The sequence below is a fragment of the Marinobacter sp. M-5 genome (assembly GCF_032911545.1).
GTDB classification, from domain to species: domain Bacteria; phylum Pseudomonadota; class Gammaproteobacteria; order Pseudomonadales; family Oleiphilaceae; genus Marinobacter; species Marinobacter goseongensis.
Genome location: NZ_JAWJEK010000001.1, coordinates 1668582 through 1726252, shown reverse-complemented (window position 1 = coordinate 1726252; position 57671 = coordinate 1668582). Strand labels below are relative to the sequence as shown.

Annotated in this window: 48 protein-coding genes and 1 pseudogene (2 of these 49 cut by a window edge); 19 read left to right on the top strand and 30 right to left on the bottom strand. The window is 54.2% G+C overall.

The features are described 5' to 3' along the window. The 3 genes from R0125_RS07875 to R0125_RS07865 form a co-directional block, all read right to left on the bottom strand. A protein-coding gene (locus tag R0125_RS07875; RefSeq protein ID WP_317237751.1) for an ATP-binding protein crosses the window boundary here: on the bottom strand, nucleotides 1–1091 show its 5' portion. Its footprint begins 847 nt before the window's first position; 1091 of the gene's 1938 nt are visible here — the first part of the coding sequence; it begins with the start codon at nucleotides 1089–1091; the stop codon falls past the left edge of the window. After that, entirely contained in the window at nucleotides 1084–1989 is a 906-nt protein-coding gene (locus R0125_RS07870; RefSeq protein ID WP_317237974.1) for an ABC transporter substrate-binding protein, read from the bottom strand. Before R0125_RS07870 ends, R0125_RS07875 begins: the two co-directional genes overlap by 8 nt. Before the next feature lie 106 nt (nucleotides 1990–2095). Then, nucleotides 2096–4201, bottom strand: a complete 2106-nt coding sequence (locus tag R0125_RS07865; RefSeq protein WP_317237749.1) for a TonB-dependent receptor plug domain-containing protein — start codon at nucleotides 4199–4201, stop codon at nucleotides 2096–2098. Nucleotides 4202–4411: 210 nt separating this feature from the next. On the opposite strand from R0125_RS07865, the gene R0125_RS07860 reads away from it, so the two are divergent. Then, complete coding sequence (locus R0125_RS07860) at nucleotides 4412–5062, top strand: J domain-containing protein (RefSeq protein WP_317237748.1); 651 nt, start codon at nucleotides 4412–4414, stop codon at nucleotides 5060–5062. Here R0125_RS07860 and R0125_RS07855 read toward each other — a convergent pair. The 4 genes from R0125_RS07855 to R0125_RS07840 all read right to left on the bottom strand — a co-directional run bounded on the left by R0125_RS07855 (nucleotide 4964) and on the right by R0125_RS07840 (nucleotide 9377). Next, nucleotides 4964–6037, bottom strand: coding sequence for a bile acid:sodium symporter family protein (locus tag R0125_RS07855; protein WP_248181252.1), 1074 nt, complete (start codon nucleotides 6035–6037; stop codon nucleotides 4964–4966). The genes R0125_RS07860 and R0125_RS07855 overlap by 99 nt on opposite strands. A 2-nt stretch (nucleotides 6038–6039) precedes the next feature. Beyond that, entirely contained in the window at nucleotides 6040–6714 is a 675-nt protein-coding gene (locus tag R0125_RS07850; protein WP_317237747.1) for a FadR/GntR family transcriptional regulator, read from the bottom strand. A gap of 100 nt (nucleotides 6715–6814) precedes the next feature. Then, nucleotides 6815–8302 (bottom strand): NAD(P)/FAD-dependent oxidoreductase, encoded by a 1488-nt coding sequence (locus tag R0125_RS07845; protein WP_317237746.1) that lies wholly within the window; start codon nucleotides 8300–8302, stop codon nucleotides 6815–6817. A gap of 106 nt (nucleotides 8303–8408) precedes the next feature. Beyond that, nucleotides 8409–9377 (bottom strand): beta-ketoacyl-ACP synthase III, encoded by a 969-nt coding sequence (locus R0125_RS07840; protein ID WP_317237745.1) that lies wholly within the window; start codon nucleotides 9375–9377, stop codon nucleotides 8409–8411. Between the two features lie 170 nt (nucleotides 9378–9547). Here R0125_RS07840 and R0125_RS07835 point away from each other — a divergent pair, with 170 nt between their 5' ends. Next, nucleotides 9548–9802 carry a YdcH family protein gene (locus R0125_RS07835; RefSeq protein WP_317237743.1) on the top strand — a complete coding sequence of 85 codons (255 nt, stop codon included), beginning with the start codon at nucleotides 9548–9550 and terminating at the stop codon, nucleotides 9800–9802. A gap of 323 nt (nucleotides 9803–10125) precedes the next feature. On the opposite strand, the gene R0125_RS07830 is transcribed toward R0125_RS07835, so the two are convergent. Beyond that, nucleotides 10126–10911, bottom strand: coding sequence for a peptidoglycan-binding protein (locus R0125_RS07830; protein ID WP_317237742.1), 786 nt, complete (start codon nucleotides 10909–10911; stop codon nucleotides 10126–10128). A 237-nt stretch (nucleotides 10912–11148) separates the two neighbouring features. On the opposite strand from R0125_RS07830, the gene R0125_RS07825 reads away from it, so the two are divergent. Continuing rightward, the gene (locus R0125_RS07825; protein ID WP_317237741.1) at nucleotides 11149–11517 is read left to right on the top strand and encodes a hypothetical protein; all 369 of its coding nucleotides are present in this window, start codon (nucleotides 11149–11151) and stop codon (nucleotides 11515–11517) included. 60 nt (nucleotides 11518–11577) lie between these two features. Here the strand turns inward: R0125_RS07825 and R0125_RS07820 are convergent, their stop codons facing one another. Next, the gene (locus R0125_RS07820; RefSeq protein ID WP_317237740.1) at nucleotides 11578–13074 is read right to left on the bottom strand and encodes an FAD-binding domain-containing protein; all 1497 of its coding nucleotides are present in this window, start codon (nucleotides 13072–13074) and stop codon (nucleotides 11578–11580) included. A gap of 156 nt (nucleotides 13075–13230) precedes the next feature. Here R0125_RS07820 and R0125_RS07815 point away from each other — a divergent pair, with 156 nt between their 5' ends. Both R0125_RS07815 and R0125_RS07810 read left to right on the top strand, forming a co-directional pair. Continuing rightward, nucleotides 13231–15156 carry a Cache 3/Cache 2 fusion domain-containing protein gene (locus tag R0125_RS07815; protein WP_317237739.1) on the top strand — a complete coding sequence of 642 codons (1926 nt, stop codon included), beginning with the start codon at nucleotides 13231–13233 and terminating at the stop codon, nucleotides 15154–15156. A gap of 124 nt (nucleotides 15157–15280) precedes the next feature. Further along, nucleotides 15281–16747, top strand: a complete 1467-nt coding sequence (locus R0125_RS07810) for a malate:quinone oxidoreductase (RefSeq protein WP_317237737.1) — start codon at nucleotides 15281–15283, stop codon at nucleotides 16745–16747. A 13-nt stretch (nucleotides 16748–16760) separates the two neighbouring features. Here R0125_RS07810 and R0125_RS07805 read toward each other — a convergent pair whose 3' ends face one another. Continuing rightward, nucleotides 16761–17963 carry an alginate export family protein gene (locus R0125_RS07805; protein ID WP_317237736.1) on the bottom strand — a complete coding sequence of 401 codons (1203 nt, stop codon included), beginning with the start codon at nucleotides 17961–17963 and terminating at the stop codon, nucleotides 16761–16763. A 476-nt stretch (nucleotides 17964–18439) separates the two neighbouring features. Here R0125_RS07805 and R0125_RS07800 point away from each other — a divergent pair, with 476 nt between their 5' ends. Both R0125_RS07800 and R0125_RS07795 read left to right on the top strand, forming a co-directional pair. After that, nucleotides 18440–18850, top strand: coding sequence for an ACT domain-containing protein (locus tag R0125_RS07800; protein ID WP_248181240.1), 411 nt, complete (start codon nucleotides 18440–18442; stop codon nucleotides 18848–18850). Nucleotides 18851–18881: 31 nt separating this feature from the next. Continuing rightward, entirely contained in the window at nucleotides 18882–20534 is a 1653-nt protein-coding gene (locus R0125_RS07795; RefSeq protein WP_410797579.1) for a protein adenylyltransferase SelO, read from the top strand. A 915-nt stretch (nucleotides 20535–21449) separates the two neighbouring features. On the opposite strand, the gene R0125_RS07790 is transcribed toward R0125_RS07795, so the two are convergent. The 5 genes from R0125_RS07790 to R0125_RS07770 are packed head-to-tail and all read right to left on the bottom strand — an operon-like array spanning nucleotide 21450 to nucleotide 27452. Further along, nucleotides 21450–24488, bottom strand: coding sequence for an efflux RND transporter permease subunit (locus R0125_RS07790; RefSeq protein WP_072678648.1), 3039 nt, complete (start codon nucleotides 24486–24488; stop codon nucleotides 21450–21452). After that, entirely contained in the window at nucleotides 24485–25537 is a 1053-nt protein-coding gene (locus tag R0125_RS07785) for an efflux RND transporter periplasmic adaptor subunit (protein ID WP_072678647.1), read from the bottom strand. The genes R0125_RS07790 and R0125_RS07785 overlap by 4 nt, the downstream gene beginning before the upstream one ends. Nucleotides 25538–25574: 37 nt before the next feature. Continuing rightward, nucleotides 25575–26477 (bottom strand): alpha/beta fold hydrolase, encoded by a 903-nt coding sequence (locus R0125_RS07780; protein ID WP_091642674.1) that lies wholly within the window; start codon nucleotides 26475–26477, stop codon nucleotides 25575–25577. Beyond that, nucleotides 26467–26970: a PaaI family thioesterase gene (locus R0125_RS07775; RefSeq protein ID WP_091642677.1), complete on the bottom strand. Its 504-nt coding sequence runs from the start codon at nucleotides 26968–26970 to the stop codon at nucleotides 26467–26469. Before R0125_RS07775 ends, R0125_RS07780 begins: the two co-directional genes overlap by 11 nt. Then, nucleotides 26967–27452, bottom strand: a complete 486-nt coding sequence (locus tag R0125_RS07770; RefSeq protein ID WP_091642679.1) for a PaaI family thioesterase — start codon at nucleotides 27450–27452, stop codon at nucleotides 26967–26969. The genes R0125_RS07775 and R0125_RS07770 overlap by 4 nt, the downstream gene beginning before the upstream one ends. 258 nt (nucleotides 27453–27710) lie before the next feature. Between R0125_RS07770 and R0125_RS07765 the strand changes: the two genes are divergently transcribed. Next, nucleotides 27711–28325, top strand: coding sequence for a TetR/AcrR family transcriptional regulator (locus tag R0125_RS07765; RefSeq protein ID WP_091642682.1), 615 nt, complete (start codon nucleotides 27711–27713; stop codon nucleotides 28323–28325). Nucleotides 28326–28394: 69 nt separating this feature from the next. Here the strand turns inward: R0125_RS07765 and R0125_RS07760 are convergent, their stop codons facing one another. Then, nucleotides 28395–29438, bottom strand: coding sequence for an AraC family transcriptional regulator (locus tag R0125_RS07760; RefSeq protein ID WP_091642684.1), 1044 nt, complete (start codon nucleotides 29436–29438; stop codon nucleotides 28395–28397). A 129-nt stretch (nucleotides 29439–29567) separates the two neighbouring features. On the opposite strand from R0125_RS07760, the gene R0125_RS07755 reads away from it, so the two are divergent. The 4 genes from R0125_RS07755 to R0125_RS07740 all read left to right on the top strand — a co-directional run bounded on the left by R0125_RS07755 (nucleotide 29568) and on the right by R0125_RS07740 (nucleotide 34309). After that, nucleotides 29568–29888, top strand: a complete 321-nt coding sequence (locus R0125_RS07755) for a 2Fe-2S iron-sulfur cluster-binding protein (protein WP_091642688.1) — start codon at nucleotides 29568–29570, stop codon at nucleotides 29886–29888. A 14-nt stretch (nucleotides 29889–29902) separates the two neighbouring features. Then, nucleotides 29903–31315, top strand: a complete 1413-nt coding sequence (locus R0125_RS07750; RefSeq protein ID WP_091642690.1) for a cytochrome P450 — start codon at nucleotides 29903–29905, stop codon at nucleotides 31313–31315. 17 nt (nucleotides 31316–31332) lie between these two features. Then, nucleotides 31333–32970 carry a GMC family oxidoreductase gene (locus R0125_RS07745; protein ID WP_227663913.1) on the top strand — a complete coding sequence of 546 codons (1638 nt, stop codon included), beginning with the start codon at nucleotides 31333–31335 and terminating at the stop codon, nucleotides 32968–32970. A gap of 88 nt (nucleotides 32971–33058) precedes the next feature. Continuing rightward, nucleotides 33059–34309 carry an NAD(P)/FAD-dependent oxidoreductase gene (locus R0125_RS07740; RefSeq protein WP_091642696.1) on the top strand — a complete coding sequence of 417 codons (1251 nt, stop codon included), beginning with the start codon at nucleotides 33059–33061 and terminating at the stop codon, nucleotides 34307–34309. 832 nt (nucleotides 34310–35141) lie between these two features. Here R0125_RS07740 and R0125_RS07735 read toward each other — a convergent pair. The 6 genes from R0125_RS07735 to R0125_RS07705 form a co-directional block, all read right to left on the bottom strand. Then, complete coding sequence (locus R0125_RS07735) at nucleotides 35142–35813, bottom strand: OmpW/AlkL family protein (protein WP_091642699.1); 672 nt, start codon at nucleotides 35811–35813, stop codon at nucleotides 35142–35144. Nucleotides 35814–35898: 85 nt separating this feature from the next. Then, nucleotides 35899–37584 (bottom strand): long-chain-fatty-acid--CoA ligase, encoded by a 1686-nt coding sequence (locus R0125_RS07730; RefSeq protein WP_227714495.1) that lies wholly within the window; start codon nucleotides 37582–37584, stop codon nucleotides 35899–35901. A 37-nt stretch (nucleotides 37585–37621) separates the two neighbouring features. Beyond that, nucleotides 37622–39220 (bottom strand): GMC family oxidoreductase, encoded by a 1599-nt coding sequence (locus R0125_RS07725; RefSeq protein ID WP_091642703.1) that lies wholly within the window; start codon nucleotides 39218–39220, stop codon nucleotides 37622–37624. 27 nt (nucleotides 39221–39247) lie between these two features. After that, complete coding sequence (locus R0125_RS07720) at nucleotides 39248–40702, bottom strand: aldehyde dehydrogenase family protein (protein WP_011783983.1); 1455 nt, start codon at nucleotides 40700–40702, stop codon at nucleotides 39248–39250. 51 nt (nucleotides 40703–40753) lie between these two features. Next, entirely contained in the window at nucleotides 40754–41272 is a 519-nt protein-coding gene (locus R0125_RS16615) for a rubredoxin (protein ID WP_011783984.1), read from the bottom strand. 137 nt (nucleotides 41273–41409) lie between these two features. Next, entirely contained in the window at nucleotides 41410–42633 is a 1224-nt protein-coding gene (locus R0125_RS07705; RefSeq protein WP_199185490.1) for an alkane 1-monooxygenase, read from the bottom strand. Between the two features lie 222 nt (nucleotides 42634–42855). Between R0125_RS07705 and R0125_RS07700 the strand changes: the two genes are divergently transcribed. The 4 genes from R0125_RS07700 (at nucleotide 42856) to R0125_RS07685 (ending at nucleotide 47450) form a co-directional block, all read left to right on the top strand. Then, nucleotides 42856–45474, top strand: coding sequence for a helix-turn-helix transcriptional regulator (locus R0125_RS07700; RefSeq protein WP_104270339.1), 2619 nt, complete (start codon nucleotides 42856–42858; stop codon nucleotides 45472–45474). Between the two features lie 32 nt (nucleotides 45475–45506). Beyond that, the gene (locus R0125_RS07695) at nucleotides 45507–46667 is read left to right on the top strand and encodes an NAD(P)/FAD-dependent oxidoreductase (RefSeq protein WP_053115264.1); all 1161 of its coding nucleotides are present in this window, start codon (nucleotides 45507–45509) and stop codon (nucleotides 46665–46667) included. A gap of 133 nt (nucleotides 46668–46800) precedes the next feature. Further along, a complete protein-coding gene (locus R0125_RS07690) occupies nucleotides 46801–47067 on the top strand; it encodes an EAL domain-containing protein (RefSeq protein WP_081496573.1) in 267 nt (88 codons plus the stop codon). A gap of 161 nt (nucleotides 47068–47228) precedes the next feature. Further along, nucleotides 47229–47450 carry a hypothetical protein gene (locus R0125_RS07685; RefSeq protein WP_317237732.1) on the top strand — a complete coding sequence of 74 codons (222 nt, stop codon included), beginning with the start codon at nucleotides 47229–47231 and terminating at the stop codon, nucleotides 47448–47450. Nucleotides 47451–47797: 347 nt separating this feature from the next. Here R0125_RS07685 and R0125_RS07680 read toward each other — a convergent pair whose 3' ends face one another. The 4 genes from R0125_RS07680 to R0125_RS07665 are packed head-to-tail and all read right to left on the bottom strand — an operon-like array spanning nucleotide 47798 to nucleotide 48610. Continuing rightward, complete coding sequence (locus R0125_RS07680; RefSeq protein WP_317237731.1) at nucleotides 47798–47989, bottom strand: hypothetical protein; 192 nt, start codon at nucleotides 47987–47989, stop codon at nucleotides 47798–47800. Continuing rightward, nucleotides 47982–48194: a hypothetical protein gene (locus tag R0125_RS07675; protein ID WP_317237729.1), complete on the bottom strand. Its 213-nt coding sequence runs from the start codon at nucleotides 48192–48194 to the stop codon at nucleotides 47982–47984. The genes R0125_RS07680 and R0125_RS07675 overlap by 8 nt, the downstream gene beginning before the upstream one ends. Further along, on the bottom strand, nucleotides 48194–48466 hold the full coding sequence (locus tag R0125_RS07670; protein ID WP_317237728.1) for a hypothetical protein: 273 nt from the start codon (nucleotides 48464–48466) through the stop codon (nucleotides 48194–48196). Before R0125_RS07670 ends, R0125_RS07675 begins: the two co-directional genes overlap by 1 nt. A gap of 3 nt (nucleotides 48467–48469) precedes the next feature. After that, nucleotides 48470–48610 carry an AbrB/MazE/SpoVT family DNA-binding domain-containing protein gene (locus R0125_RS07665; RefSeq protein WP_317237727.1) on the bottom strand — a complete coding sequence of 47 codons (141 nt, stop codon included), beginning with the start codon at nucleotides 48608–48610 and terminating at the stop codon, nucleotides 48470–48472. Nucleotides 48611–48984: 374 nt separating this feature from the next. Between R0125_RS07665 and R0125_RS07660 the strand changes: the two are divergent. Next, nucleotides 48985–49117 (top strand): annotated as a pseudogene (locus R0125_RS07660) (integrase core domain-containing protein); the annotation flags it as partial. Nucleotides 49118–49277: 160 nt separating this feature from the next. Here R0125_RS07660 and R0125_RS07655 read toward each other — a convergent pair. From R0125_RS07655 to R0125_RS07640, 4 genes are all read right to left on the bottom strand, one after another. Continuing rightward, nucleotides 49278–50189, bottom strand: a complete 912-nt coding sequence (locus R0125_RS07655; RefSeq protein ID WP_317237726.1) for a hypothetical protein — start codon at nucleotides 50187–50189, stop codon at nucleotides 49278–49280. A 479-nt stretch (nucleotides 50190–50668) separates the two neighbouring features. Beyond that, complete coding sequence (locus R0125_RS07650; protein ID WP_317237725.1) at nucleotides 50669–51625, bottom strand: ATP-binding protein; 957 nt, start codon at nucleotides 51623–51625, stop codon at nucleotides 50669–50671. Then, the gene (locus R0125_RS07645) at nucleotides 51622–53502 is read right to left on the bottom strand and encodes a Mu transposase C-terminal domain-containing protein (protein ID WP_317237724.1); all 1881 of its coding nucleotides are present in this window, start codon (nucleotides 53500–53502) and stop codon (nucleotides 51622–51624) included. Before R0125_RS07645 ends, R0125_RS07650 begins: the two co-directional genes overlap by 4 nt. Then, entirely contained in the window at nucleotides 53493–54194 is a 702-nt protein-coding gene (locus R0125_RS07640) for a hypothetical protein (protein ID WP_317237723.1), read from the bottom strand. The genes R0125_RS07645 and R0125_RS07640 overlap by 10 nt, the downstream gene beginning before the upstream one ends. A gap of 210 nt (nucleotides 54195–54404) precedes the next feature. On the opposite strand from R0125_RS07640, the gene R0125_RS07635 reads away from it, so the two are divergent. Beyond that, nucleotides 54405–55145: a site-specific integrase gene (locus R0125_RS07635; protein WP_317237722.1), complete on the top strand. Its 741-nt coding sequence runs from the start codon at nucleotides 54405–54407 to the stop codon at nucleotides 55143–55145. Nucleotides 55146–55242: 97 nt separating this feature from the next. Beyond that, nucleotides 55243–57671: the 5' portion of a hypothetical protein gene (locus R0125_RS07630; RefSeq protein ID WP_317237721.1), read on the top strand. 1108 nt of this gene lie beyond the right edge of the window; only the first 2429 of its 3537 coding nucleotides appear in the window; the start codon lies at nucleotides 55243–55245; the stop codon falls past the right edge of the window.

Below are 57671 nucleotides of genomic sequence, written 5' to 3'. Positions count from 1 at the left end.
GCCAGGCCCTGCTGCTCGGCCATCAGCTTGTAACTGGCGGTGCAATTGGTGATGAGCTGGCGAAGGTCGAATTCCCGGTTATCAAGCGGCAGGTGGCCACGATCAATGCGCGAGTAATCCAGAATGTCACTGATGACGGTGAGGAGGTCCTCCGTGGATTGCCGGGCGGTCTGCAGGTAGTCAATCTGCCGCGGTGTCAGGGGTTCCTCATTGACCAGTTCGATCATCCCGAGTACGCCGTTAAGTGGGGTGCGCAATTCGTGACTCATGGCGGCCAGAAATTCCGACTTTGCCTGGTTTGCCGCTTCAGCCCGGGTTCGCGCTTTCTCTGATGCGGCGAGCGTCTGTGCCCGGGACTCCTTCAGGTTGTTGAGATGCTTTGCCAGGGCATTCAGGTTTTCCTCGAGTTCCCTGATTTCGAGGGTATTGTGATTCTTGCTCACTTCCACCGGGTCGTAGTGACGGTCAATCAGCAGCTTTACCCGGGTTGAAAGGCCGCGGATCGGCGAGAGGATGCCCGACAGCGTCTGATTGACGATCAACATGGTAAACAGCAGCAGGGCAAGGCCCACCGCCAGCGATGTCCACAGAATGTCGCTGCGTCGGGCAGCCAGATGCTCTTTACTCACGCCCACCTGAACGGTGCCGACCCGAAGCGCACCGCCGCCGAATCCATAATCCGGTTCGAACCATTCGGTTTGCCTGCTCGCGCCCAGATCCAGTGGCTGTTGAAGAATCTCAGATTCGAAGATATCGAAGGTGTCGTCGCTGGTGATTACCTGGCTGGGGGTGCTGGTTACGAATCCGACTTCGTCGCCCATGACATCGGACACCCGGATCCATTGTGCGCGGCTGCGCCGCAGGGATTGCGACAGGATTTGCTCCAATGCGACCGTGTTTCCGGACACCACGGCGTATTCCACCGCCGGCGCGAGACTGTCCGCGAGCATCTGGCTACTGTCAGCAAGATCCTTGCGGGCATCCTCCAGGCGGGCCGAAGTGAAAAACACCATCAATACAACAAACATCACGACGGCGGGTAATGCGCCCAGCAGCATGAGCTTTCTGACCAGCGGTGCTGACTTACTCATGGGCTCCCTCCGTCGAATTGGAGAGCCGGGATGCAATGGTGGCACGCAATTCTTCCCGCGGTGGCAATGGGATGTTCAGGGAACGGGCCACCTGATCGTTGATCTCCAGCTGAAACTCGTCCGGGTATACCGGCGGCGGAAAACGGCCGGTCTGATGAAACACAGCCAACTGTTGTGCCGCGGACTCTGCAGTGGTCCGGAGCGGTACATACGTGGACGCCAGCGAGCCTGCTTTTACATAGGCCTGGCTGGGGCCAATCACTATTCTGCTGCGCCGGTAGGTGGTTAACAGAATGTGCTTTATGGTTCGGGGGTTGTAGATTGTGCTGTCGGTTGCCGCGAGCAGGAAGTCGCCATACTCGAGAGCGCGAACGAGGGCGGGGATCAGATCATCGTTATCACTGACGATGAACACGCGTCCCTCCATGCCAAGTTCCGGCAGCCGGGGAGTGAGTGCTTCATAAAGTTCAACGCTTTCCGGTGTTGCCAGCATGGCCACACGGGTTGCGTGGGGCAGGATCACTTTTCCGGCCATGGCCTGGCGAATGAGCGGAGAATTATAGAGAACGGCGCCAATGTCACCCGCCGATCGCTCGGCATAGCCGGCGATAAAAGGCTCATCCACCAGCAGTGCCAGGATCGGCGCAGTGCGGCTTTCCTGTCGAACCAGCGTAAAAGCCTCGGGGCCCAGGGTGATAATCACGCTTCCGTCGCTCTGGGATGTCTGGCCGGGTTGGAAACGGCGGATCTCTGCGTCGTCCCCCAGTGCGTCCGTCAGCAGATTCATCATGTGGCTGGTCAGGGCGGAGTTTCTCTCGCTGCCTGCCAGATACGCCACGGTCTGCGGCGCCTCCTGAGCGAATACAGAAGGGCAGAGCGCCAGAAACGCCCAGATCACCAAGCAAAAGCGCGCTCCGAACGGCATTACACCGCTCGTCGAGTCACGTTTTGATTGCTTCTCTTGTCTCATACCGTCCCGGGTTCAGAGCTTTCCATAGACAGGTTCAGAAGCGGACCCCTGCTTCGACAAAAAACTGGTTGTGATCGCTGATGATATTGTCGGGACTCAGATCCTGATCCCGATTGAGGTAGTGTTGCATGGTCACAGCCAGTTCGTAACTATACTTTGGCGCATATATTCGCCGTGCGATCCGGAAATCCGCCCGTTCGAACTGGGCGCGCCGGAATTCATCGGCCCAGTAGAAGGTGGCCGCCGAGGTAAGGTCAAACGGCAGCTGCTGAATCCACGAAAAGCTGCCGGAATGTCGTACGGACAGTCGGCCGAGCAGCTCGACCACGTAATCCTGATCCCCCGCATCCAGTGCATCGGGGTCACCGGTATACCAGCCGTTCTGGTCAAGGTAGGCGTAGGTGGCTCTGAGTTTCGTCCCGGCATAATCAACAGACGTTTCCACCTCAAAGCCTTCCTGGTCGAGCCCAACGTTGTTGGCGATGAACCAGTCTTCCTCGTTGATAACCCCGCTGATCATGTCCCGTAACTGATCGTTGAAATACCGAAGCTCAAGGGACAGTAGCGCACTGTCCATGTAAAACTGCCCGAAATAACTGATTTCACGTGAAATAATGCGCTCTTCGTCAAGGTCGATGCCGAAGGTGGAGGTGGTTGGATCGACCAGGTCCTCGACACGGAAGCGAACACCTTCCAGGAATTCATAAGGTGCCTGCACGTTGCGTGGCCGGTATGACCAGTCGGGGGTCTGTTCGAAGGCATCCGGCGTGCGAACGGCCTCTGAATAAACAAACCGTATGGCCTGATTGTTGTTGATGATGAAGTTAGCCGCCACCCGCGGGGAAAAGTAGCCTTCGTCCGTGGTGGTCGTGGTTTCCCAGTTACCGCCGGCGTTCAGTGTCAGCCACTGGAAGGGAGAATACTCCACGTTGCCGAACGCCCGGGACTGGTAATTGTTTCCGCGACCGTTAAAGAAGGTTTCTGAACGAAACGTGTCCCTGCGATAGCCAAGGCCGGAAACCAGTTTGAGGTTAGGGTTGAAATACAGAGTGTCCTGAATCTCAAACTCAAGCCGGGACTCTTCGATGTCTTCGTTCAGATCGGCGATGAGCGGGGCTGGGTCATCGCCAGCGCTGCAGTCTCCCGGCTCGAAATCAAAATCCGGAGGGTTGCCTTCGAGGAGGCTGTCGATTTGGGGCCCCGAGATACAGATGGGCCAACGTTGCCGGCGCTGGTAGTTCTGAAAGCTCACCTGAAAGTGGAAAAAATGATTGGTCGAGGTGGTTACATTGAGGCGTGTCTGAAGGTAGTAGTCGTCAACCATGATATCCGGATTGTCGGTGGCGCCGAGTTTGCCGTTTTTGCGCAGGTCTTCTTCATTTATGCCATCCACAACCCCACCGCGCAGGTCCAGGCTGATCTGATCCGATAGCCGGGCAATGCCGTCGTAACTGAAGGTGTTAATGTTGTGGCCATCGTTAAATGGGTAAAACTCACCACCATCGATCTGTTTATCGAACCCGTCAGACTGGCGCTTTTCATAGGCCAGTCGCCAACTGTAGGGTGCACTGGCTTCGCCTACAGAACCGAAAGCGCGCAGGTAACCCCGCGAACCGGATGCTGCACCCAGTTGCACGCCGGCCGTGTCGTCCGGTGAGCGGGTAATGATATTAATCGTACCGAGAAACGCATTGATACCGTGAGCTGCGGAGTTGGGCCCGCGGCTGACTTCAATACGCTCGATCAGCTCCAGTGGCACCGGCATGGTGTGCCAGTCGGTGTCGGATAGGCTGGCACGGTAGGAGGTGCGGCCGTCTACCTGAATCTGCAGGCGCCGTTGCTCGTAATGGACGGTGCCATGGTAACTGGTGACAGGATTGTTGCTGCCGACTTCCGCCACGGTCATGCCGGGCACCAGGCGGAACACCTCAACCAGGTTCATGACACCGAGATCCCGAATCAGGTCGCCCTCGATAATTGTGGTTGTGCCAGGCACCCTGGATTTCGGCTGGCGGAGGCGGGTGGTGGTCAGCACCTCCGGCAGGGGTGGTTCCACGGAACCAAGGCCGGAAAAGTCTGGAGTCGGCGCATCGCTGTCGGCCTGTGCCGGCGCGGGCAGCAAAGTGGCCGTCGCGACCATCAGAGCTAAAGGAACAGACAGCCCGGAACGCCGGAAACAGTGAAATGAAGAATTGGCAACAGGGTTCGTAACGGGCATGACTGTCGTTTTATAATGGTGTAAATGAGGGTTTTGTTGACGTGTTGGCACACTTTATCTGTATCCTAGGTGACCACACTGCATTTGTCTCTCAAATTTGTAATTGATCTCCGTCACAAGAGTTACCACCACATGACTTGTTGGGAAATATTGGGCATTGAGCCGACCCGCGACCCGCGCCAGATCGAGGCGGCTTATGAACAGCAGAGTAAATTCGCCACCGGTGAGGAGGCTGAGCGGCTTGCGGAAGCGTATCGCGAAGCGCTGGGCCGGGAGCCTCAGCCACGGCCTGAACAAGTCGTGAGCGAACCCGGGGCAGCGATAGCGGAAGCGGCACCGGTGGTTGACGACACCCCGCTCAATGCCAGTGAACAACAGGTAGTCCGAGAGGTGGTGATTCAGATCAATGCACTGCTGAACGACAGCAATCGCAGCCGCGACCCACAAATCTGGAAAGCCATTCTGGGGGAGCCACCCGCAGATCAACCAAATTTGCGCCGTGAGATAGGCCATAGTCTGGAGTCACGGGTCCGGCCCATGGCGGAAAACGGCACCTTTCCACCACCAGTGGTTCAGTTCCTCGGTGGCTGGTTTGAATGGCACAGCCTCACGGAAGCCACCAACCCCACCACCAGCCAGGACGATCAGGAGGCGCCAGCCCGGGAGCAGGAGGCTGCAGAGGAGTTACCGCCGCAAATGGTCAACTTCTGGCCGGCGGTGATTGGCTGGATTGTCGGATTGGCCATTCTGGCCATGCTGTTCGGCGGTATGGGCGGCGGCTGACGCCGCCTCGATCTTTTCCCGGTATTTCTGGGCCAGAATGGCTCCCACAATGACCTGGATCTGGTTGTAACACATGATCGGCAACACGATCATGCCGAAGCCGGGATGGCCGGAGAACAACACCTTGGCCATCGGAAGGCCCGAGGCCAGACTCTTCTTGGAACCGCAAAACACCACGGCGGCTTCGTCTTCCAGGCTAAAGCCAAAGCGCCTGACCAGAAAGCGTGCCATCAGCATGAACAGGCCCAGCAGCAGGCAACAGAGCACGACCGCCAGCACAATGGCCGGTATTGGCAGGTTCTGCCACAGACCGCTTTCCACCGAGTGTGAGAACGCAGAATAGACAATGATCCAGATAACACACTGATCGTACCGCGCCATCAACCCCTCATTTCTCCCCAGGAAGCCGCCAAGCCACGGGCGCATCGCATGACCTGCGGCAAAGGGCAGTAACAATTGCAGCACAATGTCCTTGAGCGCCTCGGCGATTGAAAAATTGCCGCTGCCGGAGGTGCTGACCAAAAGCAGCAGCAGAAACGGCGTCAGCATCATCCCGAAAACATTGGATGCGGCGGCGCTGCAGATCGCGGCGGGCACATTGCCGCGAGCCATGGCGGTGTAGGCAATGGAAGACGATACCGCAGACGGCAGCACGCCCAGGTACAGGAACCCCAAGCCGAGATCTTCCGGCATCCACTGCGGCGCAAAGTCACTGATGCCGTTGATGGGCAATACCGCGAGTGGAAAGAACACAAAGGTCAGCAGGGTAATCAGAATGTGCAGCCGCCAATGGGTTGCGCCTGCCACGATTTGTTGTCGGGACAGAGCCGCCCCGTGCAGGAAAAACAAAAGCGCAACGGCCACCGTGCCGAGGGTTGCGAGCCAATCCGCTGCGTTACCCCGTACCGGCAGAAACGACGCGAGCACAATGGCGCCCAACAAAAGCAGCGTGAATGTGTCTATCCGGAACTTCATCGTCAGTCTCTGCCCAGCGCATCAAGGCTGGGTTTAAGCAGAGCCTTGGCCAGAGTTTGAGCGCGCTCCTCATCCCGGCGACGAATCGCAGCCAGCAGCAATTCATGATCCTCCTGAGAGGGTTCCGGCAAGTCGGGTTCGGTTTCGGTGCATTCTATGGTGCTGGACACCCCGGGCGAGAAATAGTCATACAGCTCGGTGAGGGCAGGGTTGTGGGCAGCGGCCACCAGGGCCCGGTGAAAAGCCTGATCATGACGAATGCGGGCGAGAACGTCCGTGCCGGCTTTGGCGCGGGCATCCAGTGCCAGGGCCATGAGTATCAGATCTTCATCTGTCCGGCGCCATGCTGCCAATCGGGAGGCCTCGGTTTCCAGCATGATGCGCACTTCAAGCTGGTCGCCCAGATGTGATCGTGCGATGCGCCGGAGAGTTTCCCCGGCATCCCGTGTGGCTCTTACATAGGTGCCGTCACCCTGGCGGGTCTCAAGCATGCCGACGTGCACCAATACCCGTACAGCTTCCCGCACCGTGTTACGGCTGACGCCAAGGGCTGATGATAGCTCGGCTTCGACCGGCAGGCGGGTACCCATGGGCCACTGGCCCTGCTCGATAGCGGTGCGCAGGCTGGCAATCGCGGTTTCCACGAGAGAGCCCTTCTTGATCGGTGAAAGTGTCATGTTTATCATCCTGCTAACGGATGACCCAATCATCCTACGAATATACATAAAACTCAACTCCCGGCCGACGGCGGGGAGTTGGAGGTAAGCCGATGTGTGCTCAGGTCGCCTGGGCAGGGCTCAGAAACTGATAGTCGTTGGTATCCACACGCCGTGTCGAAAGATGGTAGTTGAAGGTGAATCCGGGCCAGTTAACCGTATTTTTCCCGTTTTCATCCAGGTACCAGGACGAGCAGCCGGAGGCCCAGACACTGCCCTCGAGGCCCGACTGAATGGCACTGCTGAAGGCTTTCTGGCGCTCGGGCAGCACATCCATGGCCGCGCCCGGGTACTTCTCCAGCGCCTCCAGGCATCCCATGACATAGCGCACCTGTGATTCCAGCATGTACACAATGGAGTTATGAGCCAGGTTGGTGTTCGGACCATACAGAATGAACAGATTGGGGAAGCCGTTCACCGAGATGCCCTTGTACGCCTCGGCGCCTTCCGCCCAGGCTTCGTTCAGGGTGACACCCTGGCGACCGGTAATCGTCATGGGCGCAAGGAATTCAGACGCCGCGAACCCGGTGCCCAGAATAATGGCATCCACGTCATGGTGCTTGCCGTCTTTGGTGACCACACCGGTTTCATCGATACGATCGATGGACTCCGTGACCAGATCCACGTGAGGCTGATTGATGGCAGGGTACCAGTCGTTTGAGATCAGGATGCGCTTACAGCCGATCTGGTAATCCGGAATGATGTGCTTGAGTTTTTCAGGGTCGGTAACCTGCTTACGGGCTTCATTCCGGGCCTGGCGGGCGAACAACTCCAGCAAACCACTGAATTTGGTGAATGCCAGCCCGCGGCTCTCGTTTTTCCAGTAGATCAGATAGCGGTACACCCGGTCCCAGGCGGGCACGGATTTGAACAGGGCTTGTTCCCACGCCTTGAACGGTCTGTCCGGCTTAGGCAGTACCCAGGCAGCAGAGCGCTGAAAGAGGCTCAGAGATTGCACCTTTTTAGTGATCTCCGGAACAAACTGGATGGCGCTGGCGCCGGTACCGATCACCGCCACTGTCTTGCCGGTAAGGTCCACGCTGTGATCCCAACGCGCCGAATGAAAAAGTATGCCCGTGAAATCGTCCATGCCTTTGATGGACGGGTAGGCGGGTTGATTCAGCTGGCCGGTGGCGGTCACAACCACATCGGCGATCAGTGGCTCGCCATCCCGGATGGCCACGGTCCATTGGTTGCCGGCCTCGTCGAACTCGGCACCGGTAACTTCATGATGGAAGCGGATGTGGGACGCCAGCGCGTACTTTTCGACGCAACGCTCCATATATCCAAGAATTTCTTCCTGCAGACCGAATTTGCGTGACCAGTCGTGCTTTGGCTCAAAGGAGTAGGAATAGAAATGCGACTGCACATCGCAGGCGGCGCCCGGGTAGGTGTTGTCCCGCCAGGTACCGCCCACATTGCCCGCTTTCTCAAGCAGGATGAAATCATGGTAGCCGGCTTTCTTAAGCTGGATGGCCATGCACAGACCGCCAAAGCCGGTACCGATGATAATCACCGAGGGCTTGCGTCCGGTTGCCTTGTTTGTCATCGCCTGAATCCTGTTTGTTGTTATCACTGCATTGAATTCAGTGAGTATATAGTGCCAGGCAGACTTCAGGGATGGCTAATGTGTGCAAACCGGATAGTCAGAACGATCAATAGCGGAGCAGAGCGGAGCCCCAGGTAAAGCCACCACCGAAGGCTTCCAGCAGCACCACTTCGTTCTTCTGGATGCGACCATCATGCACCGCCGCATCCAGGGCGAGGGGGATTGAGGCCGCAGAGGTGTTGCCGTGCTTGTTGACCGTGACCACCACCTGGTCCATGGACATGTTCAGCTTTTTGGCGGTAGCCGCGATGATTCGCAGATTGGCCTGGTGGGGCACAAGCCAGTCAATGTCGGATTTTTTCATCTGATTGGCAGCCAGGGTCTCATCCACGATCTTACCCAGTGTGTTCACCGCCACCTTGAACACCTCACTGCCTTTCATCTCGACAAAGCCCAGGCCGGCTTTAACCTGTGCGTAGTTGCTGCCAACACCGCAGGGCACATGCAAGAGTTTCTCGTAGCGGCCGTCAGCGTGAATGTGGGTCGAGAGTATGCCGGTTTCTTCACTGGCCTCCAGCACCACCGCGCCGGCACCATCACCAAACAGCACGCAGGTGCCGCGATCTTGCCAGTCGATGATGCGTGAGAATACTTCGGCGCCAATCACCAGGGCTTTTTTACTGCTACCGGTTTTGATGAACTTGTCCGCCACGGACAGCGCGTAGACAAAGCCGCTGCACACAGCCTGAATGTCGAAGGCAGGGCACCCATGGATGCCAAGACGGGCCTGGAGAATGCAGGCTGAACTGGGGAAGATCTTGTCTGGGGTCGAGGTGGCGAACACGATCAGATCGATCTCCTGCGCATCGATGCCCGCGGCGTTTATGGCGTTACGTGCCGCCTGCTCGGCGAGATCGACGGTGCTCTGGTTATCCAGCGCAATGTGCCGTTGCTCGATGCCGCTGCGCTCCCGAATCCACTCATCCGAGGTATCCACCATTTTTTCAAGGTCTTTGTTGGTAACGACATTGTCTGGCAGATAGGAGCCGGTGCCGGTAATGCGTGCAAAGGTCATGCGTGAGTATCCCAGGGCGTATCGGATTTAACGTCTGACCATGCTATACCCATGGACTCCTGGTCGTTATTAGCGATTTGTCAAAGACCCGCGTAATGCGGCAGGCTGATCTATGATGAACAGAGGGGCGATGTCAGGCCTCTGACATTCGGCAGAGAGGAGACCGGCACATGGGTATATCCAAACACGAGCTTCACGCAGAATTCCCGCAGTACATTGGGCTTATCGACGAACTTAAAGCCAAAGATGTGAAATTTCAGGAGCAGTTAAAGCAGTATTCATCTCTGGATCAGGAAATCGTAGGTTTGGAGCTCAGAGATTCGCCCATCGGAGACGACAAACTCCACCGAATGAAACAGAAAAGGGCGCAACTGAAAGACGATATCTATCAGGCGCTGACTCGCCAGTCGGGCGTGTCCGGTTAAGCAAAAAAACAGTTATTTCCGAGTAAAGTGACAGCGGAGTAGTGGTTTCCAAGTATTTGTGGGCACGACGTTTATCAATAATATAGGTAACTATCTTAAACCGGAGACGGTTTTCCCTTTCGATTACCTGAGTGTGGATAAGCGCGATGAAAAAAGCGGCTTCGTTGTACAAGGGGTGGAGAATGAAGCGTAACTTTCTTCACCTGGTCATGACCATGGACCCGCGCCTGTTGCAAGACGTGGGCTACCCGCCGGAAGTGGTGGAAACCCGTTTGAAAACGCCGTTCTGGAAATTCTGCTGAGCCACCGGAACGGCGCTTTCCTTACACCAGCCAGCCAAACAGAAAGTCGAATAACGAACTGAAGAAGCCACCACCGCTCTGGACACGGGGCTGTTGCTGGTCACTGTGCGTTTTCGTGGGCGCGGGACCTGCCGCCTCAGTGCTCTCCGTCTCGGCATTCTCAGTCTCGACACTCTCCGGAACCTCAGCGTCAGCGACTTCAAGCTCTGTCGAGGTTGTGCTCACAACCGATTGTTCCTCCTCATTTCCTTCTTTTTTCCTGATGTCAGTTTCTGCGACTACGGGTTTCTCTGCGGGCACTGTTTCTAGCGCGGGCTCTGCGCGGGGTGCCGTGGCTTTCGGCGGAGCTGGTGTCGGCTGTGCCGTCGCAACCGGTTCCGGGGCAGGTTCCGGTGTTGATTGTGGCGCGGGTTCCGGGGCGCGCTCCGACGCCGGCTCAGACTGAGCAACCGGTTGCGCTGCGGGCCGGGACGGCTCGGGACTCTGCAGCCTTAGCGCGGCCAGCGCCTGAGCCTGTCGCGAGACCGCGTTGCTGGCAATTACCCGCGGCGAGGGGGCGCGAATTCCCAGAGCATCAAGCGTTGGGGTGTCGAGGTTGCCGGACACGGTCAGCTCGTCTGTGTCGGCCTGATACTGGCGTATGGCACGGCGCAGGGTGTCGTCTATCCATCCGTCCGCTCGCCCAATGTCATATCCGGCACCGTAGAGGGCATTCTCTGCCGAGAAGATGGTCTCCAGCGGGCCACTGGCCATCGCTGCTGGTGTCCAGTGTGCGGCAGCGCAGACCAGAGCCGCCGGTATGTGCATCCGACAAACTCGGTAAAACCGTGAGCTTTGCATGGCCAGATCCCTCCGTGGCGATTCAGTTCATTTACATTCTGTAACGTGAACGGTGAAAATATCACCAATTGATGCCGGGTCCTTTGACACAGTTATCATCCCTGGATTTACTTGGCCATTTGCGCGAAGTCTTTCTTTTCGGGAGCAATCAGTGCTAAATCTGATATTCGGTCATAAGGCCAATGGGCGTTTTTGGAGTCGGTTATGAGAAAAGCTTTTCCCGGTGTGTTTTTAATTGGACTGACCGTAAGCATGACAGGCTGCTCCACAAGTCAGTCAACGGACGCGTCGAGTGCACGGATTTTGTCACCGGGTGCTCAGGGACAGTTCGACTGCGCTGATCGCAACGACAACAGATTCATTGACCAGACCGAGTTGATCTATCTGCGTCAATGCGGCGTTGGTGAAAACCTCAAGTGTGAGGGGGTGCCTGAAACAGCAACCGGACGCCCGCCTGCTTCAGACTTTGAGTTGGGGCTTAGAATGCTGCAAGTGTCCGATGTCGACCGGGATGATCGGATCAGTAAACTCGAGTTCCGGGCACATTGCAGCAGTGTGGGTCAGGCGGAATAACCAGTTATGGTCGGAGCTAAAAATCGTGTTGTTTAGACTGAACACTTTATCTCGCTGTGTTCAAAGCAATCCCATTTGCCTTGAGTGCGTCTCGGTTCCGACGGGACCCGGGTCTGGAAAGCCGTTTTTGAGGGCATGAATCCGACTCTTGGCGGATTTCGCGGTCAACTTGCAGTCGACCACCGGTGCCGGATAGGGACTAAGTCCGACGTCATCCGCTTTCTGCGAATGGCAGCCCGCTGTCCTGGACACGTCGTGGATTTCTCCGTCGTTCAACTCGCAGAGTTCCGGCACCCAGCGACGAATAAACTGCCCCTGAGGGTCATGATCGAGAGCCTGTTTCATGGGGTCATAGACCATCAGCGCCTGGAAATCTGAGGTGCCGGAGACAATCTGGTGAATGACATGGTGAACACCCGGCTCATAATCGAGGAACTCGGTGGCGAGAAACTGTGCGACCCGGCGGGTTGGGAGCCATAAATTCATCGTCGCGAAGGACACCAATGTTGCTCTGAGCCGCATATTGATCCAGCCACATTCACGCAAGCACCGTATAGCGGCGTCGATATAGGGTATGCCGGTAAGGCCGGTTGACCAGGCCTGGAAAAGGCCCTCATCGAATTCCGCTTCGCGGACGCCGTCAAACTGAGGCAGCATGCATCGGGTTTCCACGTGGGGGTGAGACTCGAAAACCTGAAGGTATTGCCTTCGCCAATTCAGGCGGTCAAGGAAAAATCGGGCCCGATCCTGCAGACGACCAAACTCCGGTGCCGTCAGATTGCTGTGACCGACGGAGATGACGCCATCCACCGCCTGAAAGATCTCCCGATCCGACACGATGCCATAGGCAAGGTAGGTCGATAGCCGTGAACACCCGTCCCAAGCCGTGTTGGGGCTGGAGATTCGGGCTGGATACCGGCTCAGATTCCGGACATTGAAAAAGTGACTGAGAATATTCTGAGCGGCCCGGCGCCCTCCGCGCTGTCGCCCGGGCTTGTCGGCGCCCATGGCCAGGGGAATGTCTTTGATGTTGCAGGTTGCAAACGGTAAAGGAGCAAATCGTTGTGAAAGATCCGCCCCTGTGGGGTCTTTCAGAGACATCTGGATGGAGCGCGAAAAGTACTCGGCAAACGGGCAGGGCTCCTGGTTGCCGCGGGCAACCCCATTTTGCTCGACCTCCATCATTTCAACCGCGTTTTCCCGGCACCAGGCCCGGACTGCGTTGTCCCGCTGGTATTGAGCATTCTGGGTGGTTTCGCGGTGTGTCCAGATTCGAGTGATTGGACTGCACCGGTGAATTCTCTCCAGTACGGATACCGTTTCGCCAATGGCTTGCAACAACTGGCCACCCAGAGCTTCAAGTTCTTCAGAAAGCTCTGCCAGCGTTTCAGAGATGAACATCTGGTGTTGGCGGGACACATCCGGCTGGGCAATCAGGCCGGGCTCGTGAATATACAGCGGTAGCACCCTCCCGTGAGATCGGGACGCCTTCATACTCAGAAAAAAGGGTTCTGAATCTCGCAATCGAAGATTGCGTTTGAGCCAGAAAATTTGCATGCGATTGCTCCCGGTATTCCAAGTGTACGGAGGGGGCCCGTTTTAGTTCATGCCCTCAACTGAACCCGTCGATTATTTTGCAATCATTTCCTTCATGTATTCCGGATTGTGCCGATAACCTCAGTACGATCATTCCACCACCCCTGGGGATACGATGTGACTATTCGAAATCTTTTCATTACTGCGGTTTCAATCCTGCTCGTTATGATCATGATGATCGCCAGCGCCTTCATTGCGTGGGAAACACGAACCGTCATCAAGACGGACGTTGTCGACCAGAAAAACGAAATGAAAAATGATGTGCTGAGAATTCTGGGCATTACCGACCAGCTGATGGCGGAACGGGTGAAAAGCTCGCTGAACCTGATAACCGAGCGCGGCGCGCAGCTCGGGTCGCCCCGGATTGACGGCAGCGAACCGGTCGCCGGCACCGTGACACCGGCGCTGTTCCTGGGTAATACACTGATCAACAACAACTACGATCTTGTGGATGGCGTTACCGCCATCATGGGGGGAACCGCCACATTGTTCGTGAAAGATGGGTCGGACTTTGTTCGCGTGTCGACCAATGTTAAAAAACAGGATGGCTCACGGGCCACCGGCACCAAGCTCAACCTCAATGGTGCCGCCGGTAAGGCCATTTTGCGGGGTGAGGACTACTTCGGGCAGGTCGAGATTCTCGGCAACCCGTATCTGACCGCGTATCGGCCCATGCGGAACCGGGCCAATGAGGTGGTGGGAATCTGGTATGTAGGCTATTCCGCGGACTTGTCGGAGCTGAGCAGTGCCATCGCCTCCGCGCGCCTGCTGGACAACGGCTTCGTAGGACTGGTGGACGACAAGGGCAGGCTGCGCATGCACTCTGATGTGTATGAGACGGACCAGATCGCGGAGATCCTGGAGAACAAACCCGAAGACTGGCAGCTCGAAAAGACCGAATTCGAACCCTGGGGCTACGGTGTGGTTACCGGTTACGCCAATAATGAAGTGTCGGATATGGTCTGGGCACAAGGCCTGCGAGCGGTGTTCCTGATTACGGTGGCGGGCGTTGTCATCATTGTATGTCTTGCGCTGTTGATTCAATTTGTCATCGCCGAGCCGCTGCGGAAAATGAATGATGCCATCAACGACATCGCTGAAGGGGAGGGGGATCTCACCGCCCGTTTCAATTCCACCAGTGCCAACGAACTCGGCACCATGGCCAATGGCTTTGACAAGCTGATGAATCGGCTGCAAAGCACGATTTCGGATACCAAGGCGTCCACGGCCACCTTGTCGGAGTCGTCCGCCAACCTCAAAACCATCGCTTCCGAATCGGAGTCGGTGGTGGTCCGTCAGACCACGCAAACAGAGCAGGTGGCGGCCGCGATGAATGAGATGAGTGCAACGGCCCAGAGTGTTGCCGAAAGCGCATCCCGGGCCGAGGAGCTGGCGAAAGCTGCAGACGGTGCGGCCGAGAACGGACAATCGCTGATCGAGCAGACCACCCAGACCATCGCCAAACAGCTTGCCAACCGCGAGCGCTCAGTGAACTCCAGTACGTCACTCAAGAATGCGTCCGACAGCATTGGCAGTATTTTGTCGGTGATCGAGAACATTTCCGAGCAGACTAATCTGCTGGCGTTGAATGCGGCGATCGAGGCCGCCAGAGCGGGCGAGCATGGCCGCGGGTTTGCGGTGGTTTCAGAGGAGGTGCGCAAACTGGCAAGCCGGACTCAGGATTCGGTCAAGGAAATCCAGGATCAGATTCAGTTTCTGCAGGAAGGGGTCCAAAGCGTAACGGCTGTCATCAACGATGGCAGCAGGCTCGCTGAGGAGGCCAGCGGCACCATTCGCGAGACCGGAATGGCCATCAACGAGTTGCGTGAGAGTGTCCGTTCGATTCGCGACACCAATATTGAGATGGCCAGTGCGGCAGAGCAGCAGAGCCAGGTGTCAGAGGACATCAACCAGAGGTTGGAAACGATTCGGCAGATGGCGGCTGTCAGCGATGAAAACGCAGCATCAACCAACAAGGCGGCAGAAAACGTGAGATCCGTGGTCGAACAGTTAAAGGTGCAACTCGACCACTACAGAACCTGAACGACCGTGCTACCCCGATTGCCCGCATCGGGGTATTTTCCGCGCAGGCGGCCTGCGTGGTACCTTACAGACTCATATTGGCATCAAGTCATTTCAGAAGATCAGACACTGGCGGGCATTTTTTATGAATGTAACCATCATCGGCGCGGGGATTATGGGCACCACATTTGCCATATTGGCAAAAGAAATGGCCCCCCAACTGGACATCACCATCCTTGAGCGACTGGGCAGCGCCGGAGCGGGGAACTCGTGGGCTTTCAATAACGCAGGTACCGGGCATGAAGCGAACTGCGAGCTGAATTACACGCCGGTGGATGAGGAAGTCATTTCGGTCGAGAAAGCGCTGAAGATTCACGCCCAGTTCAATGTCGCCAAGCAGTTCTGGACGTACTTGCTGGCGAAGGGGGCCATCAAGGACCCGAAAACGTTCATCAATCAAACCAAGCACTGCACCATTGTGTCCGAATCCGCTATCGAAGAACTGCGATTGCGCTTCAAGGAAATGTCGGCGCACCATTTTTTCGAGCATATGCAGTACTCCGAGGACTTTGACCAGATCAAATCCTGGATTCCCTTCACGATGCAGGATCGCCCCCGCCACGAAAAAATGGCCGCAACGGTCATCGAGACCGGTACCGATGTGAATTTCGGGGCGCTCACTGAACAGATGGCGGCCCATGCCGAGAAAGACCTGGGGGTCGTTTTCGAGTACAACACACACGTAAAACGTGTTCACCGAAGCCCGACGGGGCGCTGGGTTGTTGAGGCCGAAAGCGGCGGAGTTGCGGTTCAGCACCGGGCGGATTTGCTCTTCGTGGGTGCCGGCGGTGGTGCATTTCCGCTGCTGAAGAAAAGCCATTTGCCCTTCCGCAACCGGTTTGCCGGTTTCCCGGTGGGTGGCCGTTTCCTGCAGGCCCCGATCAGCGAAGAACAGGCGGCGGATTACCGCGCGAAAACCTATGGCAAAGCGAAAGTGGGCGCGCCCCCCATGTCGGTGCCGCATCTGGACCTGCGCGTGGTGGATGGCAAGCATTACCTGCTTTTCGGGCCTTTTGCGTCGTTCAAGCCGGTTCTCGAGAGAGGTCGCGGTGTGCTGGATTACGTGCGCTCGATCCGGTTACACGATATTCCGGGCATGGTGAACGTGGCGCTGGAGCATTTCCCCCTGGTCAAGTATCTGGTGTCAGAGACGTTCAAAGGCAAACAGAGCATGTTTGATGAGCTGGAGAACTTCGCCCCCGGATTGAGCACAAAGTTCGACTGGGCGCCGATCGAGGCCGGCCAGCGTGTACAAATTATCAAAGACGGGGACCTCCAGATGGGTACGGAAATCCTCGTTTCTACCGACAAAACCTACGGCACATTGCTGGGGGCGTCGCCGGGCGCCTCGGTGTCGCCCGAGGTCATGCTGAGGTGCCTTGAGCAGATGTTGCCGGCGGTGTGCGCTTCAGACGTCGCACAGGCAAAGAGAAAAGAGATCTTCCCGGAGGACGATCTTGAAACGCTGGCGCAGAACCCGGATCGGTATCGGGAGATTCGTGATTCGGTCAACCAGTGTCTTGGAATCGAGGGGACCACGCGTAACGCCTGATCCCCCGAAAGTGTCAGAAGGTTGCGCCCAGGGTGAGCCACAACTTGTCGGTATCCACTTTACCCGCCGTGCTGTCGCCGGCGGCGTAGGTGGCGTACTTGATGCCGGCGGCGTAATGCGTCGCAAAACTGCGGTTGTAGGCCAGGTTCCATTCATCACCAAGGTCGTCAACCGCCGCTGACGACTCGTCAGCGCTGTAATCGTGATAGGCCATCGCCCATTTTCCCCCGGCGAGTGGTCCGCTGACCGTCAGTGAGGCATCCTGCAGCCCCACAACCGGTGTAGCGAGAAACTGGTCAGCCCAGCCGTTGTGGGCGTGCAGGGTGGCCAGAGGTGTGGAGAACCCGTAGGCGCCATCGTCTGAACCGAGAACTTCATAGGCCAGGGCAACGGTAACACCCTGAATGCCAACGCCGGCTTCAACCTTGTAGTAATCTGCATCAAAATCACTGGCGGCAGCTTCCGATTCCTGGGTGGCGTATTCCAGCGCGTAAATCAGGTCGACGTCGCTCACACCGTATTTTCCGGTGTAGCGCAGGCCGTAGGTGTCCAGGGAGTTATCCGCACCTTCATCCACTTCGAGCAAATACGCATAGCCGCTCAGTTTGCCCAGGGGGGTCTGGTAGCCCACATTCAGCAAATGATCCTTGCTGTTCAGGTCGCCCGACTCCGCAAAAATGCGATTGCGTTGATTCAGGAAGGCGTAATCCACGCTAAGGTCCGAGGCTGGGGCATAGCTCAGACGCAGTGCATCAAACGTTTGTCGATCCTGCCTCCACCCAACGTGCCCCACGAAGCGGTGGTTGTCGAATGTGATGACCTGGCGACCGAGTTTGGCGGTTACATCGTGCCGGGTGTACTGGAGATAGGCCTGATCCACTTCCGTTGTTTCAGGGTCTGCGATAACTGAATAGTCGGGGTTTTTTCCCAGGGTATTGTTGTATTCATCCAGTCCGGCAACGGTTCGTGAGTCCTCAAACTCCAAAAGTCCTGAGAGACCGTGATAGGCGCCGGTTTTGTAACCCAGGCGGGTCCGAACGGTGAGTGCGTCGGCGTCTTTGAGCGCGTTATCCTGCTCGACAGACTCATAACGCAGACGGATATCACCGGAAACGATGCCACTGCTCAGTGCATCGTGAAAGTTCTGATCCTCCGCCGTAACGGTCGTTGACAGCAGGAGAGTGCCGCCCAGCAGCCACACAGAGTGCTTTTTCATGATTATTCCTCGTTGTCCATAAGGTCTTTGGGATGAAATTGTGGTCGCCGAGCGGTAAAGACCTATCCGCGCTGTGCCGGGGTCTGATTTTTCTTATAGGCATAAAAAAACGCCCATCGATCGGACGTTACTCCAATCGATGAGCGCCTTTGCTCTGTATGACCAGTTCGCCGTAAAAAGGGTTTCCTTCAACGGCAGTTAGGTGACAGCAGTTTTCGCGCCAATCTATTGATTCTGTTCCTAACCTACTGAATATGATGAGATATGCGATTAGGCGGGTAGCGGTCGCTCAGGCATTGATGCGCCGGTTGAGTACACGAAGTCGGTTCACCCGCTCACCTGTGCACCGTTAAGGATCATTGTCGAAGAGACTGTATCCGTCGAGCCATCGGCTGCTTGGTATTGTGGGCATGAAGAGTTAGTTTGATTTGCTGTATGCTTTCCTTAACACCATTCGGCTAAAAGGGTAGTCAGCGATGAACCGAACGCAGTTTCTTCAGGATTTGATCACACAGCTCTCGCCAAGACTGGATTCGACAACTTACGTCTACTGCACAGTGCCACGGGCACAGTACGGAGAGCTGGATAAGCTGAAGCCGATTGTCAGCATCGCCGAACTGGAGGGCCTGACCCTCGTGATTCCGCTGGAACAGGCCAAAGCCGAGGGCCTGGATTACTACAGGATTTTCCGCCGCATCACGCTCGAGGGCCACTCCAGTCTTGAAGCCCTGGGGCTGACCTCCGTGGTGACCAGCCTGCTTGCCGAGCGAGGCATTACCACCAACGTCATTGCGGGGTTTTATCACGACCATATTTTCGTGCCCAGCGATCGAACTGATGAGGCCATGGAGGCATTGAAGGATCTTGCTAGCAAACCCAACGGTTAACACGGTCGCGACCCTCGACGATCTCGCAACCTTGGCAGACTATTCCCTCGTGGACACGCTCAACCGCGATCCTGAGGGAAAAGCTGACGGGGCTGACCACGAGCCACGACAGGTCTTCTCGGGGCACTATGTGCCGGTCAATCCCACGCCCATCGAAAACCCCGAATACGTCGCGCACGGGACACATCTGTTTCGCGAACTGGGTTTCGCCGACGCCATGGCGCGGTCCAGCGACTTCGTCCGTATGTTCTCCGGTGACTTGTCCCGTGTTCCGGAGCCGCTTCGCAGCGTCGGGTGGGCTTGCGGCTACGCATTGTCCATCTACGGCAACGAATTTTACCGGCAATGCCCGTTCCAGACCGGCAATGGTTACGGCGACGGTCGTGCTATTTCGGTGTTGGAGGCGGTCGCCAACGGGCAACGTTGGGAAATGCAGTTGAAAGGGGCAGGGCGCACACCCTATTGCCGGGGCGGAGACGGACGGGCCGTTCTGCGGTCCAGTGTCAGAGAGTTCCTGGCTCAGGAGCACATGCACGCGCTCGGTGTGCCCACCTCAAGGTCTCTGAGCCTGTATGTGTCGAAAACCGAAACCGTCAGGCGTCCATGGTATTCAGAGGGCTCACGCTCAATAGATCCCGATATCCTTGTCTCCGATCCCGTTGCCATTTCTACGCGTGTGGCACCGTCGTTCATCCGGGTAGGGCAGCTTGAGCTCTTTGGTCGTCGTGCCCGCAAGCTGGAACATCCGCAGGCGATGGAGGAGCTCGAGAAGATTGTCCTGCACCTGATCGATCGTGAGTACGGTGGCGTTATCGATCCGTCACTGACTACCGCCGAGAAAGTGGTGCTGCTGGCACGTGAGTTCCGCAGTCGGCTGACGTCGCTGGTGGCGAACTGGATCCGGGTTGGCTACTGCCAGGGAAATTTCAACAGCGACAACTGCGCTGCGGGTGGTTTTACGCTCGATTATGGGCCCTTCGGATTCTGCGATGTGTTTGATCCGCACTACCAACCCTGGACGGGTGGCGGTCATCATTATGCATTCCTCAATCAACCAGCCGCGGCCGAACGCAACTTCCACTCGTTTTGTTCGGCGCTCCGGCCATTAGTGGTAGAGCACCCGGAGTGTCTGCGGCAGCTGGAGGATATTGAGAGTGAATTCCCTCAGGTGATGCAGGCGCAGATGGAGAAGATGTGGGCGGCCAAGCTCGGGCTTGATGCGTTCGATGCGGATTTGTTCCGCGAGTTGGCAACGCTGATGATGCAAACGCGTGTGGATTACACCATGTTCTTCCGGGAACTCTCGCACTTACCAGATAACGTTGAGCCACTCAGGAAGAGCTTCTACGAGGGCATGACCCATGCTTCGGACTCCCAAGGTCTGGGCAAGCGCTGGGCGGCATGGCTCTCACATTGGCAGTCGCGCACGCGACCTCGCTCTCGTGAGGCGCTTTCCAGTCAGATGAAGCTTGCTAACCCGAAGTTCAGCCTGAGGGAGTGGTTCGTTGTGCCGGCCTATCAGCAAGCGGCCTCGGGTGACTACGCATTACTGCGGGAACTGCAGAATGTGATGACGCAGCCTTACGCTGAGCAATCGGAGGACATTGAGAAGAAATACTACAGGTCAAAGCCCCCGGAGCTCTTTGACATGGGCGGGTCATCGCACTACAGCTGTTCGTCGTGATGAGGCCAGTGGGCGACCACACCAAGCAATGAATTCAGCGTCGTGATAGCGGGAATCGAAGCCGTCTCCAGTAAAACAGAGGGTGAATAGGTCAGGTTGGCTGGGTTCGATCTGACGCCCGTCGCTGTATAGCGCAGATATCCAGGTCCAACCCTTCATAGTGAGGGACATGCGAGCCGGATCGGCTTCGCCCTCAAAGTCATGCTCCACCACTCCAAAGCTTAAAGAGTCGGGATCAAGCTTAAGCAAAACATTCTTAGCTATTGACGGCTGCGCTGACATTGGCCCACCCGGAGCGCGGTCAGCATAGCTCACGACGATGACATTCTTGTGGCGTGGATCCTGACTGAGTTCTGTCGTCTGTGGCGCGATGCGATCGCAAGGTATCCATCAGCAGTATTTAGCGCTGCCACGACGTAGAAGAACGTGCCTGAGCCGCCTGATTCCTGGGTCAGCAGATAGGCCTCCGTCGCCTCGGCAAGGAAGGGGAAGTCTAGACGACCACACAAAGCACTAAACTTCCGCCACCGTATATCAGTGACTTACCCTCCAAAGTCCACACAAAGTGCTAAACAAACTTAAAGCAGATTCGAGAATAGGGCGCTCATTCCGTTTTCCACACAAAGTGCTAAATTCGGCGTCCGACCCGGAGTTCGGAATAGTCTCACTGGAACGGAAAGATTCGAGGCAAGCAACAAGCCTTGTTGGCAGGGGACGCAATTAAACAAAAGCGGACATTCAAGTTAGCCTCCGCTCAGGGCCGACGAGCAAATCACTTATGCTTCATACAGCCTAATTGATGGAGCAAATCACGGACGCCAGACGATCACATGGAAAGGAAGCTGGGTGCAGGTCAGGGGTTTCAGCTAGCTTTGGGATGCCTGAACCAGTCTAAACTGTGGGGCCGATCTAATCTCAGCGTTCGTTCTTTAATCGAAACCAAAGGGCATAAAGCGCCGGCACAAACAATAGCGTGATCAGAGTGCCGACCGCCACGCCACCGATAAGGACATAAGCCAGCGGCCCCCAGAACAGGTCAAAGGTCAGAGGTACAAACGCCAGAACGGCCGCCAGGGCGGTGAGTACCACGGGGCGGGCACGTTGGACTGCCGCTTCGACAACGGCTTCCCGGGCAGCCATTCCTGCTTTGAAGTTGTCCTGCACCTGCTGCGTCAGAATCATGGTATTTCGCATCAGGATGCCGCCCAGGCCAATCAGCCCCAGCAGCGCGGTAAAGCCAAAGGGTTGATTAAACAGCAGCAAAGCCAGCACAGCCCCAATCAGCCCCAGTGGCGCGGTGGCAAGAACAGTCAATGTGCCGATAAAGGAACGCATCTGAAGCATGATAAAGATCAGCATCAACGCCAACATCACCGGTTGTAATGTCTGGATTGAAGCATTGGCTTTGGCTGATTGTTCCACCGTACCGCCGATTTCAATACGGTAACCCTCCGACAACTGTTCGCGCAGGCCCGTCATCGCACTCCATATCTCCTTGGTGACATCCGGTGGCTGGGCACCTTCTACATCGGCCTGAACGGCCAGGAAGGGGTCACGGTTGTAACGCTTTATGACGGGGTCCTCGTAACGAACCTGCCACTTGCCCAGTTGCTGTACGGAAAGTTTGCGGCCGTCGCGGGTTTTGATCTCAAGATCTTCCGGCATGATCACTTCGCCACGTGCATTACGCGCCACCAGTTGAACGCTCCTTATGCCCTGGCGCAGTTCGGTGACGGCCACTCCGCGGAGTTGGAACTGCAGTTGCCGGGCAACCTCTGCCGGAGTCAGGCCCATCCAACCCAGATTTTCCGGATCCATATCAAGATAGAGAGTGGGCACACGCTCATCCCATTCGAGATGCGGCATGACGATGTTCGGATGCCCGGTCATGAGAGTGCGGATCTGGTGCGCGATCTCTCTGAGTTGATCGGATTCCGGACCCAGCACACGAAAACTGACCGGCCAGACCACCGGGGGACCGTACAGCAAACGCGTCACCCGCACTCGTGCCTCCGGAAATTCACCCGCCGCGATTCTGGTTTCCAGCGCCGAGATGATGCGATCGCGCCCTTTAACGTCCTGCCCAATGGCAATCAACTTGGCAAATGCCGGGTCCGGCTGCTCGGGGTTGGCCGATACGAAGAATCGGGGCGCACCGGCACCGATGTAAGCGGAAAGGCTTTTCACCTCCGGCATGTCCATCAGAATCGCTTCCAGGCGTCTGACACTTTGATCCGTGGTGGCAATAGCGCTCCCCTGCGGAGCGTAGACACTGATCAGAACTTCGGGGCGATCAGAACTGGGAAAAAATTGCTTCTGCACCTGGGTTGCCATCCCGAAAGCACTGATCGCCAGCAAACCCACTGTGATAAAAACGACGGTTTTCCGGTACTGAACACACGCTGTGATCACCCCACGCAACCGCTGATAAAACGCGCTTTGGTAAAGGTCCTGGCCCATATGCCCGGTGTAATCGGGCAAGAGCTTGACGCCCAAATAAGGCGTAAAAGTTACCGCCACCACCCAGGAAATCAACAACGAAAAAGCCAGCACCCAGAAGATGTTGCCGGTGTATTCTCCCACTCCGGACTGGGCAAATCCGATGGGGACAAATCCGGCCACCGTCACCAGCGTACCGAACAGCATGGGCGCGGCGGTTACGCTCCAGGCATGACTGGCTGCCCGTACCCGGTCCCAGCCGCTCTCCATCTTCACGATCATCATTTCAATGGCGATGATCGCATCGTCCACTAACAGACCCAGTGCGATAATCAACGCACCCAGGGTGATGCGGTCCAGGTTTATGCCCGCCATTTTCATCAACAAGAAAGTCAGGCCGAGGGTCACAGGAATCGCAATGCCCACCACCAAACCCGCGCGCAGACCGATCGCCAGTATGCTAACCCCCATCACCACGACCAACGCAACCAGAAACTTGACCTGAAAAAGATCAACCGCCTGAGTGATGGCTTCCGCCTGATCGGTCAGGGTCTGTATTGACATTCCCAGCGGCAGCCTGCCCTGTTCGGTACTGACAAACTCGCGCAGCCGCGCGCCAAATTCCAGGCCATTTTCACCCGCACGCATGACCACACCCAGGAGGATCGCATCCTCACCGTTGGAGCGGACGATGTAGCTCAAAGGATCTTCATACCCTAAACGCACCTCGGCCAGATCAGATACGGTAATAAGCTGGTCGCCGATACGGAGAGGTACTGAGGTGAGGCGCTCAAGGTCAGACAGGTCGATGTTGCTGCGGACATAAACCCGCGGGCCGGCAAGATCAACAAAGCCAAGAGGCTGAAGACGGTTGTTGGCCTCTATCGCCTGCAACACCTCTTCTGCCGACAAACCGAGGTTGTTGAGCCGGTCCTGATCAAATTCGAGATACACCCGCTCAGGACGCTCCGCCAGGAGCTGTGCTTTTTGCAAGCCGGGCAGCCGTTGCAGGCGATCCCGTATCGATTCTGCCTCGCGGGTCAGTTCACGCATTGGCATCCCGGGTGCCGTCAGCGCCAGCAGGGAGAAATACACATCCGCGAAATCATCGTTGACGATGGGGCCGATCACACCCTGGGGGAGGTTGGGTCGCTCATCGAGCATGCGCTTGCGGACTTGATAGAAGAGGTCCGACACTTTTTCACTCGGAGTAGAATCCAGGAATCGGATAACCATGGCGGCCTGCCCGGGCCGAATGGTTGTCTCAATATTATCGAAATACACCACCTCCTGGATTCGCTTTTCCAAACGATCCACGACCTGGTTCTGCAGCACCTCGGGGGTTGCCCCTGGCCAGACGACAGAAACCACCATCGCCCGGACGGTGAACGCAGGGTCTTCCGCCCGACCCAGGGACGAGAACGCGTAGAAACCGGCAACAACGGACAGCAAAAGAAAAAAGAGGGTGACCGAACGCTCGCGCACTGCCAGCGCGGAAAGATTCGGTAAGCTCATTGAACCAGCTCCCGCACTGCCATGCCAGGCGTGAGCAGGTGTGTCCCCAACGCGACGATGGGCGTTCCCGCCTTGATGTCGACCTTGATCTTCGCATACTCCTCACCCAGATCGATCACCTCGACCGCCAGGGGCGTTACCGTGCCGTCGGAAACCAACCAGATCTGCGGCGTTTGCCCTCTCTCATCCAGGGCACCCAGCGGTACGCGATGGCTGGGGGCGGTTTGCTTCTGCGCTAACCGCACACTCACCACCGACCCCAGGGTTAAAGACGAGGGGTAGGGCCCCTCCAGGCTGTATCGGGCACGCCAGCTCCGGCTTGCGGGGTCGGCAGCCCCGGCAATCTCTCTCAAGCTCACAGCAAGCTGTTCGCCATTGGGTAAAGGGACATAACCGCGCATGGACGGGTTACTGCCCTCTGGTAAAAAAACCTCGACTTCCAGCGATTGATCTTCGGCCAGAACGGCAAGGGTTTGTCCGACACCCACAACCTGGCCAGGTTCAACGATGACCTCAGTGACCACGCCTGCATGGGCGGCTTTCAGTTCCGCATACCCCAGGGCATTCTGAGCCTGCTGATTGCGTGCAGAAGCGGTTTGCACCTGGCTGCGCGCCTCACGCTCTGCCAACTCAAGGCGTTGCAGGGTTTGTTCGCTGACAAACTGATGCGCCACAAGTTGCTGCTGGCGCTGGAGTTCATTGGTGGCAATTGCCAGGGCCGCTTTTGCACGCTTAAGATCCACGGCGGCGACCCCTGCGGCTGCCACCAGGTCCCGTGTATCGAGCTTGAACAGTAAGTCGCCTTTTTCCACGCGCTGACCGGCATCGATATAACGATGCTGAATCCGACCGGCGATCTGAAAGGCCTGAGGAACTTCGTGGCGGCCTCGCAGGGTTCCTGAAAATCTCTGCGCTGTTGGGCCGGCGTCCTTTAGTTCAACTGTTTTTACCCAGGGGATAGGGGCGCGGGCATCTGGGGGCGGTTCCGAAGACTGCTGACAACCAGACAGCATGAGCAGCGAGATAAACAGGGTCAGCATACAGCGCATGGCAGGTGTCCCGATTGGCAAAATCCAGATTTGAGTATCAGCTCTCACGGTAGCCGGACAAAACAAGTTGCAGGATGGCATCGCGAACGGTTTCCCTCCGCTCCATAGGCAGAAAATGAGTCGCCTCGCCGAGGACATTTACGTCAGCCTCAGGCAGCAGGATCTGCAGGCGTTTTCGCGCGGCCGGCGAGAAGGTTGACCCGCGTTCCGCCGCCAGCACGATAACCGGGCACCGCAACTGACGAATACCGGGCCAGGGGTTGTGTTCGGTATGGGCAAAAGTGGTGCTCTCCCACTCCGGCGCACACGCCAACTGAACTTGATCTTCCTGCGGTTCGAAGGCGTGCTGGATATAGGCTTCCAGCCATGCTTCGGGCCAGGTCTTGAAGCCACCGCGGCCCCGATAGTTGTCCAACGCAGCAGCGTGCGAGTCGAATACCGGGCGCCGACGTGCGGCTCCGGCGGCCAGTGACAACCGATGTGACTGGCGTAGCAGCTTGGCCAGCCACAACCTCAGGCCCTGCCCCGGATCCATGATTACGGGTTCCGCCAGAATCAGGCCCAGCACTTTGTCTGGCCGTCGGGCAGCGGCCATGATGCTGGTGGTGGCCCCAATGGAGTGGCCGGCAAGCCAGACCGGCTCATCCAGGCTATCCAGCAGAGCGGTCATGTCGCGATAGTAGGTTTCCCAGCCCCGGAATGTCGAAAAGTTCGCCGCACCGGCGCTGGCCCCGTGCCCCCGCATGTCCCAGGCCAGGACATTGACGTCCGTGGCAAGCTCATCAAGGAGGGGGCGGTACAGGCGGCCATGGAAACCCGTTGCATGCGCCCAGTGCAACGTGGGGCGCGCTTTGGATTGCGGCCAGCGCCACAGGGCGATCTCCGCGCCATCCGGCGCCTGGAATTGGTCGCGTTCAGGGTTGTTGTGCTTATTGTCCATGAAGATCTGCTTCTTTGGCCGCCATTGTCGGGAGCAACAACTGAACCTGACCGCTGGCGATCGGCTTGCGCTTATCGCCCTGCCAGCAGGTCACCCGGACCAGGCTGCTCCGCCTGCCTTGCCGGACAATTTCGGCGCTGGCGAACGTCGATCGGGCCTGCGCGGAGCGGAGGTAGTTAATGTGGCTGTCGAGAATGCGTGGGCAACGTTTGTCTGTATCCTGGCGTTGCGCAGCGACCCGCGCGGTAAGCTCCATCAGGGCGCCAAGCACGCCGCCATGGAGAGCAGGTAGCATAAAGTTGCCAATCAGCGCTTCACGACACGGCATATGAACCACTAGACCTACATCGTCGCGTTGAACCTCAAGACCAAGGTGCCGTGCGTAGGGAGTGCGCTCCAGCAGGGCCTGCCAGTCGGAACATTCTTTCCCGCTTTCTTGCCCGCTTTCGGAAGGGCCTGAGATGGGTTGTGCCGAATCGCCAGTCGTACTCATGCGCCCTCCTTTTTTCGTCCACCGGCCTGAAATTGCTGGCCCTGGGTGTTGCGCATGAAGGTGGCGCTTGCCGTCGCTAACAGCTCACTGTCACTCTCGCTGAGGATGTCGCAATGGATGAACGCGACCTCGTCCGTTAAATGACGACAGGTGGCCACCGCTACCAGGGCACGGTCGCCGCTGGCAGGCCGCAGATAATCCATGCGCAGATCCAGCGTGGCAATGGGCATCAGCTCCAGGGCCCCCGCAAATACCGCCAGGCCTCCGGCGGAGTCTGCCAGTGAGTAGAGCACGCTGGTGCAGATTTCTTTTGTATCCTCTTCGGCGAACATCCATGGCTGTGGGGTCAGGCGCATACAGACCTGGCCCTTATCGACAGAGACAACCTGCATACCCAGATCCCTGCCGTGGGGAACCTGTTCGGTGAACTGCCACGCCGTCGTCACAGCGTCACTGTGCTGAGCTCTGTTCGACTCCGTCATCAGATCTGCCCACCCCGGTTTGCATTTCGCGCAGGGGTGGAAGTGGGGGGAAACAGCTGATTTTGATAGGTCATTGCCATGTCAGTTTCTTCCGAATAACATTGTTGCTGGATTTTGGTTGGTTAACCAACCAAATGTCAAGAATCTGTTGTGGCAAATGGCACGCCACCCGTGCGATGGCGCACCACCAATGCAATGAGTCAGGTGGTTGCCGCTCTGATGAACAAATAGCTGGCTTGCTGAGGAGATGTTTAAGCCATGGTTAACAGACAGATGACTCCTGCAAGCAAACTGGGCGACCAGGGCGACGTTTTGTCTAACGCAGCCCGGCTTTTTCGTGAGAAAGGCTTTGAAAGGACGTCGCTCAAGGAGATTGCCGAGGCCTGCAATATGCTGCCCGGAAGTCTGTATTATCGTTACAACAGCAAGGAAGCGCTGCTTGTCGAGCTGATGCGCCGGGGGGTGGACCTGGTTACCGCAGAGGTCGAGTCGGCTTACGCCAGTTCGGATGACCCGGTTGAACGGTTGCGTCTTTGTATCAACGCGCATCTGCGAGCCCTGTTGGTCGATTCGGACGCGGTTTACGTGCTGCTGTTTGAATGGCGAGCGCTGGGCCCGGAGGCCCGCGAGGAAATCATCGAACTGCGTGACCAGTACGAGTCCTTGTGGGCCGATATCCTCGAAACGATGATTGCACAGGGCGTGATCCGGAAGAATGTTGACGGCCGTTTGCTCCGCCTGATCGGCCTTGGGGCGCTCAACTGGGTTGCAACCTGGTTCGACCCGAACGGGGCTCATTCACTCGACGCCATTGGCGACTTGATCTGGCAGATCGCGATGGACGGTGTGATCAATAAAGGGGGGCAGGCATAGGTTCTGGCTTCACAAACGCAAGCAAGTAGCCTCTGTTTATGATCGCTAATCATGCGGATGCACGGTTTGTCATCTGACATTTTGCCTGAACTGCTCAGGCGACTGGTCAAACCAGCGCTTGAAGGCGCGTCTGAAATTGGCAATGTCGTGATAGTTCATCAACGCGGAAATGGCCTCGATTGACAGTTGGCTTTCACGCAAATAGGTCGCTGCCTGCTGGGACAGAATCTCGTCGCGAACTTTCCGAAAACCGCTGCGTTCCTGCTTGAGTTTGCGTGCCAGAGTGCGTTTGCTCATGAACAACGAGGCCGCTGCTTCGTCTTCACTGAGCGTTCCGGGCGGTCGGGACAACATCATCATCTTCAGCTGGGTCTGATAGCTCGGTTGATCCGACTGAAGTTGCACAAGCATCGATTCACACTGTTGCAAGGCCAGACGATAGTTTTCGTGATTGGCGGACGCATTCGGTTCCCGACACAATGACATCGGCAACGTAAGTTTTACCTGATCGCAATCATAGTGAATCTGCCCGGATAAAAAATCGGCATACATTGCCTTATACTTTGGTTCAGGATGAGCGAAGTATATTTCAGCCTCATGCAAAGGGCGACCAATTATAAATTCGCCAAATTCAAAAAGGGCCTTAATCATCGCATCCGACAGGCACTGCTGTATGTCATCGTCCAGCGACTCCTGATAGTCCAGAATACACTCCAGGCGCTCGTTGACTTGCTGCAAATGCAGGTGGATGAAGCTAGCACGCGTGGGCAGAAAAGTATGAATCGCCTGCAGCGCAGTGAGAAAGTCGGGGCTGCTGTAAGCAACGAACCCCATTGCTCCATGGGTTGCCGGTGTCAGTCGCTTGCCGAGCCGCAACCCGAATTCCGGCAGGCCGGACAAGTCCAGTGCGTTGCGCAGAATCCGCATCTGCTGAGCTGCGGTAAGCAGGCTTTCCTCACTCAATAATTGCGCCACACCAAGCCCGGTGCCGAGCAGCAGACGTGGCAGTTGTTTGGCTGTTAAATCAAGCTCACGCGCAATTAGCCGTGAGTAATTCGATGGAATACCTGGACCGGTTTTTTGCAAATCACCCGCCTTCTGCGTCGTCATCATTGATCATCTCCGTCCTGAACGACCACTATTTTGTCTTTAAATGACTCTATGTTGTCAAGAAATGACCTGACAGAAGTATCGCCAGACAGCCAATATCTATCGGTGAATACTACGGGCAGGAGAACAACAATGGGTAAGATTACTTTTATAGAACATGATCAAACTAAACATGTCGCTGAGTTCAAAACTGGTTCCTCGGTAATGCAAATCGCCGTTGACAATCTGATCCCCGGTATTGACGGGGACTGCGGGGGGGAATGTGCCTGTGGCACCTGCCACGTCATCGTCTCGGACGATTGGTTCAGAAAGACAGGTACGCCTGGTGGTGAGGAAGAGCAAATGCTGTCAATGACCCCGGAGCGGGAGAGCACTTCGCGCCTGGGCTGCCAGGTGGTCATTACTGATGAAATGGACGGCATGACCGTGCATTTACCCGAGTTCCAGATGTGAACATAGGAGGACGCATGCCAACACTGTCTAAAACATTTGACGACATTCAATCCCGAGTGATCAATGCTACCTCCAGGGTGGTACCGATGCACAGGCAGATCCAGGGGCTGAAACTGTTAATGAGCGCCAAGAAGAAGGCCTTCGGCCCACGCCGGCCGGTGCCCGAATTTGTTGAATCAGTCATCCCGGACGTTAACACGCTGGCCCTTGAGGACATCGATGTCAGCAATCCATTTTTGTATCGGCAGGATCAGTGGCGCGCCTATTTCAAACGGTTGCGCGATGAGGCTCCGGCGCATTACCAGAAGAACAGCCCCTTCGGCCCCTTTTGGTCGGTGACTCGCTTTGAGGACATCATGTTCGTAGACAAGAGTCACGACCTGTTTTCCGCCGAGCCGCAAATCATATTAGGCGACCCTCCAGAGGGGCTGTCGGTGGAAATGTTCATAGCCATGGATCCGCCAAAACACGATGTGCAGCGCAGCTCGGTTCAAGGCGTGGTGGCACCGAAGAACCTGAAGGAAATGGAGGAGCTGATCCGATCGCGTACCGGCGATGTGCTTGACAGCCTGCCTCTGGGCCAGCCCTTCAACTGGGTGCCCACTGTATCGAAGGAACTCACCGGTCGCATGCTCGCAACCCTTCTGGATTTTCCTTACGAGGAACGTCACAAGCTGGTTGAGTGGTCGGATCGGATGGCCGGGGCAGCATCGGCAACCGGCGGCGAGTATGCCGAAGAAGAGATCATGTTTGACGACGCGGCTGACATGGCCTGGTCCTTCTCCAGGCTCTGGAGGGATAAGGAAGCGCGCCGCGCGGCGGGCGAAGAGCCCGGTTTCGATTTGATCAGCCTGCTACAGAGCAACGACGACACCAAAGATCTGATCAATCGCCCGATGGAGTTTATCGGCAATCTGACGCTGCTTATCGTTGGCGGCAATGATACCACTCGCAACTCAATGAGTGGTGGCCTGGTGGCCATGAACGAATTCCCAAAGGAGTTCGAAAAACTGAAGGCAAAACCGGAACTGATTCCGAACATGGTGTCGGAAATCATCCGCTGGCAAACGCCGCTGGCCTATATGCGCCGAGTCGCCAAGCAAGATGTTGAGCTGGGCGGCCAGACCATCAAAAAGGGCGATCGCGTTGTGATGTGGTACGCCTCGGGCAACCGTGACGAGCGCAAGTTCGAGGACCCCGATCACTTCATTATCGATCGCAAGGACGCACGAAACCATATGTCATTTGGCTACGGTGTTCACCGTTGCATGGGCAACCGCCTGGCCGAATTGCAACTGCGTATCCTATGGGAAGAGATTCTCAAACGCTTTGACAAGATCGAAGTCGTCGGCGAGCCGGAGCGCGTGCAGTCCAACTTCGTGCGGGGCTATTCGGAGCTGATGGTCCAGCTGACACCAAAAAGTTAATGAACAGGCTAACCAGGATGACGACCGAACAATTTGACTATGTCGTGGTTGGCGCGGGCTCGGCCGGATGTGCTGTCGCCAGCCGCCTGTCGGAGAGCGGTCGCCATTCTGTGCTGCTGCTTGAAGCCGGTCCGGAGAGCCGCCGCAACCCTTTCGTGAACATGCCGCTGGGTTTCCTGCAGCTAATGTTCAGCCGCCGCTACAACTGGCAGTTCAATACCGAACCGCAGCGTCACATGCACGACCGGGCGCTTTTTCAGCCGCGGGGCAAGATGCTTGGCGGTTCCAGCGGCATGAACGCGCAGGTCTATATTCGCGGGCATGCCCGGGACTACGACGAGTGGGCACGGCTGGGGTGCAAAGGGTGGTCATACGCCGAGGTGTTGCCCTACTTCCGCCGATCGGAACATTTCGAGCCCAAACTTACGCCGAATGAGGCAGAATTTCATGGTCAGGGTGGTCCGCTGAACGTTGCCGAGCGCCGCTATACCAATCCGCTGAGCACGGCGTTTGTCGAGGCGGCGACCCAGGCAAAGTACCGGCTCAATACAGATTTCAACGGCAGTGAGCAGGAGGGCGTGGGCTTCTACTACGCCTACCAGAAAGACGGCACACGCTGTAGCAACGCGCGGGCCTATCTCGAACCCGCCACGGCGCGTTCCAACCTGACGGTTTGCAGCGGCGCGTATGTCACCCGGGTGCTACTCGAAGACACCCGCGCCACCGGTGTCGAATACCGCGATACAAAGGGGCTGACGCAGGTCCGTGCCGGGCGCGAAGTTGTGCTCTGCGGCGGCGCGTTCAACTCGCCGCAACTGCTGATGCTGTCCGGGATCGGTCCGCGGGAGGAACTGTCCCGGCATGGCATAGAACTGCGCCATGCGTTGGGGGGCGTCGGGCAGAATCTTCAGGATCATATCGACGTGTTCGTGCGCGTCAGCGCCCGCAGCCGCCAAAGCATCTCGATGCATCCGAGTTACTGGCTCAAGGGGCTGTGGGGCGCTCTGACGTATCTGAGCGGCCGGCGGGGCGTGCTGTCGAGCAACGGCGCCGAGGCCGGCGGGTTCATCCGCTCCCGGCCCGAGGAGCCGGTACCCGACCTGCAGCTGCACTTCGCGCCAATGCTGTACGACGATCACGGGCGAGACCTGAAGACCGCGATGAGCGGTTATGGCTACGCGGTGATGATCTACGGGCTCAGGCCGTCGTCGCGCGGGCGCGTCGGTCTGCACAGTGCCGACCCGTTTGCCGCGCCGCTGATCGACCCCAACTACATGGCCGAGTCCGCCGATGTCGAGCGACTGGTGCGCGGTGTCCACCTGGTGCGCAAGATCCTGGCGCAGGCGGCGTTTGCCCCGCACCACGAGGTTGAGGTCTTGCCCGGGCCGGCGCTGCAGAATGACGACGATCTCGCCGCATGGGTACGGCGCAGCGGTGAATCAGCGTACCACCCGGTTGGCACCTGCAAGATGGGTGTTGATCCGATGGCGGTGGTCGATCCGCGCCTGCGCGTGCATGGCCTGCAATGCCTGCGGGTGGTCGATGCCTCCATCATGCCGACGCTGGTCGGCGGAAACACCAATCAGCCGGCAACCATGATCGGCGAGAAAGGTGCCGCGATGATACTTGAGGATGCCGGGGAGATGGTCGGCTGAGCTCCGCGCGCGCGGGCGTCACAGGGCTCAGTTGGCATCTGGACTTCTGATCAATCTGATTCCAAAGAACAGTAGAAAGAGACAGGCTATGGCAAACCAACAGAAAGAGACGACAGTCATCGTTGGCGGCGGGCACGCAGCAGGTGCGCTCCTGACAACCTTGCTGCAAAAGAAATATCAACATGAAGTGGTCCTGGTGGGCGAAGAGCCACATCCACCCTATCAGCGGCCGCCCCTGTCCAAGAACTACCTGGCAGGCGAGGTGGATCAGGAGTCGCTGTACCTCAAGCCGCGCTCGGTGTACGAGAACGCCGGCCATCAGTTGCGGCTCGGTGTACGTGCCGAACAAATTGATCGGGACAACAAGACCATCAGTTTGTCGGACCAGAGCACATTGAAATACGATCGACTGGTCCTGGCCACGGGGTCACACGTTCGACGCCTGAACGCACCCGGGGCTGACTTGAAGGGCATTCATTACCTACATGACATAGCTGACTCGGATGCCCTGCGTGAACAACTGGTTCCGGGGAAACGCTTGGTCATCGTGGGTGGTGGTTACATTGGCCTTGAAGTGGCATCCAGCGCTACCAAAAAAGGCGTTGATGTCACGGTACTGGAAGCGGCCGAGCGTCTTATGCAGCGTGTAACAGGCCCGGAAATGTCGGAGTTTTTTTACACCAAACACAGTAACGCTGGCGTGGATCTACGCCTGAACACGGCGGTAACCGGTTTCGAAGCTAGCGATCAGGGGCATGTGGCTGGCGTGACATTGGCGAGCGGCGGCACTGTACCGGCCGACATAGTGCTCGTTTCAGTGGGTGTGGCGCCAGAAACCGCCCTGGCTGAGGCCGCCGGCCTGCCCTGTGATGACGGCATTATTGTTGACGAGTTTACCCGCACAGAAGATCCAGCCATCCTGGCGATCGGCGACTGTACCCGCCACCGGAATCTTTTCTTCGAGAAGATGCAGCGCCTTGAATCTGTCGCCAACGCGGTTGATCAGGCCCGGACAGTGGCGGCAACCCTGATGGGCGAGAAGAAACCCTATAATAGCGCTCCATGGTTCTGGTCGAACCAGTATGACGTGCGTCTGCAGATGGTGGGGTTGTCGCAATATCATGATCAGCGTGTGCTGCGCGGAAGCCCGGAAGACAAGGGATTTGCGGTGTTTTATCTCCGCGACGGCTGTGTCATTGCTGTTGATGCGGTTAACCTGCCCATCGCTTTTATGGTCGGCAAGACCCTCGTTCAACAACGCAGGCAGGTCAATCCTGAAATGTTGAAGGATCCGGATATTGAACTGAAGTCCTTGGTGAGCGGTCAGTCCATAAATTGAAATTGACGACCGAGTAGAGCTGTGCCCTTAGTTTGCCCAAAATTGCGAAAGCAATGCACAACTCATACGGCCTATGGATATCATATCCTACGACCGACAGCTTTCAGTGAGCGCAAAGAATGCGTGAGCCACAACCGGCGGAATTTCCCGTAGCCAGACACATTACTGTTGCTCTGGTAAACCGAGAGCACCATAGCGGTGAAATAATTCTCTATATATCCCACTAATAACCTCACCTTGCAATTACCGACGAAAATATGAACTTGATTTTATCCACAAAGATAAAGCGAAGTCTCTATCGGCCATTATGGGTAGAGGTTCCGATCACTCAATCCTTCATAAGCAACATCGCCCATTCGGTGTCGACCTCTTGTTTTGGTTCATCTGAGCATATGCTTTTTCATGCGGATGGGTGGTGGCAGCCAAGACAGGGCTTTTCAGACTGCAAGCTTCAAGCGGTGTGTAAATCAAACACAGTAAGATTCCGGCTTATTGATGGTGGACATCAAGAACCGATAGTTACGAGCGGTATTAATGTTAAGACACTTGCTCGATTAAATGAAACTTGCGGGACTACTGAAAAGGTTTTCTATAGTAAGGACGTGCCGGTCCTGATGGCTATATACTACTCGACTAAACGATACGAGACCTTTAAATGATGTATAAGGCTGGGGCTATATACCTAAGGAAGATCTGAATAACCGCTGGTTTTTGCCCCTTTTCCGCAATCTTGGCGGAAAAGGGGCGCATTGGTCTTACGCTGCAGGTTTTTTATCAATCAGCAGGTTGCTGAAAGCGACCAGCAAATGCAGACGGTTGGTATACTTGGCATTTAAAAGCGATATGCGACTCCGATGCTCACGATAGTGGGGTCCACTTCCACTTCTGCCTGAACAGGGGCCGGGCCCAGGTTACCGGTGATATCCGCCTTGAAGGGTGCATATCTAACGTCAAAATTTGCCGACCAGTTATTGTGTATCTTCCAGCGAAAACCAGCCTGAACCGCAGGGGCCCATGTATCTTCGACGTCGAAGTCGGTTAGTGCGCGATCCTTTTCATCTAAAAAGAGAATCCGTCCTACACCCGCTCCAAAGTACGGAGAGAAGTTGCTACCCGTCAAGACATGATACTGAAGCGAAAGAATTACCGGACCATAATCTGTTTGACCAAGAAAAAGACCGGAGAGAGACTCTTCGCCCTGGAGGTCCGCACTAGCGGGAATGCCGCCAAAAATGTTGAATGCCAGCTGATTACTCAGAAAATACGACACGTCGAATGATATGGTCGTATCGTTGTTAATAGACAGGTTGGAATTTGGAACGGGGGCACCCCCCGCAGAGGCTGATCGCAAATCTTCATCGGTTAGAACTCTAGTGGCATTCAGCCCAACCACCCAGTCGCCTCTACTGTAAACCGGCTCAGATTGAGCGTTGGCCAGGCTCGCAGCAAGTGAAAGTAAAAGGAACGCCACTAACGAGACTTTACTAATTATTTTAGGTTTCATTTTTTTATTATCCTTTTTGGTATTAAAACAAATTGGCTTTAGGTAAAACTGCAATTTTTCGTAACACAAATGTCACTCATTGATGCTAGCTTGCCGGTTTACTGACTAATACTTCCCCATACTCAGAACGCAGCTTGTTTTTTAATACTTTCCCAGTGGCATTGCGTGGCAATCCTTCCACAAAGATCGCGCGATCCGGGATCTGCCACTTGGCGACTTTCCCCTGATAATGAGCAAGAAGTTCCTCCTCAGTAATATTTGCGTCGGGTATTTTTACTGCCAACAGGATCGGTCGTTCGTCCCATTTATCATGGGAGGCCGCCACTACGGCAGCTTCATTGATGGCAGAATGGCCCATTGCGATTCCCTCCAATTCGACTGTAGATATCCATTCACCACCAGATTTAATAATATCTTTTGAGCGGTCACGTATTGTCATAAATCCATCATCATTGATCGAAGCAACATCACCTGTCTCGAACCAACCGTCTTCCTCAAGAGTCTGATTTGGTTCAACACCGAAGTAATCGGCTACCACCCAATGACCACGGATGCGGAGATTTCCCTGAGCAATGCCATCTTCGGGCAGTTGATGACCGTCTTCTCCTACAATTTTGAGCTGCACCCCGTAGGGAGGCCGTCCCTGGCTTTCACGGATTTTGTTTCTTCCTTCCTCCGAAAGAGTATTGTGTTTCGACAGCAGTGCGTTGACGGTCCCGATCGGTGATGTTTCTGTCATTCCCCATGCATGGACAACTTCTACGCCATACTTACCACGAAACTCCGACATCATTGAGGGCGGACAAGCGCTACCCCCTATCACCGTCCGTTTAAGCGACTGTGCCGAGGAGCCAAGCTCGTCCAAAGCCGAGAGAAGTCCCTGCCAAATCGTAGGCACACCCAGCGCAATCGTTACGCTTTCTGAATCGATCAGCTTGACCAAACTTTGCCCATCCAGGCCAGGACCAGGCAACACCAGTTTGGCTCCAACCATCGCCGTAATGTAGGGTACCCCCCACGCATTTACGTGAAACATAGGAACAACCGGCATCACCACGTCCCGTGCCGATAAATTCAGTGCGTCGGGTTGAGCAGCTACCAGCGCGTGCAGAACGGTGGAGCGGTGTGAATAGAGCACCCCTTTGGGATTTCCGGTGGTGCCCGATGTATAGCAGAGGCTTGAGGCCTGGTTTTCGGCGATTTCAGGCCAATTCGCGTTAGGCGTTCCTCGCTGGAGAAACTCTTCATAAAACAACAAGCCTGGAAATTGCGCTGCAATTTCTTCGTCCGGTTCGGACATCAATACAAATTTCTCAACCGTCTCCAGTCGGTCTCGGATATTTGAAACAATGGTAAGGAACGTTTTGTCAAAGAATATGACTTTGTCTTGAGCATTGTTGATAACGTAAACGAGTTGTTCTGGAAACAGTCGCGGGTTAATGGTGTGACACACCATCCCGCCACCAGAGATGCCAAGGTAACATTCCAGGTGCCCCACGTTATTCCAACAAATGGTCGCGCACCGATCCCCCTGGACATAGCCTGCCGTTCGAAGCGCTGACGCAAGTTGTCGCGACCGCTCCGAAACAGTTGCCCAGTCAGATCGACTGGGATTTCCATCCGTTCCTATCGACACAATCTCAGCGTCTCCATGGTAGCGAGCAGCATGGTCGATCAAGGAATTCACGGTGAGCTCCATGTTCATCATTTGGCCAAGCACGTTTATCTCCTGTCGTTTTTGTAGTTGGTTGACGCGAGTATCTGGCGTCATTAAGGTCCAATGTAGAAGGCATAATCCGGGTTTGAACCTAAACATTTCCCAAGAGGATGTCGGCTGCATTTTCGGCAATCATCATGGTGGGTGCGTTGGTGTTACCGGCAACCAAACTGGGCATTATCGAGGCATCGACAACTCTTAGCCCTTCAATCCCTCTGACTTTTAATTCCGGATCAACGACTGAATCCGGATCCGCGCCCATACGACAAGTGCCAACGGGGTGGTAAATAGTCTCTGCATTTTCCCGGATAAAGTCCGCAATCTGACTGTCCGAAGACACCGAGTTTCCGGGCTTAATTTCTCGTTTACTATGTAAAGCCATTGTTGGTGCCCCGAGTATCCGTCGTCCAAATTTAACGGCCGAGATCATTGTTTTGATGTCTTCGGGGTTACTGAGATAATTGGGTTGAATCAACGGGTCGGCCAATGGGTCAGGGCTTTTGAGACCAATAAAACCGCGGCTTCTGGGCATTAGATCGCAAATATGCAAGGTGTACCCATACCCGGCCATCACTTTTCGTCCATGATCCTTCAGGTAAGTTGGCAAAAAGTGGAATTGCACATTTGGCCGTTCGCACGAGCGCTCGGATTTAACAAAGCCTCCGGACTCGGCAACATTACTGGTAAGAAATCCACGTCGCGCAAAGATATATGAGAATAATGCGCTCACGCCCCGAAACAGGAAACTGGGAGCAACGCCAATGGGCAAACGTGAGTTTGCCGCGTGCATGATCGTAATATCCAAATGATCAACCAGATTCTGGCCGACCTCAGGAAGATGATGCACAAGGGGGATCCCGTGTTTTCCAAGCTCTTCGCTATCACCGATTCCCGAAAGCATAAGTAGTTGTGGTGAATTAACCGCACCACCAGACAATATGACTTCACCGCCGTTATTGAGTCTAAGCTGGCGATATTCGCCCCCCTGGTTCAGTGTCACGCCGACTGCCCGCTTACCGTCCATTACCACCCGGGTTACCCGCGCGTCCGTTAGCACATCAAGATTAGGCCGGTTCTCCGCGACACGCAGAAATGCCTGCGCTGAACTCCAACGGCGACCATTTTTTTGTGTCACCTGGTAGAGTCCCAATCCCTCTTGCGTCTCTCCATTAAAGTCCGTGTTTATCGGGAGCTCTACATGAGGTGCCGCTCGAACAAAATCTCGACTCAACGGATTGACTGATTTGAGTTCACTTACGGTGAGCTCACCGCCCTCCCCATGGTAAGAATCTGCGCCAAAACGTTTATTATCTTCCAGTCGACGAAACAATTTTAAAGCGCGATCCCATCCCCAGAGGTCGGTCCCGGCAACTTGACCCCAGTGGTCATAATCGGCTTTGTGACCTCTGATATAGACCATGGCGTTGATAGAAGAGGACCCGCCAAGTGTTTTCCCACGAGGCCAAAACAGGCGGCGCTCCTTCAGATGTTCTTGAGGTTCGGTTTCAAGAGCCCAATTCAGCTTTTTACTATTGGAAAGGAGTGCTATACCTATAGGCATATGTATGAGTGGATTTTTATCCTTTGGGCCCGCTTCTAGCAACGCTACTCGCTTTGAAGAGTCCGCCGTAAGCCGATTGGCCAATACACAGCCCGCCGATCCCGCACCGACAATAATGTAATCGTACATAATAACTCTCTTATTATTTGATTATACTCAGCCCAGAATACGAACAGCAGCCTCTATAAGACGCCGGACCCAGGCTGTATAGGGTGGAAAAAGAAGATGCATAAGAGAATGTTTATCCTCCATCAACGCCTTTTCATGCGAAAAAGCGCGGAAACCGTATTCACCGTGTGCCGCCCCTATCCCGGAATTATTAACTCCACCAAACGGCAGGCCCGGATGTAGAAAATGCACAACTGTAAGGTTGACTCCTACAGCGCCGGAGCTCGTTCGCTCGATAATATCCGTGGCAAAAGCCTCGTTTTTGTCGAATATGTAAAGCGCAAGCGGTTTAGGGTTATCGTTGATTTTCTTGATAACCAGATCAATATCGTCGAATTCAATAACGGGTAAGATCGGGCCGAATAACTCCTCACGTGAAATATCCATGTCGCTCGATACATTTGAAATCAACGTCGGAGCAATAAAATTCTCTTCAGCATCTGTAACACCGCCTTCAAAGACTCTTGCACCTTTGTTTTTGGCATCATCTATCAGGTTTGAAACTCGCTGGAAATGACGTCGATTTACAATCCGGCAATAGTCGGCGGTCGATTTCTGGGCTTCTGGTGTTTTTCCATAGACTCGCCCAATTTCCGTTTTAAGTGCTTCATTGAATTGATCTGCGATATTAACGTGCACAAAAACATGATCTGGGGCGATACAGGTCTGTCCATTATTGGCAAACTTACCCCAGACAATGTTTCTCGCAGCCCTCTTTATGTTGGCATCTGGGCCAACAATGGTCGGGGACTTACCCCCCAATTCCAGTGTCACTGAGGAAAGGTTCTTGGCGGCAGCCTCCATGACCACCTTGCCTACCGCAGGACTGCCCGTGAAGAATATGTGGTCGAAGGGTAAGGCCAACAGTTTCTGCGCTACCGCGGCATCACCCTCAATCACGGAAACCAGATCGGGAGGGAAGGTTTCGGCGACAATGTTGGCAATCACCTTTGAGGTATGTGGTGTCATTTCCGAGGGTTTAATGATGGCTCCGTTCCCTGCAGCCAACGCTGAGACGAGAGGTCCGAGCGCAAGATTGAGCGGATAATTCCACGGTGCAATAATCAGGCACACTCCCTTTGGTTCTGGCCGAACATAAGATTTCGTGCCCAGAACACCAACGGATGCAGCCACTCGCTTCGGACGCATCCATTTACGCAAGTGTTTTTTAGTGTGTCGAATTTCCTGAAGCACCGGCAGGAGTTCAGTTAATTTGACTTCTGGAGCGGGTTTTCGAAAGTCCGCCGCGCAAGCCGCAATGATGTTTGATTCGTAGCGTTTAATTGAATCCCGCAGCTGGTCGAGCTGCGCTATTCGAGCCTCCAAGGTAAAACTTCCGCGACGCGCAAGTTGTGCCCGCTGTAGGGCCGCGAACGTTGAATCAATCGTATCGCTGGTTGACACATTGGGCAGCCCAACCTTCGCCAGACTAGCAATCTGCATTATAAAATCACCTCTTGCCGAACGAGACTGTTGTTATTTTCCATCGGATTACTAGTCTTCATAGAGGACATAGTCCTCTTTTGTGGCACCACAGTCCGGACAGCACCAATCGTCTGGAATATCTTCAAAACGAGTGCCGGCAGGGAAGCCTTCGGCTTCATCTCCGAGAGCTTCATCGTAGATATGGCCGCAAGTGATGCAGACCCACTTCCGATAGGTATCTTTTTGAGTCGAGTCTTTCGGCGATTTTGAAGAGTTAGGCTTGGGTTTCGCTTTGGGCTTTGTTTTATTTTTAGCTGAAGGAGTAGATGCGCCCGTTGCTTTCTGCGATGCTCCCTCGGTCTTAGCTTGGCTGGCAGGGCGGACCGCTGTATTGGTTGCGGACACCGAAAGTTCCGGGTTCGCTTCTTGAAGCGCAACGAAGTCAACCTTATCCCTGACGGCACAGTCTGGACAGGACCAGTCTTCAGGAATTTTTTCCCATGTCGTTCCTGCAGGAAAGCCTTCGTGCGGATCACCAACCACTTCGTCGTATACATAACCACAATCAGGGCATTGATACTTAGCCATTTAGAGCACCTTTCAAACGATATTATTGTCTTTGTTTTGGTAGCGCCCGACGCGCACCCTCTTTCAGGTGCACGTCAGAGGCTCTTTTTCTGCAACGTAAATAAAGTAAACGAGGTATATAAGTTCCGATTAGCCGATCATTTAGCCGCGGCGGTATCGACTGATTCAGAATCAGTCCCACCAAATTTACGCTCATAGAATTCACGCTTGCCGGGTTGAATCTGAATCTTATCGAGATCTCCTTTAGCCCAATCCAGCACCCGGTGGTCCATTATCGAACGAAACCATGAGGGAAACATTGCGGCCAGGAACATCCCGGGATATCCCGATGGTAAGGAAGGCAGGTCTTTGAAGTCGCGAAGCGATTGATAGGACCTTGTAGGATGGGCGTGATGGTCGGAATGTCGTTGCAAATGAAACAGAATCAGGTTCGACATAATATGGTTTGAGTTCCATGAGTGGTGCGGTTGTTGACGCTCATAACGTCCATCCGACATCTTCTCGCGCAGCAATCCGTAATGCTCAATGTAGTTGGCGCTGGTCAGCTGCCACCAGCCAAAGGCCATTTGAATGGGCAAAAAGATCAGCATTAAGGGACCAAAAAACGCCAGCAATCCCGCATAAAGCACAGCGGTCAAAATCATAGGCTGAAGAACTTCGTTCTCCAGGCTCCAGACACTTTTTCCACAACGACTGAGGCGCTGTTCCTCTAAATCCCATGCCCGCTTGAAAGCACCGGGAATTTCACGCAGTGAGAATGAGTAAATGGACTCACCCATGCGGGATGTCGCCGGGTCCATCGGCGTAGCCACATCACGGTGATGCCCCTTATTGTGCTCAATGAAGAAATGACCATATCCGACCACGGCGAGGACAAGCTTCGCCATCCAACGGTCAAACGTTTCTTTTTTATGGCCAAGTTCGTGGCCTGTGTTCAGAGCCAGACCATTCACGATTCCCAGGGAAAGGGCCAATGCCAGAAACTCGAAAACATTCATTGGTTGCGTGGATACCCACCAGGCACTGACAATCAAGGCCGCATAATGAATAGGAACAGTTAAGTAGGTCAGTACCCGGTAGTAACGATCCTGTTCAAGCCGAGGCACGGCCGACTCGGGGGGGTTGGAAAAATCCTCTCCAAACATGGCATCAATCAAGGGAACTGCGCCATACCAAAGGATCAACACCAATCCGTACCAAATGCTCCATCCAGTTTGGGATACCAAATAAAGGCCAATAAGAGGCGTCGCTGGCCACAGCACAGAAAGGACCCACAGGTGGCGTTTTCTGTCCACATAACCTTCGGCATCAGGGTCTCTCTGAAGAGACTCTGTTGTTAAGACATTTTCTGACATTGACATTAGGATCACCTTATTGTTTTTCAGCTTGATCATTTTTCTACATTGTGCGAACACCGAGTCCCTCAGGTGAACGGACAAGTTGTAGGCATGAACAGGTTTGGCCAGAACCGGAGATCAAACAACTACTCTAAGGGGTAGTTTTCGCACTAGACATCTATCAATATGCTTTCACCCCATAGCGCCCTCGCGTTTCGGGGAGACGAAGCAGGAGATCGGATTGTCATGACCCGCCATAGCTTGGAAGACTGGTGTCGGAGGATGTCTGAAAGGATGTGGGCTCGTCAGTGTTTCATTACTCAAGGGTGTTTAGACCGCTATTGCCTGAGCGCTTCTGCTACGCCTGAATCAAAGGTAGTTCTGTATCGGGCCCCGCCAGGCTATGGAAAATCTGTACAAGTGGCCTTGGCAGCAAACACTCGCGAACTGGAACTTGAGAGCGCCGTTTATATCAATACCCGGTCGTGCCCTGACTCATGTGACGTTAATGGCAGTTTGTTTGCAGCGTTAGTTTTATATCAACTCGAAGGAGTTGAATCCTGGCGCACGATAAAAAGTGACATCGACACCATCGAAGTTCTTCGAAACGCACTGTGTAATGCAAAAAAGACGATAAGAATTTGCCTTGATGGGGTTGGCGAGGCTAAACATACCGCGGATTTGATTGAGGATTTAATCTGTGAAACACCGAGCAATGTGAAATTTTTCATTGCACCGAGTCGCGTCGGGGCGTTGCCACGTTTGTCTATGATGGCGGGTGTTGTAACGTATGGTGCTGATGAACTTGTATTTACAGAAGAGGAGGTTAGTGAATTATCGGGTATGGGTGGCCCCGAAGCCAGCAACATCATAAAAGCGACCGGTGGATGGCCAGCACTTGTCAGGCTTATGTGCCGAACCCCAAACCCAAATCTCCCCGCAGCGACTTGGCCGGAAACTCGCTCGTATTTCAGGGACAACCTCTTAACTGCGTTACCCAATAGTACGAGGACCTTTCTTTGCAATGCAGCGATGCTCGAAGTAATCAGCGCTGAATGCTATGGCTATGTCTATAAGACAGAAGAGGCCGACCGGGAAATTACGTTTCTTAACGAACATTATGCTCTTTTAGCTCCCACCGGGACTTCTGCTGATCGTATGGATATGCACCCTGTGCTGCGAGAGTATTTGCGTAGTTTATTTAACACCACCCAACGAGAACGTCGCTCGTATGTACTGAAACGGGTCGCGTTCTGGCATTGGCGTAGGGGAGAGTACCTCCATTCAATCAATGCAGCTCTGGAAGCCAGTGACCATCGATGGGCTCGCGTCGTAAGTGACAGCATTATCCTGGACGTGGCACTCAGACAGGGTGAAATCGAAGTACTTCGTACCTGGTTTGGAAAAGTACCGGCTCGTACGATAAAAAAAATCGCTGCCTTGAGCATAGGTTACGCGTGGATTTTGTATTTCAGCCAACAAGCTCGTCAAGCAGAGGAAATACTGGTTAGTTCGCTTCATCCGAGCTCCAGGGGGGTGGGCGATCTTGATGAGGAAGGATGGCGGGAATTGGTTAATGCGATAGGCAAAGCTACACAGGATAAATTACTGGAGAGTCAGGTTCTCTGTCAAAAATGGATAGACGCCTTTGGCGACCGTAACATGGTTGGCAAAGGCGCAGCACTTACTTGCCAGGCATTCATTGCCTCCAGTGGACGCCATTTTGAAGAGTTGGAGCGATTGTCCCATCGAGCGGCTGTGGCCATCCAGTCATCCAATCAACATTACGCTTTTATTTGGCTTAAAACTGCAGAAATTCAGGGTGAACTGTTCAAGGGGGACATCGCCCGAGCAAGGAGTGTGTTGCTTCAAGCGAATAAAACAGCAGAAAAGATTCAGGTGCCAAAAACTTTTTTAAATAAAATGTTTGGCACCCTTGAGTTACAAATCCTGCACGAACAGAACCATCACCTGGTTACCCAGGAATCTGCACAGGCTTCGTTCGATTTCGCTTTGAACTATGGCGTTACAGATATTCTGTGGGGGTGTACACAGGCCTACAGCCGTTTTCTGTACCACCAAGGGTTCCGAGATAGAGCCATGGCCTTGTTGGAACAATCCCGCTTAGCCTCCTGCGAGCGAGAGCTCTCTCGTCTAAATATCCTGACTAAAGTTCAGTTAGCTGAGTTTACTCTCCTGAACAACGAGGAATTGGGTCCACCTATACTCCCCGATGAATGTGAGCTGACGTTCCTGCCAAATCAAAACCAGGCCATTCAAGCACGTATGGCCCTGGTAACCTCAATGTATAGACTACGGCTTGGGAAACAGTTTGGTGTCGCCGAAAAATATGCCAAACAAGCACTACAAAGCGCCAGCGCAATTTCAGACGCTAGAACCAGGATCGCCGCCCACTATTGTCAGGCCCTGGCAGCGTTTGCCCTCGGTTCATCAAAATCGGCGAAGCGCATGATTCTTGATGCAAACCTACTTTCGGAACATTTGAACTGTCACTTCACACGGCTCTGGATCAAAGAAGCGCTACTTTCTCTTAGCCCCCTTGCTCAGGATCTTTTTAACGATCTGCCAGACGACTCTGAAGCTAAAGCTACGAAGGATCCCGATGTCAGAATAGAAGACTCCAGCGTGCCACCTGTGCCCGGCAATGCCCACTCAACCATCACGATAAAGCAGATTTCTCTGTTGAAATGCGTAAGCAACGGAATGACCAACAGAGAAATCGCTGAACGGCTTCTTGTGACGGAGGATACCGTCAAATGGCATATGAAGAAGATTTTCAGCGAACTTAAAGTAACCAACCGGGTTCAGGCAGTCACTGAAGCTCGACTGCGCGGACTTTTATAGTGCTACAAAAACAAAAGAGGAATCGAGCGAATATGCAAAAAATAGTTATCATTGGCGCTGGAATAGCCAGCCTGACCGCCGCAGAGGCTCTCCGCCAGAATGGATTCGACGGAACGATTACCATTTTGGGCGAGGAAAACACGCTGCCTTACCAGCGTCCCCCGTTGTCCAAAGCCTATTTGACCTCAGATGAGTTGCCCTCGCCAACTCCGATCCGTTCTCCTAATTTCTTTCGGGACAACAAAGTTGAATTTGAACAAGGCGGTAAAGTAATAGCGCTTGAACGATCGGCAAAGCAAGTAGTGATTCAAGGCGGCAGGAAAATTAAATACGACACGCTGATTTTGGCAACAGGAGCGAGGCCACGTCCTATTGATTTACCTGGTGAGAGCGCAAAAAATGTTTTCTATCTCAGGAATCTTGACCACTCCACCGCATTACGTAATGCCCTGTTAGCCCCGGAATGCGAGAAGGTGGCCATTCTCGGCGCGGGTGTTATCGGGCTTGAAGTCGCCTCCGCTGCCAATCTACAGGGAAAACAAGTCTCTGTGTTTGAGGCCAACAGCCGAGCGATGTGTCGAGTAGCGTCACCATTAACAAGTAATTTTGTCAGAAACCGCATGGCCTCCGCCGGCGTAATGTTCTACTTCAATGCTAGCGTCAACCAGATTCTCACTGAGGGAGACCGAGTTTCCGGTATCCGTTTGTCCGACGGCACTACCAAACCCGCAGACGTCGTTGTTATCGGTATAGGAGCCATCCCCAATGCCGAACTTGCGCAAGACGCAAACCTGGATTGCGACGGTGGTATTATAGTAGACAGCGGCATGCGTAGCTCCGACCCTGACATATTTGCGATCGGAGATTGCGCTAAAGCCGTCAACGTTTCCACCAATACACCCATCCGAATAGAAACTATTCACAATGCCATGCTTCAAGCACAAATTGCGGCGGCTCATATTTGTGGTAAACCGTCTCCGCCTGCCTCTCCTCCTCGTTTTTGGTCAGATCTCAACGGCATGAAAGTCCAGTGTATTGGAATCGCCACTGGATACGACCGAATTCAGCGGCGTCCCACAGAGAGTGACAATGCCTGTGAATTCTGGCTCTTTTCCGGAGACCGGATGATCGCAGCTGAAACGGTCAATCTTCCCACCCGGCAAGCCAAGCTATCTAAAGCTCTCTCCGGGTAAGTGTAAGCGAGATGGGATGCAGCTCATTCTCATCTCTGAGATTTCTATGTGTCGAGCCTCGTGACTGAGCATATCCAGCTGCAGGGGGATTCTGGCCCTCCCACAAGCTCTGCTGTAGAGCAGGAGATACAGAATCGCCCAGCCCAGCTGTGATGGCCACAGTGACCAGTCATTCACCCGGGGCTTACCTAACGACCAGGAAAGTGGAGCAATTGCCAAAGCGATTATTCAGATGGGACATAGCCTAGGACTCGATGTACTGGCCGAGGGAATTGAGACCAAAGAGCAAGAAAACCATCTCCGAATCCTTGGCTGTGATGCGGGACAAGGCTATCTATATGCTAAGCCGCTCTCAGTCAAAAGGTGCGAGGAGTACCTACAAGTTACTGACTGGGTTTAATTGGCCCGATGGTGGTCATCGAATCAATTTGGGATCACCGGACGCTTAGTGTGCGCCGGCGTTATCGCACCATCTGAACGTTCGCTTTGCGACCAAGGCGACGCTATCTAAGCAAACAGCGGTATAGTATTAGGGGAGCAGGTCAAGCAGGAGCGTTTGCAGTGAAAAATGAGCAAGAAGCCAAAAACAGAGCTCGCCGGTTTGCGCTAGATCAGGCGCTTCTGGAACACATGATCGCGACAAAACGGTATGCAGAAAGCTTTACAGAGTTTGAAAGGATTCGAGACAAATTCTTAACCGACGATGAAGATCGCGCCTTGTTCGGACTTCCGCCCTACGAAAAGGTTACGCACCAAGTGAAGCCGGTGTCCAAAAAGCAGTAAATGGTTTTTTCCGGTGCGCTTTTTCTTACATTGGTTTTATGGAGCTAACCGTTGCTTCTTTTCGTAAAATCAAATCGCGACTGGTTATTTCCGCTGCCATTTTCTTTACAGTGCTATCAATTAACACCGCAGGCTATTGTAAATATGGATGTTTTTTGACGTTTCCTCAGGGTGCATTATTCATTCCTGCCAGCCAAATGTTGCCTCTGATTACAAATTCCTGCTTGCGCGCTGCGGTTTAATTAAGGCCCCATCCAAGACTTCCTGGCAAGCCCGATAGAAATGTCGATATATAACATATGGTTACGTGAAGCTGGGCAATGTAATAACCATTTACTGGCTCCCTGTTATATTTTCACAGGGATCAGCTCAACTCGTCCGTCTAAATAGTGATGTTCACGTAAGGCGTTCGGTTCGCGCCTCATGGGAATACCGCAGGATAGGTCGGCCAATTTACGGGCAAACTCATCCATGGCTACGCGAACGTTCTTGCGATTCTGCTTGTTGGCTTCTTCAATCTGTCTTAAAAGTTCAGACATTGGTCGAGCCCTCTCCAAGCTCAACAACGTAATCGCCGCCTTCAGAAAAAGAGCGTCCGACGTATGAGTATCCGTGACGAGTCACTTTCATCGGAATGCCGTTCGCTTCGTCTGCCAGTTTGCGAGAGAACTCAGCGGCCGCTATGTCCACGCGTTGCCGATTTATCTCATTGATCCTGTGAACTTGCTCCAAGATCTCGGACATTACTTCTTCTCCTTCGATGATGTTTGGTCACGATCGATCATGAAATCCTCGCTAACACTATCGCCATCGAAATAATCTTGCCACACCGGGTCGGTTGGGCGCTTGTAACCTTTCACCGATCCGCGTAAACGTTCCAATGGATCCAGCCCCCTCGGTGTAAGCTCAGCCAGTTCGTCGCCATGTACCGAATCCTCATCGAGGCCGTTCAGCAGATCAGCTTCTGATGAGGGAAGGCGGACTCTATTCAAGGATTCATCCCCGTCCTTTTTCATGGATCACCTAACGTCGGATTCCTGTAAACGGTGCTCTGCGGTTATATCGACGTCATCGCCGGGCTTGAGTCCGAGAGCATCCATCAGTTTCTGCGGCAGAATAACCACCAAATCCTCCCCATTCACCTCAACACTAGTCTTCACTGGACTCTCCTTATCGCTAATTCTCGTTGATATTGGCGGCGGTGTCCCTCGAAAACAAAAAGGGAAGTAGACCATCCGGGGCGCCGACTAACGGAAATTATGACAAACCACTGTCTAGGGCAATGTCGCACAATGCTCTCAGAAATAGTGCCTTCGGTTCCCATAGGTTTTACGTATGCTATTGAAGAGTAAACTTGTCAGTATCACCCAACGTCAACGCTGGCAATGATGCCAGGCGAACGCAACACCTTCCCAGTGGTGTGACGCGCCGGAGAGTGCCTCGGCATCGTGGTTGGACAGAGCTGGAAGGGGATGATGTTCAGTAAGCGTTAACGGCGATTGCGCGCTTCCGGGGCAACCCGGACGTGCTTCAGACCCACAACGCAACGGTAGAACTGTTCAATGGACGATTCCGGCAGGAGTGTCTGAATGAAGACTGGCTCTTGTCACTGAGACGCCAGGGAGAAAATCGAAGCGTGGAGGACGTTCCATCGCCAAGTCAGACCCTCGTTCCGCATTTTAGTGGTGCACGCGCTCTGACTACGTCAGAAAACGTGCGGTTTCACCAAGACAACAGAAGCAATCAGAGCCGGATTTGCCAACTCTGTGTGGACCTAATGCGCGGTGAGGGTCACCGCGTTTTGAATTTGGACTGCCCGAAATACGCTCATGTACCTAAAAGAGGGCAGAGTGCGTTTTTCATGCTGGCTTTTGAGAATTCTGCGAGGAACCTGGGAGCAACTACGCAAACGGTTCTGGGGCTTGAAAAAAAGAGATGGAATGGTTGTTCATTCTGATTCTCCGGCAGAGCCAGTGTCGGCAAACGGTCTTGGTAAGTCTGCCACCGCCATTGTGGCCCTTCCATTGAATGGAAAGTCTTGGAGATAGCGAAAGCGACCAAAAAGGTCTGCCAAAGCTTCATTTTATAAATATAAGTGCTCATTTTTTCGGTAGCCCCCTCCTCAACGCCTTCGGTAGGCCATGGGTATCCATTGCGGAGGTGTGTGAGCCGATCCAGCATCCTTGGCCGGTTCGGTGGTCCTTGCGTCCAAATGGGCATCCTGAAGTAAGTGCTGTTTCTGTATTGCCTTTGGCCCGGCTTGAGTGAAGTTGTGCACGACCAAACCCACAGAATTTCCGAACCAACATCCAAATATTGTATGTGATTGCCATATTTTTGCTGCAAATGAAATTCCCCGAACTCTGCATTGTCACCCAGGTCATTAAGAACTTTTCGTAATGTTCGAAACATGCCAGTCCGAGTCTGATCTTCGTCTTGGCTATCCATCGAAGAATCAGGTTTTTTTCGAAAGACGTCGAGACGAACCGGGGGTGTCTTTTTCAGTCGAAACCGGCGCTCGATGATGGGGGGCAGTTGAACTCCAAAACTGTCGCAAAGCGTTTCCCAGCGGGGATTTCTTGGAACGCAAACAACTGGCCAGAAACGGTCAGTGATTGCTGGAGATTTGATTTCGCTTGTGTCGTATGCCGTTGCTTGACTTGCCCTCAGGAGGACTAAACCCTCTCGTCCCAGATAATTATGGATAACCGCATCCATCTCAACCAAGGCTTGCCACATTTTTGGCGGCTCCAGGGCTCTCCTTCTCGCCAAGCCTGAAAATTCAGCACCAAGTCCACAGCACTCGCATTGGCGTTTAGGAACTTCATAGAAATGTGGCCACGGTCGATTACAGTCCGGACAGCGGTAGACCAGATCGAGCTCGTGAACAGGACATTTTTTAATCCACGTGAGTTCAAACAGGTAGCAGTGGTAGCCAAATCGAGCACACGCTGGGCAATTTCGGGTTTGCGTACCCGAGAAAAGTGATCGAGGCTCGGTATAAGAAATTCCCAAGTTAAAACAAATTTGCTGCTCTACTGCTCTGGCCAAAGCGGGCTGGTGCGCTCTGGCGAAAGCGGGCTGTTTTCTGTGGCCCGCCTGATTCTCCTTTAGCAACTCGGATATTCTTGAATGGCCCAGTGCCCGATTCGCAATCAAAAATCGTCGGTAAGCCCCGACGTCACTCTCAACAGGCCGCCGAAGCTGCAACCCTGCATTCAGCACTGCTCCACCCTCCCTGTCAGGCTTACGAGGCTCGGTTCGATCCCGGCTCCCGCGAGACTTTTGACGACGCAGGCTTCGATCAAGGCCGAATCGTCCTTATCCGTGCAGTAGGGTAGATAATCCATGACCAACAGATTGGTAGCACGGACAAAATGTGCCATTCCGAACGAATCCTGTCCGAGTGGTAACCCGTAGTTCTCTCGGTAGTAACGCCAGTAAAACGGAGCGATACTGGCCAGTCTCCAACCCTGTTCATAAAGCTCAGGGTAAAAGCATTCGGTCACTCGTCGTTCGGATCCATCATCAAGGCGATATTCATCGTATTGATTCAGACAAGCGGCAAGCTCTCCCTCCGAGCGAATTCCGTAGAAGTACTCCAGATTGTAAAAGAATCGCTCCCGGACATAACGATTCTCTATTTTCATCAGGGTGCGGGCGAGTGGCCGAAATTGATCGAGGTTTGCGACAAAGAAAATAGCGCAATTGATTCTCATAACGACCAATTCGTTATAGATCTCGGCGAACGCATTGAGTTGTTTTGCGCTTAGAAGTTGAGCCTCGTCAATAAGTAGAGCGACTTGCCGAGTGCTATTGGCTTGCGCGGCATCCGCCAGATGCACGGTAATCCAGTCAAGCAGTTTATCAGCTGTCTGCCTGCCAACCTCGGCACCCAGCGCGCGAGCAATTTTTGCAAAAACCGCGCGCACAGTCTCAGTATCCCGTTGCCCATAATGCGTATAGAAAACGTGGATACGTTCTCCGGATCGGTTTGATAACTCGCTCAGTATTCTGCGAATTGCCGATGTCTTACCGAGTCTGGCTTCACCGACGATGACACAACCAGTGTCCCCACATTGCAAACACTGTTCGATTCGATCTCGGAGTCTCGACGCCATGGGTGTCGGTATCCAAAATTTCGACGCATCCTCCAGAATCATCGCGCTACTCATCTCGGTTTCTTCCTTTTTCGGGCCATGTCTGGGTTCCAGTCAGGTAATCGCTTGAGAGCATCTTCAAGCCTGTCGACCGTCATCTTTTCAAGCTCAGGCGCCACCTCGGGGACCAAGGGTTTGGCTGTCTGTGTCCTGTTCCGATCAATTCGCAATAGCGTTAAGGCTTCCTTTGGTAGGTGACGATGGGCAAGGGTGTAATCGAAGTACTCGCCCATTGGATCTCGGCTGGAGAGTTGGCGCTCGCGCACTAACGTGTTGATTCGTTTCCTCAGCGCGACACTGTGCCCGAACCTCTGCCACGTTTTGGGCGCCATAACCGTTCCCAGGGCCCGCCCGTCCAGAGAACAGACGCGTAACGTCCGTATGTCTCGTATGTCAAACAGTATCTGGACTTTCTGATTAAGCAGATCAGCATCATTGATCGCAGCGCCACGATACTGACAACCCTCGAAATTGATGCGTGGCGAATCCGCGCTAAAGCCTTTTCGGACCGTTACCGTCTTCGCCCGCTCAAAAGTCTGCAACCCGGGGTGCTGATCAGGCGCTCGAAGCGGCAAAAAGTGACCCGTCATTTGATGCTGAATTTGCTCCATGGGCGAAACGCCGCCGAGGGATTTTAAAGGTTTGAGGTTTTGCTCGGTCAGGAGGACGCTCAGTGTCTGTTCGAGTGCGTCGAGTGAAATGAGGGGCGCCTTCTTCTGGTTTTTCAGTGGCTCCCTGCGCGGGTCGATGGGTGAAGTCCCGGTACTCGAGGGGAGTCGGTGGATATCAACGTTCACACGCCTGAACGCCTGCTCCACCATCGCCCTCGCTTTGGGATTTTTCGGAAGTCCAAAGTTGCCAGTTGCTCCGAGGTGGTCGCAGATCATTCTTCGCACTGGGTGGGAAAGATGAGCCAGCGCGTTATCCATTCTTATGATACCAAAACTTGGGCGGCAGAAGGCTTCGCCCAGCGCCGTCGGAAAACCGGCGTTTGCCGCGTAACTCAGGCCCGGAGCGGTCAGCACCATTGGTGACCATGGCTGTATCAATTGTTCTAACAGGGCCAAAACATCAGCCGCGTTTGGATGGGTCGTCAAGGCAATCGTTGCCGCAAGGTAGCAACCTGTCCCGATATCTCTTGCCAACAGAATCGATATTCGGGCAAGACGATGAGGCTTCATCTGATTGTTTAAAATGACCGCTATGGACCCGTGGCAGTCCACACTGGCTTCATCAATATGAATTTCGCGGAAGGCCCGAATCGGTGGGAGGTTAGCACTGATCACCCGGACCGGTAGTCGCGGCATTCGGTGGGTCTCTAATTCCCGTTTGAGGAATCGACGGATGGATTCATAGCCCTGGCTGACCGAGGTAAATGGGTAGGTATCCATGGGCCAATTCTGTGATTTCAGATGGGTGATGAAGACAGCGTGAAGACCACGCGGTGTCAGATTTTGTCCCCGTTGACTGCGTTTAGCCGCGTGTCGAATGTGTTTGTGCAGGTGTTCTCTAAGGCCGGGTACCGTTTCAAGCAGGTAGCTGAATCCACACCGTGCGCCCTTTTCTTCAGCGAGCGTGGAAAGGGCAGATTGTCTGGAAGAAGGCACCAGCCGCTGATGGGGCACTAGCGCTTTACTGAGGGCCGGCGGTGCGTTTTCATCGCCACCCAGGCAGCGAGTCATTAGCTGTGAGATCCTCGCGGCTGAAAGGTTCACCGTCTCGCTCACGCTCTTCAGCGATTGACCGGACAAAACCTTGGCTACTGCGCGTCGATTAGTCAAATAGCCCCGGCGGTTTTCAGGAGCCAGCGCGGTTGGGTCCACGAATGGCCAGCGCGCTATGTCGTTCCATTCCGGTTCAACGACCAGCCGTTCTCGCCAGGTTAATGCCATGCGCTCACCACAGTGCCGTAATCAAGGGGGGCCTCGCTCAAGTCGCATGCCAGAGCATGCCGGTGAAGCAACCGATAAAGCGCCAACTCCCTGAAAAAGCCGTCCTCGCGTGCCGTGTCTGCCAGCAAATCAGCCACAGCCACCGTTTCCGCAGATTGCGCGGCCCACAGCAGTGACGCTTCCTCTCTCGCAGTGTCAATGCCTTGATAATTAGCCTGTGCCAGCACCTGAATGACTCCAAGCCAGTTAAGCGCCAGGGTCTCACGTTCCAGGACCGTCTCATTGGCAAGTACCCTGAACGACATACCGTATTGCTCAAAGAAGGCACGCAACGGGACCTCCAGCTGTGGATCCATTTCACCGCGCGGTTTAAGTTCCAGTACCTCGATCCGCCCACCCCGAACCAGATACACATCTGGAATGTATCTCCGACGATTGACCCGCATGGCGAAAGGTTGCGGCACGAAGTAACTGACCTCCCCATCCGCCTCGAGCAACAGGGCGTGTATAAATTCGGCGTAACAGTGAAAGCAGGCTCGCTCGGGGAATTTCACACAGCATTGCTCGTAGTAATCGGTCGACCGCGTCAATTTGAGGGACGTGGGCTGCTGTGTCGGGATCGGCTGATCCTGGCAAAAACGGACGTGGACGTGTCCCAACAATGGCATTGGGCGCGGATGCGATGGAGCCATGACCGGTCTCCCAGACACAGACGATCAAAGTAGTATAGTTTTTGATCAATATTTCGCCAGTGTGACCCTTGTTGACGTTTAAAGGTAGTTCGTCAATCAGGCCCTGTTTCTTGCAGTTTTTCGTGACCTTGCCATACTGTAAGGGTCGGAATAGGGCGTTTCCTTGGGTCCATAATTCCTCTCCGTAATTGACAGAACCCTGGAAAGGAAATGTCAAAATCCATCACCAGCGCGCGCTCATTTCCACGAGAGGGACCAAGCAAACGTCCGTTTGGATTCGAAGAACGGCCTATGGTGTCGTTCCCGATTCAGCGCGTCGAGATCGATTGGGACCGGCTCATTGCCAAGCGGCCGATGCTCCTAGAAAGCCTGGACATCATGCCCAAGTACCTGCTCAAGCCCGAGGTGCTGACCCTGCTGGAGGCCGAGACCCACCCCATGCACCGGCTGATCCTGGATCTGATGTGGTGCACCGGCGCGCGGGTCTCCGAGGTGCTGGCCATCACGCCGGCGAGTTTCCACGACGACGGCTACGACTTCGGGGTGGTCCTCAAGACGCTCAAGCAAGGGGCAGGGCGGCCGAGCAAACGCAGCCTGCAACGCTCGCCCAAGCGCTTTATCCCGATCCTCGACCGGGACTTCCAGACCCGGATCCAGAGCTACCTGTGGATGGGGAAGTTTCGGAAGGACGAGCGAATCTTTCCGATCACGCGCCAGGCGGTCAGCGCCAACATCGACCGGTTGATCGAGCAGATGCGGGGAGAGCCGCCGTTCAAGATTGGGTGCCATACCTTTCGGCACAGTTTTGCAGTGCATCTGCTGCTGCACGGTCGCCCGCTGAAATTTGTCAGTCAATTACTTGGGCATCGAAGTGTCGAGTCGACAGAGGTGTACACCAATGTGTTAACGTTTGACGGTGCGCATTTTTTGGAAGGAGTGGAATTTCACTAATTTAATTGCAAACATGGAACGCAATTCAAGCTGGAAAATTATATAAGCAAAAATTAAACATGCATTATTCAACGGCCAGCATCTATGGAAGGTAATCTTGACTAGTAGAAATTCAAAAAAACAAGCCTTCAAAAAATGCCAGAATCGATTTAGAGGACTTATATCTGCTTACCGCTCAAACAAGTTTGAGATGGATCGGAGATTGCCGAAAAGTCTCGTGCTAAGAAGTGGAATCAAAGAGCTTTATCTCGAGGCACAAGCGATCCTTCATCCCTCGCAGTACGATGCCTTCCTAAATTGGGTTGATGGTCAGATCAAGACAAGTCTCAGGGACTTTAATCTATCTCCGATTGGTTATGAGGAACTCAGTGGCGTTGCCAGCACAATTCCTCTGACACCGATAGAAAACCAATTATTGTGGATGGCTGTCCGATTCAATAGAAAACGGAATGATTTCAACAAGTATGTCGAGATTAAGCAAAGCGTAGAGCAGCATGCCCTACATGGAGACTATAGCCTTGCATTAAACAACCTCGATGACATCGACGCGATTTTTGGAAAGTCGCTTTGGTCAGTTCAGGTCAGGATTGCGGTAACCCAGCAGTTTAAAGGGCTAGAAGAACAAAAGAAGCTTACCGCTGAAATACGAAAAGTCTTCCGCCACGGTCTTTTAAATTTTGTGGCCTTCTACACGAGTGTTAGAAACGAAGAAAAAACGTCATTCCAGAAATATGTTTCTGAGGTAGGCCAGAGACTGGCAAACCATAAAAACTATTCCACGGCAATTAAAGACTTTCTCACGCTCATCCTCACTAGGCAGTGGCCAAATGAACTTGATAGAAAGTTAGGAATAATCCAGGTCTCTGAAAGCCATTCTCTAATCGATTCTTTCGAAACCTTTATCCAGCTTTCCGAGAACTTGGTCGAAGAGTGTATTGCTCTTCCTGACAACCAACTAGGGTCAAGACAAATTCTTGCTAAGCCATTAGCAGCCATCAGTGGTATCAACGACTACAGAGTCCAAAAACTGAAAGCCACTCTCGGCGGAGCTAGAGAAGACTGTCCTCTAGACTTGAGAACTAATTCAATAATTGAAAATCTTTTGGCCGGTAAGGCTACAGATGCCTACCTAGAATTATCACAACAAATAGACGTGAAAGCCCAGTTTGATGCCTGGCATTTGATCTACGCGTGCTACGCTCTTTTTTTCAAAAAACGAATTCCTGAAAGATTCTCAAGCGGTGTCGCTGGCGCAGCAATTGCGTCTATTTCACGCGTTCTTCGTGGTGAAGACAGAGTAGAGTGGTCAGGCGTGAGCCAGAAGTTGTGTGCGAATTTTTGCTTTCTACCCTCAATTCATGGAGTCGAAAAATTTCTGGAGGCAATTCTAGGTAAAACCGCCTCAATTCGCGCCTCCCTCGCAACTGTCTGTGTAAACAGTAGGTTTGCTGGCCCTGAAGATATCCTGGTTAACTTGAGTAATAGAGAGACGGAAGCTTGCTTTGGCCAAGATTCTCAAAGTTACTTATTGCGCCTCTGGCGCAGCTTAGTAATTGGTGAAATGGCAGACCCCAAATCGCCAGGGGTTCAGGATTTCTTTTTTTTGGGGCTTTGGAATCTCGAAACTGGAAATGCTGAGAACTCAAAAAATCTGTTAACAAATGCCCAAGATCTTGACGAATTGGGCACGTTCGATCTTTTTATATTTGATGGCCTAATTACTGCTAACACCGAACTAGGAGAATACGAGGCGGTAATTTCGCATACGTCTCGTTTGGTGGCGAAACACCCTGAAATTTACAGCGTGCTTCCCAAACTTAAAATATTCGGCGACCTCACTTGGGCCGATTTCAAAAGAATCGACCCGAGCTCACTCTACAGAGCCATTGGCCTCCACATAGCCTGGTCTATGTTCGAACAGTCGAAAGCCGCAACAGAATTGCGTTTCGTAACTGGTAATTTAATTCGCGCTCATTCCGTTGGTGTACCTTCAGAGTTAGTAGACGTTAAGGAACGATTTCATCCTGACGAACTCATCTATTTTCTCAAATTCGTCTGTACGCCCAGCATTCTCGATGGAACACAAATTTTCTCAAGTTCGCGATCCGTAATGGAGGAGCGCCAAGCAATCTGTGCTGCCTTAAGGGAATTAGATCCAGGGAGATCGTTAGAATATGAGGAAGAAATATCCCTTATAAGCAGCCAGTTGGCTCATAGCGACGTTCAACATGTAGTTGATAGTACGAGGATATATGTCGACACTGAGGCCCTACAACGTTGGGCGCTTAGGGAGCTTTCTGAGGATATCGAACGGTGTAGGGATCTAGCTAAAGTCGACTTCGATGATCAAGTAAACTTTGACGATCTCTTTGCCGATTTATCGCAAACAGCGAAGCCACAAGAAGGTATTTTCAAGCCAGAAACTGAATCTGAACTCTTGTTGCTGCAGATCTTCGACAGGATGAGAGAGGAATTTCTCAACAATCCAAGCTTTGGCCTAGATTTTTACCTAAGCAAACGGGTAAG

Bases quoted from the DNA above. Each gene is read 5' to 3' on its own strand.
- R0125_RS07865 (WP_317237749.1), bottom strand. From the start codon at position 4,201: ATGGTCGCGACGGCCACTTTGCTGCCCGCGCCGGCACAGGCCGACAGC.
- R0125_RS07860 (WP_317237748.1), top strand. From the start codon at position 4,412: ATGACTTGTTGGGAAATATTGGGCATTGAGCCGACCCGCGACCCGCGC.
- R0125_RS07855 (WP_248181252.1), bottom strand. From the start codon at position 6,037: ATGAAGTTCCGGATAGACACATTCACGCTGCTTTTGTTGGGCGCCATT.
- R0125_RS07850 (WP_317237747.1), bottom strand. From the start codon at position 6,714: ATGACACTTTCACCGATCAAGAAGGGCTCTCTCGTGGAAACCGCGATT.
- R0125_RS07845 (WP_317237746.1), bottom strand. From the start codon at position 8,302: ATGACAAACAAGGCAACCGGACGCAAGCCCTCGGTGATTATCATCGGT.
- R0125_RS07840 (WP_317237745.1), bottom strand. From the start codon at position 9,377: ATGACCTTTGCACGCATTACCGGCACCGGCTCCTATCTGCCAGACAAT.
- R0125_RS07835 (WP_317237743.1), top strand. From the start codon at position 9,548: ATGGGTATATCCAAACACGAGCTTCACGCAGAATTCCCGCAGTACATT.
- R0125_RS07830 (WP_317237742.1), bottom strand. From the start codon at position 10,911: ATGCACATACCGGCGGCTCTGGTCTGCGCTGCCGCACACTGGACACCA.
- R0125_RS07825 (WP_317237741.1), top strand. From the start codon at position 11,149: ATGAGAAAAGCTTTTCCCGGTGTGTTTTTAATTGGACTGACCGTAAGC.
- R0125_RS07820 (WP_317237740.1), bottom strand. From the start codon at position 13,074: ATGCAAATTTTCTGGCTCAAACGCAATCTTCGATTGCGAGATTCAGAA.
- R0125_RS07810 (WP_317237737.1), top strand. From the start codon at position 15,281: ATGAATGTAACCATCATCGGCGCGGGGATTATGGGCACCACATTTGCC.
- R0125_RS07805 (WP_317237736.1), bottom strand. From the start codon at position 17,963: ATGAAAAAGCACTCTGTGTGGCTGCTGGGCGGCACTCTCCTGCTGTCA.
- R0125_RS07800 (WP_248181240.1), top strand. From the start codon at position 18,440: ATGAACCGAACGCAGTTTCTTCAGGATTTGATCACACAGCTCTCGCCA.
- R0125_RS07790 (WP_072678648.1), bottom strand. From the start codon at position 24,488: ATGAGCTTACCGAATCTTTCCGCGCTGGCAGTGCGCGAGCGTTCGGTC.
- R0125_RS07785 (WP_072678647.1), bottom strand. From the start codon at position 25,537: ATGCGCTGTATGCTGACCCTGTTTATCTCGCTGCTCATGCTGTCTGGT.
- R0125_RS07780 (WP_091642674.1), bottom strand. From the start codon at position 26,477: ATGGACAATAAGCACAACAACCCTGAACGCGACCAATTCCAGGCGCCG.
- R0125_RS07775 (WP_091642677.1), bottom strand. From the start codon at position 26,970: ATGAGTACGACTGGCGATTCGGCACAACCCATCTCAGGCCCTTCCGAA.
- R0125_RS07770 (WP_091642679.1), bottom strand. From the start codon at position 27,452: ATGACGGAGTCGAACAGAGCTCAGCACAGTGACGCTGTGACGACGGCG.
- R0125_RS07765 (WP_091642682.1), top strand. From the start codon at position 27,711: ATGGTTAACAGACAGATGACTCCTGCAAGCAAACTGGGCGACCAGGGC.
- R0125_RS07760 (WP_091642684.1), bottom strand. From the start codon at position 29,438: ATGATGACGACGCAGAAGGCGGGTGATTTGCAAAAAACCGGTCCAGGT.
- R0125_RS07755 (WP_091642688.1), top strand. From the start codon at position 29,568: ATGGGTAAGATTACTTTTATAGAACATGATCAAACTAAACATGTCGCT.
- R0125_RS07750 (WP_091642690.1), top strand. From the start codon at position 29,903: ATGCCAACACTGTCTAAAACATTTGACGACATTCAATCCCGAGTGATC.
- R0125_RS07745 (WP_227663913.1), top strand. From the start codon at position 31,333: ATGACGACCGAACAATTTGACTATGTCGTGGTTGGCGCGGGCTCGGCC.
- R0125_RS07740 (WP_091642696.1), top strand. From the start codon at position 33,059: ATGGCAAACCAACAGAAAGAGACGACAGTCATCGTTGGCGGCGGGCAC.
- R0125_RS07735 (WP_091642699.1), bottom strand. From the start codon at position 35,813: ATGAAACCTAAAATAATTAGTAAAGTCTCGTTAGTGGCGTTCCTTTTA.
- R0125_RS07730 (WP_227714495.1), bottom strand. From the start codon at position 37,584: ATGACGCCAGATACTCGCGTCAACCAACTACAAAAACGACAGGAGATA.
- R0125_RS07725 (WP_091642703.1), bottom strand. From the start codon at position 39,220: ATGTACGATTACATTATTGTCGGTGCGGGATCGGCGGGCTGTGTATTG.
- R0125_RS07720 (WP_011783983.1), bottom strand. From the start codon at position 40,702: ATGCAGATTGCTAGTCTGGCGAAGGTTGGGCTGCCCAATGTGTCAACC.
- R0125_RS16615 (WP_011783984.1), bottom strand. From the start codon at position 41,272: ATGGCTAAGTATCAATGCCCTGATTGTGGTTATGTATACGACGAAGTG.
- R0125_RS07705 (WP_199185490.1), bottom strand. From the start codon at position 42,633: ATGTCAATGTCAGAAAATGTCTTAACAACAGAGTCTCTTCAGAGAGAC.
- R0125_RS07700 (WP_104270339.1), top strand. From the start codon at position 42,856: ATGACCCGCCATAGCTTGGAAGACTGGTGTCGGAGGATGTCTGAAAGG.
- R0125_RS07695 (WP_053115264.1), top strand. From the start codon at position 45,507: ATGCAAAAAATAGTTATCATTGGCGCTGGAATAGCCAGCCTGACCGCC.
- R0125_RS07680 (WP_317237731.1), bottom strand. From the start codon at position 47,989: ATGTCTGAACTTTTAAGACAGATTGAAGAAGCCAACAAGCAGAATCGC.
- R0125_RS07675 (WP_317237729.1), bottom strand. From the start codon at position 48,194: ATGTCCGAGATCTTGGAGCAAGTTCACAGGATCAATGAGATAAATCGG.
- R0125_RS07670 (WP_317237728.1), bottom strand. From the start codon at position 48,466: ATGAAAAAGGACGGGGATGAATCCTTGAATAGAGTCCGCCTTCCCTCA.
- R0125_RS07655 (WP_317237726.1), bottom strand. From the start codon at position 50,189: ATGTGGCAAGCCTTGGTTGAGATGGATGCGGTTATCCATAATTATCTG.
- R0125_RS07650 (WP_317237725.1), bottom strand. From the start codon at position 51,625: ATGAGTAGCGCGATGATTCTGGAGGATGCGTCGAAATTTTGGATACCG.
- R0125_RS07645 (WP_317237724.1), bottom strand. From the start codon at position 53,502: ATGGCATTAACCTGGCGAGAACGGCTGGTCGTTGAACCGGAATGGAAC.
- R0125_RS07640 (WP_317237723.1), bottom strand. From the start codon at position 54,194: ATGGCTCCATCGCATCCGCGCCCAATGCCATTGTTGGGACACGTCCAC.
- R0125_RS07635 (WP_317237722.1), top strand. From the start codon at position 54,405: ATGTCAAAATCCATCACCAGCGCGCGCTCATTTCCACGAGAGGGACCA.